Annotated in this window: 55 protein-coding genes (2 of these 55 cut by a window edge); 30 read left to right on the top strand and 25 right to left on the bottom strand. The window is 68.9% G+C overall.

All coding sequences use genetic code 11. The features are described from left to right. Window positions 1-116: the 3' end of a succinate--CoA ligase subunit alpha gene (gene sucD, locus EV644_RS04390; RefSeq protein WP_132186834.1), read on the top strand. The gene continues 775 nt to the left of window position 1, outside the view; 116 of the gene's 891 nt are visible here — the last part of the coding sequence; its start codon lies off the left edge, out of view; it ends in the stop codon at window positions 114-116. Between the two features lie 92 nt (window positions 117-208). On the opposite strand, the gene EV644_RS04385 is transcribed toward sucD, so the two are convergent. Beyond that, a complete protein-coding gene (locus tag EV644_RS04385; protein WP_132186835.1) occupies window positions 209-1,537 on the bottom strand; it encodes a hypothetical protein in 1,329 nt (442 codons plus the stop codon). A gap of 168 nt (window positions 1,538-1,705) precedes the next feature. On the opposite strand from EV644_RS04385, the gene EV644_RS04380 reads away from it, so the two are divergent. The 4 genes from EV644_RS04380 to glsA all read left to right on the top strand — a co-directional run bounded on the left by EV644_RS04380 (window position 1,706) and on the right by glsA (window position 6,384). Further along, a complete protein-coding gene (locus EV644_RS04380) occupies window positions 1,706-2,950 on the top strand; it encodes a cell division protein PerM (RefSeq protein WP_132186836.1) in 1,245 nt (414 codons plus the stop codon). Between the two features lie 104 nt (window positions 2,951-3,054). Then, complete coding sequence (gene purN, locus EV644_RS04375; protein WP_132186837.1) at window positions 3,055-3,699, top strand: phosphoribosylglycinamide formyltransferase; 645 nt, start codon at window positions 3,055-3,057, stop codon at window positions 3,697-3,699. Next, complete coding sequence (gene purH, locus EV644_RS04370; RefSeq protein WP_132186838.1) at window positions 3,696-5,255, top strand: bifunctional phosphoribosylaminoimidazolecarboxamide formyltransferase/IMP cyclohydrolase; 1,560 nt, start codon at window positions 3,696-3,698, stop codon at window positions 5,253-5,255. The genes purN and purH overlap by 4 nt, the downstream gene beginning before the upstream one ends. A 139-nt stretch (window positions 5,256-5,394) precedes the next feature. Further along, complete coding sequence (gene glsA, locus EV644_RS04365) at window positions 5,395-6,384, top strand: glutaminase A (protein WP_132186839.1); 990 nt, start codon at window positions 5,395-5,397, stop codon at window positions 6,382-6,384. 45 nt (window positions 6,385-6,429) lie between these two features. On the opposite strand, the gene EV644_RS04360 is transcribed toward glsA, so the two are convergent. Then, the gene (locus EV644_RS04360; protein WP_132186840.1) at window positions 6,430-7,548 is read right to left on the bottom strand and encodes a hypothetical protein; all 1,119 of its coding nucleotides are present in this window, start codon (window positions 7,546-7,548) and stop codon (window positions 6,430-6,432) included. 213 nt (window positions 7,549-7,761) lie between these two features. Then, window positions 7,762-7,914, bottom strand: coding sequence for a hypothetical protein (locus EV644_RS44375; protein WP_158292736.1), 153 nt, complete (start codon window positions 7,912-7,914; stop codon window positions 7,762-7,764). A gap of 126 nt (window positions 7,915-8,040) precedes the next feature. Between EV644_RS44375 and EV644_RS04355 the strand changes: the two genes are divergently transcribed. From EV644_RS04355 to EV644_RS04335, 5 genes are all read left to right on the top strand, one after another. Beyond that, window positions 8,041-10,086: a hypothetical protein gene (locus EV644_RS04355; RefSeq protein ID WP_132186841.1), complete on the top strand. Its 2,046-nt coding sequence runs from the start codon at window positions 8,041-8,043 to the stop codon at window positions 10,084-10,086. Beyond that, window positions 10,079-11,557, top strand: a complete 1,479-nt coding sequence (locus EV644_RS04350) for a hypothetical protein (RefSeq protein WP_132186842.1) — start codon at window positions 10,079-10,081, stop codon at window positions 11,555-11,557. The genes EV644_RS04355 and EV644_RS04350 overlap by 8 nt, the downstream gene beginning before the upstream one ends. Before the next feature lie 90 nt (window positions 11,558-11,647). Then, a complete protein-coding gene (locus tag EV644_RS04345) occupies window positions 11,648-12,928 on the top strand; it encodes a glycoside hydrolase family 18 protein (protein ID WP_132186843.1) in 1,281 nt (426 codons plus the stop codon). 248 nt (window positions 12,929-13,176) lie between these two features. Next, window positions 13,177-13,812, top strand: coding sequence for a phosphotransferase (locus EV644_RS04340; RefSeq protein ID WP_132186844.1), 636 nt, complete (start codon window positions 13,177-13,179; stop codon window positions 13,810-13,812). A gap of 68 nt (window positions 13,813-13,880) precedes the next feature. Next, window positions 13,881-15,368: a peptide ligase PGM1-related protein gene (locus EV644_RS04335; RefSeq protein WP_132186845.1), complete on the top strand. Its 1,488-nt coding sequence runs from the start codon at window positions 13,881-13,883 to the stop codon at window positions 15,366-15,368. A 23-nt stretch (window positions 15,369-15,391) separates the two neighbouring features. Here EV644_RS04335 and EV644_RS04330 read toward each other — a convergent pair whose 3' ends face one another. The 6 genes from EV644_RS04330 to EV644_RS04305 all read right to left on the bottom strand — a co-directional run bounded on the left by EV644_RS04330 (window position 15,392) and on the right by EV644_RS04305 (window position 21,555). Then, window positions 15,392-16,039, bottom strand: coding sequence for a TetR/AcrR family transcriptional regulator (locus tag EV644_RS04330; RefSeq protein WP_132186846.1), 648 nt, complete (start codon window positions 16,037-16,039; stop codon window positions 15,392-15,394). Next, window positions 16,029-16,760: an ABC transporter permease subunit gene (locus tag EV644_RS04325; protein WP_132186847.1), complete on the bottom strand. Its 732-nt coding sequence runs from the start codon at window positions 16,758-16,760 to the stop codon at window positions 16,029-16,031. Before EV644_RS04325 ends, EV644_RS04330 begins: the two co-directional genes overlap by 11 nt. 11 nt (window positions 16,761-16,771) lie before the next feature. After that, window positions 16,772-17,470: an ABC transporter ATP-binding protein gene (locus tag EV644_RS04320; protein ID WP_132186848.1), complete on the bottom strand. Its 699-nt coding sequence runs from the start codon at window positions 17,468-17,470 to the stop codon at window positions 16,772-16,774. Between the two features lie 212 nt (window positions 17,471-17,682). Further along, window positions 17,683-18,669: a pirin family protein gene (locus tag EV644_RS04315; protein WP_132186849.1), complete on the bottom strand. Its 987-nt coding sequence runs from the start codon at window positions 18,667-18,669 to the stop codon at window positions 17,683-17,685. 92 nt (window positions 18,670-18,761) lie between these two features. Further along, the gene (locus EV644_RS04310; protein WP_132186850.1) at window positions 18,762-20,936 is read right to left on the bottom strand and encodes an MMPL family transporter; all 2,175 of its coding nucleotides are present in this window, start codon (window positions 20,934-20,936) and stop codon (window positions 18,762-18,764) included. Between the two features lie 67 nt (window positions 20,937-21,003). Beyond that, window positions 21,004-21,555: a TetR/AcrR family transcriptional regulator gene (locus EV644_RS04305; protein ID WP_132186851.1), complete on the bottom strand. Its 552-nt coding sequence runs from the start codon at window positions 21,553-21,555 to the stop codon at window positions 21,004-21,006. 105 nt (window positions 21,556-21,660) lie between these two features. Between EV644_RS04305 and EV644_RS04300 the strand changes: the two genes are divergently transcribed. From EV644_RS04300 to EV644_RS04290, 3 genes are read left to right on the top strand one after another with little or no spacing between them, the layout of a single operon-like run. Beyond that, window positions 21,661-22,395, top strand: a complete 735-nt coding sequence (locus EV644_RS04300) for a class I SAM-dependent methyltransferase (protein ID WP_132186852.1) — start codon at window positions 21,661-21,663, stop codon at window positions 22,393-22,395. Next, window positions 22,392-23,273 (top strand): bifunctional methylenetetrahydrofolate dehydrogenase/methenyltetrahydrofolate cyclohydrolase, encoded by an 882-nt coding sequence (locus EV644_RS04295; RefSeq protein ID WP_132186853.1) that lies wholly within the window; start codon window positions 22,392-22,394, stop codon window positions 23,271-23,273. The genes EV644_RS04300 and EV644_RS04295 overlap by 4 nt, the downstream gene beginning before the upstream one ends. Next, window positions 23,273-23,542, top strand: coding sequence for a DUF3017 domain-containing protein (locus EV644_RS04290; RefSeq protein WP_132186854.1), 270 nt, complete (start codon window positions 23,273-23,275; stop codon window positions 23,540-23,542). The genes EV644_RS04295 and EV644_RS04290 overlap by 1 nt, the downstream gene beginning before the upstream one ends. 88 nt (window positions 23,543-23,630) lie before the next feature. Here the strand turns inward: EV644_RS04290 and EV644_RS04285 are convergent, their stop codons facing one another. After that, a complete protein-coding gene (locus EV644_RS04285) occupies window positions 23,631-24,623 on the bottom strand; it encodes a malate dehydrogenase (protein WP_132186855.1) in 993 nt (330 codons plus the stop codon). Between the two features lie 300 nt (window positions 24,624-24,923). On the opposite strand from EV644_RS04285, the gene EV644_RS04280 reads away from it, so the two are divergent. From EV644_RS04280 to EV644_RS04270, 3 genes are all read left to right on the top strand, one after another. Beyond that, the gene (locus tag EV644_RS04280) at window positions 24,924-26,081 is read left to right on the top strand and encodes a glycerophosphodiester phosphodiesterase (RefSeq protein ID WP_369410482.1); all 1,158 of its coding nucleotides are present in this window, start codon (window positions 24,924-24,926) and stop codon (window positions 26,079-26,081) included. Between the two features lie 136 nt (window positions 26,082-26,217). After that, window positions 26,218-27,027: a spermidine synthase gene (locus tag EV644_RS04275; RefSeq protein ID WP_241997742.1), complete on the top strand. Its 810-nt coding sequence runs from the start codon at window positions 26,218-26,220 to the stop codon at window positions 27,025-27,027. Between the two features lie 133 nt (window positions 27,028-27,160). Next, on the top strand, window positions 27,161-28,024 hold the full coding sequence (locus EV644_RS04270; protein WP_132186856.1) for an MOSC domain-containing protein: 864 nt from the start codon (window positions 27,161-27,163) through the stop codon (window positions 28,022-28,024). A gap of 361 nt (window positions 28,025-28,385) precedes the next feature. Here the strand turns inward: EV644_RS04270 and EV644_RS04265 are convergent, their stop codons facing one another. Then, window positions 28,386-29,174 (bottom strand): MBL fold metallo-hydrolase, encoded by a 789-nt coding sequence (locus tag EV644_RS04265; protein WP_132186857.1) that lies wholly within the window; start codon window positions 29,172-29,174, stop codon window positions 28,386-28,388. Here EV644_RS04265 and EV644_RS04260 point away from each other — a divergent pair. Together EV644_RS04260 and EV644_RS04255 are read left to right on the top strand one after the other, a co-directional pair. Then, a complete protein-coding gene (locus EV644_RS04260; RefSeq protein ID WP_241997744.1) occupies window positions 29,160-29,996 on the top strand; it encodes a GlxA family transcriptional regulator in 837 nt (278 codons plus the stop codon). The two genes, EV644_RS04265 and EV644_RS04260, sit on opposite strands and share 15 nt — an antisense overlap. Window positions 29,997-30,080: 84 nt before the next feature. After that, window positions 30,081-31,298 carry an NADP-dependent isocitrate dehydrogenase gene (locus EV644_RS04255; protein WP_132186858.1) on the top strand — a complete coding sequence of 406 codons (1,218 nt, stop codon included), beginning with the start codon at window positions 30,081-30,083 and terminating at the stop codon, window positions 31,296-31,298. Window positions 31,299-31,356: 58 nt separating this feature from the next. Here EV644_RS04255 and EV644_RS04250 read toward each other — a convergent pair whose 3' ends face one another. Together EV644_RS04250 and EV644_RS46005 are read right to left on the bottom strand one after the other, a co-directional pair. After that, window positions 31,357-31,617 carry a hypothetical protein gene (locus tag EV644_RS04250; RefSeq protein WP_132186859.1) on the bottom strand — a complete coding sequence of 87 codons (261 nt, stop codon included), beginning with the start codon at window positions 31,615-31,617 and terminating at the stop codon, window positions 31,357-31,359. 153 nt (window positions 31,618-31,770) lie between these two features. Further along, a complete protein-coding gene (locus tag EV644_RS46005; RefSeq protein WP_242000999.1) occupies window positions 31,771-32,142 on the bottom strand; it encodes a CAP domain-containing protein in 372 nt (123 codons plus the stop codon). Between EV644_RS46005 and EV644_RS46000 the strand changes: the two genes are divergently transcribed. Next, complete coding sequence (locus EV644_RS46000; RefSeq protein WP_242000998.1) at window positions 32,141-32,461, top strand: hypothetical protein; 321 nt, start codon at window positions 32,141-32,143, stop codon at window positions 32,459-32,461. The two genes, EV644_RS46005 and EV644_RS46000, sit on opposite strands and share 2 nt — an antisense overlap. Window positions 32,462-32,864: 403 nt before the next feature. Here the strand turns inward: EV644_RS46000 and EV644_RS04240 are convergent, their stop codons facing one another. Next, complete coding sequence (locus EV644_RS04240) at window positions 32,865-33,839, bottom strand: CAP domain-containing protein (RefSeq protein ID WP_132186861.1); 975 nt, start codon at window positions 33,837-33,839, stop codon at window positions 32,865-32,867. A 203-nt stretch (window positions 33,840-34,042) separates the two neighbouring features. Here EV644_RS04240 and EV644_RS04235 point away from each other — a divergent pair, with 203 nt between their 5' ends. Next, window positions 34,043-34,966 (top strand): NAD-dependent epimerase/dehydratase family protein, encoded by a 924-nt coding sequence (locus EV644_RS04235; RefSeq protein WP_132186862.1) that lies wholly within the window; start codon window positions 34,043-34,045, stop codon window positions 34,964-34,966. Here EV644_RS04235 and EV644_RS04230 read toward each other — a convergent pair. Both EV644_RS04230 and EV644_RS04225 read right to left on the bottom strand, forming a co-directional pair. Beyond that, entirely contained in the window at window positions 34,947-35,609 is a 663-nt protein-coding gene (locus EV644_RS04230; protein WP_132186863.1) for a GNAT family N-acetyltransferase, read from the bottom strand. The genes EV644_RS04235 and EV644_RS04230 overlap by 20 nt on opposite strands. 165 nt (window positions 35,610-35,774) lie before the next feature. Further along, window positions 35,775-36,890 (bottom strand): GNAT family N-acetyltransferase, encoded by a 1,116-nt coding sequence (locus EV644_RS04225; RefSeq protein WP_132186864.1) that lies wholly within the window; start codon window positions 36,888-36,890, stop codon window positions 35,775-35,777. Between the two features lie 111 nt (window positions 36,891-37,001). On the opposite strand from EV644_RS04225, the gene EV644_RS04220 reads away from it, so the two are divergent. Then, window positions 37,002-37,820, top strand: coding sequence for a DeoR/GlpR family DNA-binding transcription regulator (locus EV644_RS04220; protein WP_132186865.1), 819 nt, complete (start codon window positions 37,002-37,004; stop codon window positions 37,818-37,820). 13 nt (window positions 37,821-37,833) lie between these two features. On the opposite strand, the gene galK is transcribed toward EV644_RS04220, so the two are convergent. Beyond that, window positions 37,834-38,964: a galactokinase gene (gene galK, locus EV644_RS04215; protein ID WP_132186866.1), complete on the bottom strand. Its 1,131-nt coding sequence runs from the start codon at window positions 38,962-38,964 to the stop codon at window positions 37,834-37,836. After that, on the bottom strand, window positions 38,961-40,007 hold the full coding sequence (galT, locus tag EV644_RS04210; protein ID WP_132186867.1) for a galactose-1-phosphate uridylyltransferase: 1,047 nt from the start codon (window positions 40,005-40,007) through the stop codon (window positions 38,961-38,963). The genes galK and galT overlap by 4 nt, the downstream gene beginning before the upstream one ends. A gap of 202 nt (window positions 40,008-40,209) precedes the next feature. Between galT and EV644_RS04205 the strand changes: the two genes are divergently transcribed. Then, window positions 40,210-41,538: a hemolysin family protein gene (locus EV644_RS04205; RefSeq protein WP_132186868.1), complete on the top strand. Its 1,329-nt coding sequence runs from the start codon at window positions 40,210-40,212 to the stop codon at window positions 41,536-41,538. On the opposite strand, the gene EV644_RS04200 is transcribed toward EV644_RS04205, so the two are convergent. From EV644_RS04200 to EV644_RS04180, 5 genes are all read right to left on the bottom strand, one after another. After that, window positions 41,528-42,787 (bottom strand): MFS transporter, encoded by a 1,260-nt coding sequence (locus EV644_RS04200; RefSeq protein WP_132186869.1) that lies wholly within the window; start codon window positions 42,785-42,787, stop codon window positions 41,528-41,530. The genes EV644_RS04205 and EV644_RS04200 overlap by 11 nt on opposite strands. After that, on the bottom strand, window positions 42,784-43,335 hold the full coding sequence (locus EV644_RS04195; RefSeq protein WP_241997746.1) for an ArsR/SmtB family transcription factor: 552 nt from the start codon (window positions 43,333-43,335) through the stop codon (window positions 42,784-42,786). The genes EV644_RS04200 and EV644_RS04195 overlap by 4 nt, the downstream gene beginning before the upstream one ends. Window positions 43,336-43,533: 198 nt before the next feature. Further along, complete coding sequence (locus tag EV644_RS04190; protein WP_132186871.1) at window positions 43,534-44,739, bottom strand: serine/threonine-protein kinase; 1,206 nt, start codon at window positions 44,737-44,739, stop codon at window positions 43,534-43,536. An 87-nt stretch (window positions 44,740-44,826) separates the two neighbouring features. After that, entirely contained in the window at window positions 44,827-46,353 is a 1,527-nt protein-coding gene (locus EV644_RS04185) for a serine/threonine-protein kinase (protein WP_241997748.1), read from the bottom strand. A 72-nt stretch (window positions 46,354-46,425) separates the two neighbouring features. Continuing rightward, entirely contained in the window at window positions 46,426-47,265 is an 840-nt protein-coding gene (locus EV644_RS04180) for an alpha/beta fold hydrolase (protein ID WP_132186872.1), read from the bottom strand. 161 nt (window positions 47,266-47,426) lie between these two features. Here EV644_RS04180 and EV644_RS04175 point away from each other — a divergent pair, with 161 nt between their 5' ends. Next, the gene (locus EV644_RS04175; protein ID WP_132186873.1) at window positions 47,427-47,813 is read left to right on the top strand and encodes a YciI family protein; all 387 of its coding nucleotides are present in this window, start codon (window positions 47,427-47,429) and stop codon (window positions 47,811-47,813) included. Between the two features lie 45 nt (window positions 47,814-47,858). Here the strand turns inward: EV644_RS04175 and EV644_RS04170 are convergent, their stop codons facing one another. Then, window positions 47,859-48,857, bottom strand: coding sequence for an N-acetylglucosamine kinase (locus EV644_RS04170; RefSeq protein WP_241997750.1), 999 nt, complete (start codon window positions 48,855-48,857; stop codon window positions 47,859-47,861). A 257-nt stretch (window positions 48,858-49,114) separates the two neighbouring features. Between EV644_RS04170 and EV644_RS04165 the strand changes: the two genes are divergently transcribed. The 5 genes from EV644_RS04165 (at window position 49,115) to ngcE (EV644_RS04145) (ending at window position 54,932) form a co-directional block, all read left to right on the top strand. Beyond that, window positions 49,115-49,915: a sugar isomerase domain-containing protein gene (locus EV644_RS04165; RefSeq protein WP_132186875.1), complete on the top strand. Its 801-nt coding sequence runs from the start codon at window positions 49,115-49,117 to the stop codon at window positions 49,913-49,915. Between the two features lie 23 nt (window positions 49,916-49,938). Further along, window positions 49,939-51,357: an N-acetylglucosamine/diacetylchitobiose ABC transporter substrate-binding protein gene (ngcE, locus tag EV644_RS04160; RefSeq protein ID WP_132186876.1), complete on the top strand. Its 1,419-nt coding sequence runs from the start codon at window positions 49,939-49,941 to the stop codon at window positions 51,355-51,357. Then, window positions 51,354-52,349, top strand: coding sequence for a carbohydrate ABC transporter permease (locus tag EV644_RS04155; RefSeq protein WP_241997752.1), 996 nt, complete (start codon window positions 51,354-51,356; stop codon window positions 52,347-52,349). The genes ngcE (EV644_RS04160) and EV644_RS04155 overlap by 4 nt, the downstream gene beginning before the upstream one ends. Then, a complete protein-coding gene (locus EV644_RS04150) occupies window positions 52,346-53,236 on the top strand; it encodes a carbohydrate ABC transporter permease (RefSeq protein ID WP_132186877.1) in 891 nt (296 codons plus the stop codon). The genes EV644_RS04155 and EV644_RS04150 overlap by 4 nt, the downstream gene beginning before the upstream one ends. 346 nt (window positions 53,237-53,582) lie before the next feature. Beyond that, window positions 53,583-54,932: an N-acetylglucosamine/diacetylchitobiose ABC transporter substrate-binding protein gene (gene ngcE, locus EV644_RS04145; RefSeq protein WP_132186878.1), complete on the top strand. Its 1,350-nt coding sequence runs from the start codon at window positions 53,583-53,585 to the stop codon at window positions 54,930-54,932. Between the two features lie 19 nt (window positions 54,933-54,951). Here ngcE (EV644_RS04145) and EV644_RS04140 read toward each other — a convergent pair whose 3' ends face one another. Then, on the bottom strand, window positions 54,952-55,509 hold the full coding sequence (locus EV644_RS04140) for an alpha/beta hydrolase (protein ID WP_241997754.1): 558 nt from the start codon (window positions 55,507-55,509) through the stop codon (window positions 54,952-54,954). A gap of 116 nt (window positions 55,510-55,625) precedes the next feature. On the opposite strand from EV644_RS04140, the gene EV644_RS45145 reads away from it, so the two are divergent. Both EV644_RS45145 and trpS read left to right on the top strand, forming a co-directional pair. Further along, window positions 55,626-56,027 carry a hypothetical protein gene (locus tag EV644_RS45145; RefSeq protein ID WP_199239624.1) on the top strand — a complete coding sequence of 134 codons (402 nt, stop codon included), beginning with the start codon at window positions 55,626-55,628 and terminating at the stop codon, window positions 56,025-56,027. Between the two features lie 50 nt (window positions 56,028-56,077). Next, window positions 56,078-56,207 carry the 5' portion of a tryptophan--tRNA ligase gene (trpS, locus tag EV644_RS04130; protein WP_132186879.1) on the top strand. 926 nt of this gene lie beyond the right edge of the window, so the window shows 130 of its 1,056 coding nt (coding positions 1-130); its start codon is at window positions 56,078-56,080; its stop codon lies off the right edge, out of view.

Below are 56,207 nucleotides of genomic sequence, written 5' to 3'. Positions count from 1 at the left end.
CGGGCACCGCGGCCGCCAAGCAGGAGGCCCTCGAGGCCGTCGGCGTCAAGGTCGGCAAGACTCCGACCGAGACCGCCAACCTGATGCGCGAGATCATGCAGTCGCTGACCAAGTAACACAGACAGCACACCCAGCACGAACGGCCCTCGGGGATCCCCGGGGGCCGTTTCGTCTCCCTGTACTCCGGCGTCCGGAGTACAGGGGTGGGCTACTTGAAGGTGGCGGAGCGTTCGGCGGCGCGGACCAGCACCTCGTTGAACGCGGTGTCGGTGATGTCGAGGTTCTTCAGCACCGGGTAGAGGATGTAGACGGCGCGGTCGCCCGTGGCCGCGATGCCGATCCGGTAGGTGAAGATCTTGCCGCCGCCGGTGTCGTAGGATGCCCGCCAGCTCTCGCCCTTGATGCTGGGCAGCGCCAGCGTGCCGGTCGCCTTCACCGTCGCGTTGGAGGTGGTCTTCTTGCAGCTGTCCACGTTCTTGCGGATCCCGGTGACGAAGGTGCTCGTCGCGACCGGGGTGGCGAACTTCGCGACCATCGTGTCCAGGCCGAACTCGGTCGGCACCTTGGCGTCCGGCGCGACGTACGTCTGCGACTTGTACTTCGTCGCCTTCGCCTTCTTCAGGTTGATGTCCTCGCAGCCGGTGCCGCTCCGGGTGGTGCTGGCGGCGCTGACCCAGGGGGTGTCGATGCTGTCCAGGATCGGCAGGTCGATCGGGGCCATGAAGCCCACCGGCTCGGAGGTGGGAAGCAGCGCGACCCTGGCGGCCGGGGTGCCCGTGGTGCACTCGGCCTCGGCGCAGATCCGCTTCAGCCCGGCGCTCGCGGCACCCATCACGCCGTACGGCTTCGGGGCCACCTTGCCGGTGCTGTCGTGCTCCATCACCATCGTCGTCTGCCCGGCGGTGGACAAGCTGACCGTCCGGTACTTGTTGATCTTCTCGCCGGGCTGTCCGAACACCGCGACCACGCCCTTGTCGCCGAGCCCGGTGGTGCTGTAGCTGGAGATCAGCCGGTACTGCGGGGTCGCGCACTGGCTGAGCCAGCCGAGGATCGTGGTGTAGGCCTTGCCGGCGGCGGCCGCGTCGTTGGAGACCTCGACGTACTGGACCGCGGTGTCCTTGGTGGTGGCGTTCTTGAAGTTGCGCACCCACGTCCGGATACCGGCCGGATCCGCGAACCGCTGCGACTGGCAGACGAAGGAACGGTCCGGCGCGCTGCTGCCGTCGGCCGTGCCGGCGACCGTCCAGACTCCGGTGGCGGACAGCGGTTTGGCAGCCGGTCCGTCGAGCAGGACCTTGGCGTCGGACAGCATCTTCGCGCCGCCGCCCGACTTGTCGTCGTCGGCGCTCGACTTGGCGTCGTTGGCAGAGCCGCCGCCGCCGAAGGCGTTCACGGCGGCGATGCCACCGCCGCCGACCAGGACCAGCACGGCTACTCCCGCGCCGATCATCTGGTTCCTGCGCCGCGCCTGCTGGCGACGCGCCTCCCGGGCGGCGGCACGACTGCCGCCCCGCGGGGCGCGGTGGGAACCGGTCATCTAACTCTTGACCTCCAGACTGATTCCACCCGACGGTACCCGGTGGTCCGCCCTGATCCACCGCGAGGTACGACACACAAGGACACAGAGAGCAAGCCGGGCCGAAGTCTTCCATATCCGGCGTGTCAGAACGAGCAGTCCCCCGGCAGCGGGCGACGATGGAGCGAGATGACCGACATGCTGAGCCGTCCGGGCGCCCGTGACGGCGGACCCCACCAGGCGCCCGGACCCGCCCAGTCCGACGCCGGCACCCCGACGAAGCCGGTGATCGTCTCGGCCGTGATCGGCGCCGGCGCCTGCCTGCTCACCGGCCTGCTGGCCTGCGCGGCCGTCGCCGTGGTCGGCTGGTTGGCCGCGGCCTTCGGCGGTGCGTCGGGTGCCGTCCGGGCCGGCGCCACGGTCTGGCTGGTCGCGCACAAGACCAGCGCGACTCTGGGTGACGCGTCGCTCACCGTCGCGCCGCTGGGGCTGACGCTGTTCCTCGCCTGGTGCCTGTACCGCGGTGGCAAGTTCACCGCTCGGGTCAGCGCCGCCGACGCGCCCAAAGACCTGGCGATCGCCTCCGGGGTGTTCGCCGTGACCTACGGGCTGGGCGCGCTGATCGTCGCGCTGCTCACCTCGGACGGCTCGGTGAAGGTCTCGCCGGTGTCGGCCTTCCTCGGTGCGGTCTCGCTGGCGCTGATCGCCGGTGCCGCCGGGATCCTGGTGGAGTCCGGTGCTGCCGCGGACATCGCCGACGCGACGCCACAGGGCCTCCGCGACGCGATCCCCGCAGCCTTGGCCGCCGCGCTCACAGTCTTCGCCATCGCGAGCCTCCTGTACGCCGTGGTGCTGGCCGTGCACTTCTCCCGGGTCACCTCGATGCTGGAGTTGCTCGACGCCGGCGCGGTCGGATCCGTGGTGCTCTTCGCGATCTGCCTGATGCTGTTGCCGAACGTGATCCTGTACGTCGTGGGGTTCCTCGCCGGCCCGGGGTTCCAGCTGGGCGTGGGGACCACGATCGCCCCGACCGGGGTGGACGTGGGGAGCCTCCCGGCGCTGCCGCTGCTGGCCGGAGTACCGGCGGACGGGGCCACACCGACGTACCTGCTGGTGCTGACGGCTCTGGTTCCGCTCGTGGCTGGGGCGGTCGCAGGGCTGGTCGTGGCTCGGCGGGGGTTGGCGGCGGAGGACTCGGAGGCGCTGGGGTGGGATGCCTTCGCTCTGCGTGGGTGTATCGCCGCTCTGCTTGCCGCGGTTGGGCTGCTTGTGCTGATGGTGCTGTCGGGCGGTTCTGCGGGGCCGGGCCGGATGGCCGAGGTCGGGATTCCCGCGGCGCTGCCGGCGGCCGGAGTACTTGGGGCCGGGATGGCGATCGGGGCCGCGATCACCGCGGGCATCGTGGCCGCTCGGCGGCCACAAGCAATCGCCTGAATCGCGGCTGGACCACGGCTGAGCGGCCGCTGAGCTGCGGGGTCCGTTGGGCGCTCGCTGCCCGGATGCGGGTCGGACGGGGGTCGGGCGATAGGGTTTGCGGCGTGACAGACCCGGTTGCGCCCACTCCTGTACCTGATTCCGGGCCCGCGCGTCTCGTCGTGCTCATCTCCGGTTCGGGCTCGAACCTGCAGGCCCTGCTCGACGCCTGTGCCGACCCGGCGTACGGCGCCCAGGTGGTCGCCGTCGGCGCGGACCGCAAGGGCATCGCCGGGCTGGACCGTGCCGACGCCGCCGGGGTGCCGACCTTCGTGCACAAGGTCAAGGACCACGCCGAGCGGGCCGACTGGGATCGCGCGCTGACCGCGTCCGTCGCGGAGTACAAGCCCGATCTGGTCATCTCGGCCGGGTTCCTCAAGCTCGTCGGCGACGACTTCCTGACCAGCTTCGGGGACCGCTACATCAACACCCACAACGCGCTGCTGCCGGCCTTCCCCGGCATCCACGGACCGCGCGACGCGCTCGAGTACGGCGTCAAGGTGGCCGGCGCGACCCTGTTCTTCGTCGACGGCGGGGTGGACACCGGGCCGATCATCGGCCAGGTCGTCGTGCCGGTCGAGGACGACGACACCGAAGAAACCCTGACGGAGCGGATCAAGGAGGTCGAGCGCCGCCAGTTGGTCGAGTGGGTCGGCCGGCTGGTCCGCAACGGCTGGACCATCACCGGACGAAAGGTCAGAACGAAGTGAGCACCGACCGCAGGCCGATCCGCCGGGCGCTGATCAGCGTCTACGACAAGACCGGCCTGGAGGAGCTCGCGAAGGCGCTGTCCGACGCCGGGGTCCAACTGGTGTCGACGGGCTCCACCGCCGCCCGGATCGCCGCGGCCGGCGTACCGGTGACCAAGGTGGAGGAGCTGACCGGGTTCCCCGAGTGCCTGGACGGGCGGGTCAAGACGCTGCACCCGAAGGTGCACGCGGGCCTGCTCGCCGACGTCCGGCAGCCGACGCACGTCGAGCAGCTCGCCGAGATGCGGGTCGAGCCGTTCGACCTGCTGGTGAGCAACCTGTACCCGTTCACCGAGACCGTCGCGTCCGGCGCCTCGACCGACGAGTGCATCGAGCAGATCGACATCGGCGGCCCGTCGATGGTCCGCGGCGCCGCGAAGAACCACGCGAACGTCGCCGTGGTGGTCTCGCCGTCGCGCTACGACGAGATCCTGGCCGCGCTGGCCGAGGGTGGGTTCTCCCTGGAGCAGCGGCAGCGCCTGGCCGCAGAGGCATTCGTGCACACCGCGTCGTACGACGTGGCCGTCGCCTCCTGGATGAGCAGCGTGCTCACCGACACCAGCGAAGGCACCGGGTTCCCCGCGTGGGCCGGCGCGACCTGGGAGAAGTCGGCGGTTCTCCGGTACGGCGAGAACCCGCACCAGCCGGCCGCGTTGTACGTGAACGGCCGGGGTGGTCTCGCCGCCGCGGAGCAGCTGCACGGCAAGGAGATGTCGTACAACAACTACGTCGACGCGGACGCGGCCCGGCGTACGGCCTACGACTTCAGCGAGCCGGCCGTAGCCATCATCAAGCACGCGAACCCGTGCGGCATCGCCGTCGGCAAGGACATCGCCGAAGCCCACCGCCGCGCCCACGAGTGCGACCCGGTCTCGGCGTACGGCGGTGTGATCGCCACCAACGCGCCAGTCTCGGTGGAGCTGGCCAAGCAGGTCGCGGAGATCTTCACCGAGGTGCTCGTCGCCCCGGCCTTCGAGGACGGCGCGGTCGAGATCCTGCAGGGCAAGAAGAACATCCGCCTGCTGGTGGCGGAGCCGCTGTCGCAGGGCGATGCCGTCGAGACCCGCGCGATCAGCGGCGGTCTTCTGATGCAGCACACCGACCGCTTCCAGGCGCCCGGCGACGACCCGTCCGCCTGGCAGCTCGCCGCCGGCCCGGCTGCTTCCTCAGAGGTGCTGGCTGATCTGGCCTTCGCCTGGAAGGCCTGCCGCGCGGTCAAGTCCAACGCCATCCTGCTCGCCTCCGACGGCGCCTCGGTCGGCGTCGGCATGGGCCAGGTCAACCGCGTCGACTCCTGCCGCCTCGCAGTCTCCCGAGCCGGCGATCGTGCTCCGGGGTCCGTGGCCGCTTCGGACGCCTTCTTCCCGTTCCCGGACGGTCTCGAGGTACTCATCGAGGCCGGCGTCAAGGCAGTCGTCCAACCAGGCGGCTCCATCCGGGACGACCAGGCCATCGAAGCCGCCACCAAGGCCGGCATCACCATGTACTTCACCAACACCCGCCACTTCTTCCACTAGCCCACACCCGTGACGACCGACCGGTCGTTGCCGCGGAAACCGCAGGCCCTGGACGGAATCATCCGTCTGGGGTGATGGCCGTGCTCCTCTGCCCGCCGACACTTGCTGACAGTCAGCGTGCGAATGGAGAGCGCAGTCCATGACAACGGACCCGGCAGCGAAGGCACCTTACGTTTCGACCGGTAACCTCCCTCCCGCCGACCGTGTGCAGCTTATTGTTAACGACGCTTATGAGCGCTTCCGAGCTGACGCCGATGGGGAGCTGTCACGGGTGTATCCGTCGCTCGCGGCGGTCGATCCTGACAGGTTCGGTATCTGTGTCGCGAATACCGCGGGTCTCACGGCAATAGCGGGCGATGCGGATGTCGAGTTCTCGATCATGAGCGTCGCGAAACCGTTCGTGTTCGCGCTGATGTGTGCAATGCACGGTCCTGACACGGTCGCACGGTTTGTCGGTGTCAACGCGACGGGCAAGAAGTTCAACTCCGTGTCCGCGATCGAAGACCGGCCTGACGGCAGGACCAACCCGATGGTGAATCCGGGGGCGATCGCGACAGCGAGCATGGCGCCCGGAGCTGACCTGGACGAGAAATGGCGATTCCTGCAGGAGGGTTTGTCGCGCTTTGCGGGCCGGGCGCTGTCGCTCGACGAGGAGATCTTCGCGTCGGCCTCGGCGACCAACTCGGTCAATCGCGCCATCGGCGACCTGTTGCGCGGCTACGGCAGGCTGGCAACCGACTCGGAAGCGACGGTCGACCTGTACACCAGGCAGAGTTGCCTGCGGGTCAGCGCTCGCGACCTCGCGGTGATGGCGGCGACGCTCGCGGCCGGGGGTGTGAATCCGTTGACAGGTGAGCAGGTCGTGGATCAGGTGAGCTGCCGGTGCGCCCTCGTCGTGATGGCGACGTCCGGGCTGTACGAAACCTCCGGCGAGTGGCTGTACACCATCGGGTTGCCGGGCAAGAGTGGCATCGGAGGCGGAATCGTCATGGTGTCACCCGGCAAGGGTGGGCTGGGGACCTTCGCGCCCCGGCTCGATGCGGCCGGCAACAGTGTGAAGGGGCAGCTCGCCGCAGCCTTCCTCTCCCGTCAACTCGGCCTCGACCTGTTCGTGTCGGAGCCCGACTGACAGGTGAAGCGAGCATGGCTCCCCTCGTCGGTCACCCCGTCGCGGTCAGGCCAATGGGTTCACTGACGCCAGGGCCGCCTCGAGTTCGGCGGCAATCGCGTCCAGATCCCGCGACATCGTGTCCGGGCTGCCGGATTCCAGCAGCTCCTGCATGTGTCCCCGGGCTGATCGTACGGCGTCTCGCAGGGCGCGCGTCCGCGTTCGGGCGGCCTCATCCGGAGCCGAAGCCTCCAGCGCGGTCAGCCGGTCTTCGACCGCGGTGACCCGGCTCGCCGCGACGTTCCAGCCGCCGGCGGCCTCCGCGAGCGAACCCATCTGGCGCAGCTCCGCGACCAGCACGCGGGCAAACCATGCCATCTCGTCCTCGGCCGACGCCAGGTCAGCCCGCCATGCCCCGCGACGACGCGCCCTGACAACAAGCGGAACGGCGACGACGACAGCGAGCACCACCGCCGCCAGCAGCCACCACAGCCACGAAGGCGCACCGGACGACTCGGCCGCCGAGGGCTCGACCGACGCCGAGGTCTCCGGCGACGCGGCGGACGTGGGAGCCTCGGTCGGCGGGGCGGTCTCCACGCGTTCCGATGACTGGGTGGGGCTTGGTTCCGGTTCGGACGTGATCGGAGAGGCGGCCTCCGGGCGTTCCGATGACCGGGTGGGGCTTGGTTCCGGCTCCGACGTGGTCGAAGAGGCGGCCTCCGGGCGTTCCGATGACCGGGTGGGGCTTGGTTCCGGCGCCGTCCGCGTCGGCGAAGGGGCCTCCGTGCGTAGCGGCGACCGGGTGGTGGGGCTCAGCTCCGCCGTCGGGCTGGGTAGCGAGCTCGGCACTCGCGACGCCGACGTCGTCGGGCGGACAGCCGAGCCATTGTCTCCGCAGGCAGTGAAGAGCAGGGCCAGCACAGCCAGGCCAACTGCTCGCATCACCAGCGGCAGCAAGGTGCCTCTGTCGGATCCGGCTCTCCTGGTCATCATTTCCGGTCCTTTCGACCACCATCGGTTTCGGCCGCCCTGCGCAGCAGGCGCCCCCGTTGCCCGGAGCAACATGATGTGGAACTCGGGCAACCCGGCCTGCGGATGCGGCTCCTTGACCAGGTCGTAGTCGGTCCCCGCGTCCGCGACCTCGTCGTAAACCCCGATGTAGACCACGTTGGTGTCAACCGCCATCGTGGTGGCTCCTCGCTGTCGATGGTGCTCCAGGACGGAGGATCGCACTTTCCGCGCCCCTCGGACTCACCCTTTCGGGACGATATTTGGGATCATCCACCGGAAACCGGCACCGCCGACGAGATCCTCGACGCCCTCGCCGAATTTCCGGCGAAGGTCTCAGCCGCAGGATGCCGGTACGGCGAGGCGGAAGGGCGCCACGCCGTTCCTCCGTCACCAGCCCGAAGTCGCCGCCACCGACGCTTCGCCGTCCGGGCGATGCAAATTGCCGGTCGGCGCGCGGGAAATCCGGGGAATGCCGCCTGGAATGCTGTCGATGCTTCGTGGAAATTGCGGAAACACCGTGAGCTGTTTGTTCTGCGGCATTCTGCTTCTACCCTGACCTGGGGAGTGAACGGGCTTCGGGCTGGGGGGCGCGAGATGTCACCGGGTGATCAGGGGCGGAATGGTCAGCAGCGGAATATTCTGCATGAGGCCATCTGGCGGACGCCGGTGCCCAGTTCTCCGCCGGCTTCCGATCCGTACCGGGAGGCGCTCGGGCTGAACCTGCTGGCGCTCGCGCTCCGGCTCGATCATGTTGATCGGCTGTCCGAGTCGCTGCATCTCGTCGACTCGACCCATATGACTCGTTCGGTTGCTGTCGACATCAACCTCGCCAGGTTGACCGATGCCCAGCGCAAGGCCTTGCGGGCTTCGCCGCATGACACGGCTGCGAAGCCGAAGTCGATCTGGCTGCCGCTCGGCCGGACCGCCCGGACCGACCTCGCTCCGATTCAGGTGAAGGACTCGGCCGGTGCTGTGCTGACCACGATCACCCATCGCGCGACCGTCCGGGCGCTCGGGCAGGGGCTGCGTCGCGCGTTCATGATCTGGTTGGACTCGAACCCGGACGCGCACCGGCCCGGCCACGAGTTGCAGAAACTCCGGCACACCCTCTACCGGTCGAGCTGGCTGATCGAGGCCGCCCTGACGAACCTGATCGAGAACGGCAGTCAACCGGCCGTTCGCCACCAGCCGGTGCCGGACCCCAGTGTGACCCGCTCGGTACAGATCCGGCAGACCGCGCACGAGGCCGTCGACATCCTGTTCGCCACCCCGGACAACCCGTTCCTCAGCCTGCTCGAGATGGTCTCGTCGGAGCACCTGCTGGTCGTCGAGGTCGACGCGTCGCAGGATCACGCAGTACTGCGGTACGACGCGCCGGTGCTGCCCGCGTTGGAGAGTGACACGCAGGGGTCGCGTTTCGCCAAGCGGCGCTGGCGTCCGCCGTCCTGGGCTTCGCTGGAGCATGAGTTCACGGTGACGTACGAGACCATCATTCCCCGTGCGGTGAACTCGTACCACGCGACGGTCGAGGTGCCGGAGGAGTTGCGGGTCCGGCGGCTGCTGATGACCAGCGACAACGACGGCTACGCGGTACGGCTGCTGATCGGGGACATGCACGCGCTGGCCGACCAGTACGAGACTCTGGCAGCCACTGCTCCGAATGTGCTCGAGCTCGAGCTTCAGGCCATCGTCTCCCGGGCGGCCGAGCTCGGACGCCGGCGGCACGGCGACCTGGCGGCGTACCACGGGTATGTCAGAGCCTGCTATCGGACCTTCACACACCGGCTGCCCAAGTTCCGCAGCCCGTCGAAGCAGCCCCCGGACGCCGACAAGCTCTGCCAGGACCTGGGGACGCCGGGGCGGGCGCTGGAACGGTTGTGGCAGCTGTCCGAGCTGTCGGAGACCACCGAGGACCTGCGGGAGCTGACCACGAAGCTGACCCAGGAGATCCTGAGGAACTGGGCAGAACAGATCGGAACGGCCGAGCTGCACCTGGATATCCACGTCGACAACGACCCCCGGGAGAACGCCGGCCACACGCACTGGAGCCGGCGGAGCTTCGGTCCGAGCCAGCTGTCGGCGGAACCGGTCAAAGCGACTGTCTATGCGGCGTTCGTCGACGATCCTCCGTCGCTGGCCGCCAGTGTGGGCCGGCTGCTGTTCGCGGTCGTCGCGCTGGTGGTGGCCCTGGCGACGTTCCTCGAGATCGGGCCGTCCGACCTGGCGCAGGCCCTGGTCGACGGCCCGAAAGGCACGCCGCCCACTGCATCAGGTACTGCGCCGGGCGGCGCGCCGGGTACCGGGTCGATCTCGACCGCGGATGCTTTGGTGACCATCCTCCTGCTCGTGCCTGGCCTGCTGTTGTCCCGGCTCGACATCCCGTCCCACCAGACGGTGCTCGGACGGCTGCGGCTCTTCTCGCGGTACGTGGCGTACGCGGCGGTCTCGGTCGCTACCGGGCTGGCTCTGTGTGTCGCCACGCGGAGAAACGACGACCTCGCGTTCCCCCTGGTGATCTCGCTGATCCTGCTGGCTCTGATCGTCGCCTTCGTGCTGCTGGACGGCGGCATCAAGGCCTACAAACGACGGTCCCGGGTCCCGAACAAGGAGGCCGTACCGCGCTGGCTGATCGCGGACATCCGTCGAAAGCCCAGACCCAAGCGCAGAACGGCGGCGGAGTTCTCCACCGTGGGACGGAGCAGCCATGTCTAGGGCGGGGCAGCGGCCGGCGGAGTTGGCGACGGTCCTCGCGCAGGCGGCGAGTTTCGGTGGCCCCGCCGTCGCTTTCGAGGTGGTGCACCGCACTCGCGAGCATCTGACCACGCCGCTGGCCATGCCCGCCGAGTCCGACTGGGCCGGCATCTGCCGCGAGACCCTCGTCTTCGATCTGCCGTCGGCCGGGTTCCGGGTGCACACCGGGTTCGCCGAATCGCCTGCCAGCACGATGGCCGGTCTGGGCTCGCTGGATGCGCGTCCTTGCGCGGGTGGATTCTCCTACCAGGGAACGGCGTCGCTCAATCCGCGCTTTCTCTACGACTCCTCGCGGGACCACGAGCTACTGCTGTCGGTGGGGGAGAAACCGTGGCGGCTCGACCACACGGATTCACTGCTGATGACCAGAATCATGGCCGAGCTGGCGGCGGGCGCGGCGTCCGACGAAACCAGGTCGCCGATCCTCCTGCTGCAGTCGCCGGTGGCGCCATTCCGGAACTGGGCGAAATGGCCGGAGAACCAGTCCGGCGAACCACCGAAGATAGCGCGCGGAGCCGCGATCAGATTGTCGGTCGGGGTGGACGGCGACAACGGTGAGGGACGGTTGGCGCTGATCGGCGAGACGGTCCGGATCGCCCGTGAGTACGGACTCCAGCTGCACCTGGGTGACCGCCGGTTGGGCCGGGTCCGAGGCGAGTGGAAGGGGGCCGTCCAGTTCGCACCTGACCGGTACGCCGAGAAGCGCGGCGAGGTGGAAGCCGCGCCGGGTGATCCCGGCCAGGCGATGCTGGTGACGTTCGTGGGTCCGGCGCGGGTGGGTTCGTCGGCCTCGGTGCTGGAGGCGTTGGCGAAGAGCGGCGTCGGCGTACTCGCCGTCACGATGGCATCCCTGCAGGAGTTGGCCTTCATCAACCTCGTCGTGGCAGTGCCGCCGGGTAGCACTCCTCGGCCTCCGAGGGAGGACCAGCGGGTCCAGCCGGCCGTGGATGGTGTCAATTGGCTGGCAGCGGTGTGCGGCGAGTCGGGTGAGGCGTTGACCGTCCCTCGGGCGATCGACTACCAGGTCTGCCTCACCGGACCCGTTCCCTGGCAGGCCGACACGGAGTACAAGGCTCATCCGTTGTGGCTGCAGTGGCACGCCCCGGTCAGCAAGCACGAGGCGCTGACGGTCATCGACGACGTGATCCTCGAACTCCTGCGCTCCGACATCGTCAGCGACGCGCAGCTCGACTACTGCCGCTCGCGAATGACCGGGGACGGCCGGATCTGCTCCGCCAAGGTGTCGGTGCGGCTGGTCTCGGGTATAGCCGAGGACGATCTCCCCGACAAGCTGAGCGTGCTCTGCCGCGCGACCCAGGCCGAGGTCGAGTGGAAGCGAACGACCCAGGACCCGGACGGCCGATCCGTCGGCCTCAAGGTGGCCTGGCGAGAACGCTGGCTCGGCCGCGTCAGATCGACCGGCGTGGTCTGAAATTGCTTTCGTTAGAGACATTGCGTAAGTCGGTGGGGCGGACCTAGGGTGAGCCGACCCGGTCCCTCACACCGCCCGTTGGGGAGAAGCATGTCGCTGAAACGTCGGAGTCTTGCGTCGCTGGTCGCAGCCGCGGTCGCGGTCCCGCTGGGACTGAGCGCGCTGCCCGCCGAGGCTCACAGTCAGAAGCACGTCGTCGGGTACTACACCCAGTGGAGCGGTTACGACCGGAACTTCCTGGTCAGCGACCTGGTCAAGAACGGCACGGCCGGCAAACTCACCCAGCTCAACTACGCGTTCGGGTTCCTGGACGCGCAGGGCAACTGCGTGAGCAGCGATCCGTGGGCCGACTACCAGCGGCCCTTCACCGCCGAGCAGAGCGTCAGCGGCAAGGCGGACGAACCGGGCCAGGCGCTGGCCGGCAACCTGAACCAGCTCAAGCAGTTGAAGAAGAAGTTCCCGAAGCTGCGGGTCAGCATCTCGCTCGGCGGCTGGACGGGTTCGAAGTACTTCTCGGATGCCGCACTCACTCCGGCCAGCCGGGCCGCGCACGTGAAGTCCTGCCTGGACATGTGGCTGAAGGGCAACCTGCCCGGGGCGCCGGGCGGTGCCGCCAAGGGTGTCTTCGACGGGATCGACCTGGACTGGGAGTGGCCCGGCAGTGAGGGCAATCCGGGCAACGTGATCCGTCCGGAGGACAAGCAGAACTTCACCGCCCTGGTGCACGAGTACCGCAAGCAGCTCGACCGGGCCTCCTGGCCGTTCAGCGGGCGGTACAACCTGACGGCGTTCCTCCCGGCCGCGCCGGAGCAGGTGGACAACGGGTTCGAGGTCAAGAAGCTGTTCCGCGACCTGACCTTCGGCACCACCCAGGGGTACGACTACCACGGCTCCTGGGACCCGATCACGAACCAGCAGTCCGCGATCGACGGGCCGAAGGGTGACCCGTCCACGGAGGAGTTCAGCTCGCAGGTGACGATCGACGCGTACCTGTCCCGGGGCGCGCCGCGGAACAAGCTGGTGATGGGCGTGCCGTTCTACAGCCGCGGCTGGACGGGCGTGACGAACCAGAACAACGGGCTCTTCCAGCCGGCCACCGGCCCCGCGCCCGCGACGTACGAGGCAGGCAACGAGGACTACCGGCGGCTGAAGCCGAAGCTGGCCGACTTCACTGTGCACCGCGACAACAAGGCCGGTTTCGCCTGGCTGTTCGACGGAACGACCTTCTGGACCTGGGACGACCCGACCGAGATGAAGCGCAAGGCGCAGTACATCTCGAAGCGGAACCTGGGCGGCGCGATGATCTGGTCCCTCGACGGCGACACCGACAACGGGGAGCTGATCACCGCCCTCCACCGCAACCTGCGCTGACGATCAGGCCGCCGTCCAGTCCGGCGGCGGGGCTACCGATCCTCCTTCAGAAGGTCGGGATGTCCGGACCGCGCGGCGCGAGCGAGGTGACCGCGACACCCGACCTGGCGGCGCTGGCCATTAGGTGGGTGAAGCGGTCAAGCCGACGGCGCGGTCCATCCCGAGCGCTCGTTCATCGACGTCGGACCTGCTGCCGGAGCTCGGTAATCCACCTGCGAGGTTCGTTGTGGTGCGCGTACGGTGCGGGGATGGACGTGGACGCGGTAGTGGATCGGTTCAACGCTCGTTGGGGTGAACCGATCCACTTGGGGCTCTCGGGTGCGGCACTGGTGCGGCTGGGCAAGGGGGCCGAAACCCTTTACCACAAAGCTGGTTCCGGGGTCGATGACGAGGCGGACCGGTTGGCGTGGCTCGGGGCCACCGGGTTTCCGTGTCCGCGAATTGTTGACCGCGGCAACGGGTGGATGCTGACCAGGGAACTGCCCGGCCGCGATGCCTCACAGCCGTGGTCCGCGAGCGACCGGCCCGGCGTACTCGCGGCGATGGCTGACGGGCTGCGAGCCCTTCACCAGTTGACCGAGTGTCCGTTCGAGTCGCCCTTTCCAGGGGAGCGCGCAGCGGTCACCCATGGCGACTACTGCGCCCCGAACGTCTTCATCGATCCGGTCACGCTCAGCTTCAGCGGGGTCCTCGACATCGGCAGGCTCGGGCTCGGCGATCCGTACCTCGACGTCGCCCTGATGGTGAAGAGCCTGTCCGGCGAGCTCAACCCGCAGTACGGCGGACCGCCCGCGGCCCGCCGTTTCGCCGAGACCTACGGTGCCGACCCCGAGGATCCTCGCATCGCGCACTACATCGACTTGGACAACTCCGGAGCGTACTGACGGGGGCAGTGTGGCCAGGCAGGCGACAGCTCCAGGCGTATTCTGATGGCCTGAGGCGGGAGTGCTGTATGAGGGACTTCTCCGACCTGCAAGGCGAGCTCGGACCAGTGTGGTCGATGAACCATCACGGGGGATCACCTCACGTACTCGTTGCGCTCCCGTCGTTCAGCCTCAGCGAATCGATGTTGTCGCACTACGCGACGCGGATCCCGGCCCTCGAGCACCGGTACCTGCTGGCTTCGCTGATGCTGCCGCGGATCGAGCAGTGCGAGATGATCTTCATCTGCTCCGAGCTGCCTTCCGATGAAGTGCTCGACTACTACGTCTCGCTGGCGCCGGAAGGGCGCAGGGCTGACGCTCGCTCCCGCCTGCGGATCGTCACGGTGGATGACCCCAGTGCCCGTTCGGTTGCGGAGAAGCTCCTGGATCGGCCGGATCTGATCCGTCGCCTCCGGGCGATGATCGGGGGGCGGCCGGCCTTCATCGAACCGTGGAACGTCACTCAGCACGAGGTCGGGATCGCTGTGCGCCTGGATGCCCCGATCAACGGGACGGCGCCCGAACTGTGGCCGCTCGGCTTCAAAGGCGCGGGCCGGCGGCTGTTCCAGGCTGCACGGGTGCCGACGCCGGTCGGCCGCGAGGACGTGCGGAGCGTTGACGAGGTGTGTGCAGCGATCGCCGCCATCCAGCTCGAGCGGCCCGCGGCCCAGGGGGTCGTCGTCAAGCACGACGACAGCGGCGCGGGCGACGGCAACCAGGTCGTCCAGTTGCGCGACCTCGCAGGCCGGCGGCTGCCCGACGCGGCGATCCGCTCACAACTTGAGGCGATGCCGGCTTGGTATCTCGCGGATCTTGCTCACGGCAGTGTCGTCGAGGAGCTCGTCACCGGCGCACACGCCACCAGCCCGAGTGTCCAGCTCGACATCTCCCCTGATGGCGAGGTGATCGTCCTGGCCACGCACGAACAAGTGCTCGGCGGGTCCAGCCATCAGATCTACCGGGGCTGCCATTTCCCTGCCGATGCGGCTTACGCGGCGACGCTGGCGACGTACGCGGAGGCAGTCGGCCGATTGCTCGCGCCTCGCGGTGTCGTCGGCCGGCTGAGCGTGGACTTCTTCGCCGTGCGGGATGCCGCCGACCAGTGGAACCTGTACGCGCTGGAGATCAACCTACGCAAGGGCGGGACGACCCACCCGTACGCCGCGCTGCGGAACCTCGTCCCTGGGCGCTACGACCCGAGGGCCGGGACCTGGTGCACGGCTGACGGGTCGTCCCGGTGCTACGTCGCGACTGACAACCTGGTCGACCCGGCCTGGCTCGGTCTGCCACCTGCGGACGTGATCCGTGCGGTCGCCGAGGCGGGTCTTCAGTTCGACCGTCACAGGAAGACCGGCGTCGTCCTCCACATGCTGTCCTGCTTGGCGGTCGACGGGCGCGTCGGGCTCACCGCGATCGGTCTGACGCACGACGACGCCCAGGCGATGTACGACGAGACCGAGAGGGCGATCTCCGGTCTGTCCGTCAGTTCCCCTGATCGGCGGAGCCTGTCGGTCTGATCAGTGGACGCCACCCGGGTCTTCTATCCCGAGGGTTGGACCTGGATACCAGCGAGCAACGTCCGGATGATCCCCGGGATCTGGTCGGCGAGCGCCTCGCGGGAAGCGCCGGCCACGAGCGCGGTGAAGCCCATCATGATGGTGGGGCCCATGATCAGCATGGTCGCGGATTCGACGTCGAACGCGCCCAGGCGGCCTAGCTTCTGCTCGGCGGTGAGGTAGTCGGCGATGGGCTGGTGTATCCGGTTCGGGCCGAGCGGCTGCCGGTGGATCTCTTCGATGAACCGGTGCAGCAGAGGCGGCTCCGACATCAGGCCGGCCACGGTCGGCAGGGTCTCGGTGACCAGGTCCACCGCAGCCTGCGCGTAGGCGATGAGGTTGTCCTCGACGGTGCCACTGCCGGCAACCGGCAGATTTGTGTCGAACCGGGTCACCGACCCGGCGTACCGGCGGAGCAGGGCGGCGATGAGAAGTTCGTGCTTGGCCCCGAAGTAGTTGTACAGCACGCCGTCGGAAACCCCGGCCGAGCGGGCGATGTCGCGGGTCGTGATGGTGGAGACCTGCCGCTCGCCGAGCAGCTTCTCGGCGGTGTCGATCAGGTGCTCGCGCAGCGCAGTGGCCGGGTCGTCGCCGACCCGGCCCCGCACGGCTCTGGCGCGTCTAGGAGACATCGCGCCTAACCGTAGTCGACACCGCGACGACCGCGAACAACAGCGCGTACGCGGCGAGCACCAGCCCGCCGCCCCACCGTGGCAGGAGGTCGACGGCAGGTGCCGGCACACCCTCCAGCGCCAGCCCGCTGTTGAACGGCAACCAGCGGTCGAAGCCTCCGACGAGCTGGCCGACGATGCCCTCGACCAGGGCGATCCAGGCCAGCGCCGCGGCGACGGCGCCGACCAGGTTGCGGATCAGCGCGCCCAGTCCTACCCCGATCGCGCCGAAGCACGCGTTCCAGATCACGCAGCCGGCCAGCGTCCGCCAGAGCGCCGGGTCGGACAGGTCGAGCGAGCTGCCCTTCCCGGAGAGCCAGAGTGCGGTCGCACCGAAGGCCACCAGGGAGCTGACCAGACCGAGGACGGCACCTGCGGCGGCGTACACCGCGAGCTTCGCGGTGATGACCCGCCCGCGCCGCGGCGTACCGAGGTAGGTGTCGGTGATGGTCCTGTGCCGGTATTCGCCCGCGATGCCGACGATGCCCAGCACCAGGGAGAAGATCGAGACGAGGCCGGCATGCCCGACCGCTCGCAACGGTGTCGCCGGATCGCCGAGGTCCGCACCGTTGACGAAGAGTCCGCTGACACCTGCCAGCACCACCAGTTGCGCGGCAGCCAGCACAAGCAGCGGGCTCCGGACGGTGCGAAGCTTGAGGAATTCATTCTTGATCCCGGTCATCGTCCACTCCTTCACCGTGCGCCGGTCAGGTTGAGGAAGGCGGTCTCGAGCGAATCCTCGCCGAGGCTGTCGAGAGCGCCGGCGAACCGGAGCCGGCCCTCATGCACGATCACGACCTGGTCGACGGTCTGCGCTACCTCGCTGAGCACATGGCTGGAGACGAGGATCGCGCGCCCGTCCTTCGCTTCCTTCCGGAGCAGGTCGCGCAGCCAGGCGATACCGGCAGGGTCGAGCCCGTTGGCCGGCTCGTCGAGGATGAGCACCTCCGGATCCCCGAGAAGTGCCGAAGCCAGGCCGAGCCGCTGCCGCATGCCCAGCGAATAGCCTTTCACCCGGCGGTCCGCCGCTTCGGTGAGACCGACCAGCTCGAGCACGTCGTCAACCCGCCCGGCCGGTACGCCCACCGGCTGCGCGAGCACGCGGAGGTGGTCCCGGCCCCGGCGGCCGGGGTGGAAACCGGTCGCCTCGAGCAGCGCGCCCACGACGCGCCGTGGCTGGGCGAGCTTGCCGTACCGATGCCCTCCGATCAGTGCCTCACCAGCCGTCGGGCGGACCAGGCCAAGCGCCATCCGCAGCGTTGTCGTCTTTCCCGCTCCGTTCGGCCCGAGGAAGCCGGTGACCTGCCCGGACGGCACCTCGAAGGTCAACTCCTCGACGGCGTGCACCGAGCCGAAATGCTTCGTCAGTCCGCGGACCGACACCTCTGTCATGGTCGTCTCCCTTGATATGAGCACATGTTCATGAGCAAGTGCTCATGAGCGTACGCTCATATCCGTCCCGGAGCGAGAGCCCGGCCGGAAATGACGACAGCGGTCCTGCCCGGTCTTCCCGGTCAGGCCCGCTGCTGGAGGAGGCTGAAAGCGTTGCGTCCGAAGAATCTTGGCTCGGGGCCTCAGGTTTCTTCAGACGCAACGCAAGGGTGTCAGTTGGACTCGCGGAGTTCGGTCGGGGCGCCGTGGACCGCGGGGATGGAGCCGAGCTTGCCGGCCTGGAAGTCCTCGAAGGCCTGGACCACCTCGGCGCGGGTGTTCATCACGAACGGGCCGGCCATCGCGATCGGCTCGCGGATCGGGCGGCCGCCGAGGACGAGCACGTCCAGGTTCGGCTCCGCCTGCGGCTGGGACAGCGCGGCCGCCGTACGGATCGTGTCGCCGGGGCCGAAGACCGCGAGCTGACCCTTGCGGATCGGGCGGTGCTCGGCGCCGACGGTGCCCTGACCGGCCAGGACGTAGACGAGCGCGTTGTAGTCGGGCTGCCAGGGCAGCACCAGCTCGGCGCCCGGGCTGACCGTGGCGTGCACCAGGGTGATCGGGGTGTGGGTCGATCCCGGGCCGTCGTGGCCGTCGACCGAGCCCGCGATCACGCGGATCAGCGCGCCACCGTCCGGGGTGGACAGCAGGGCGGAGTCACCGCCGCGGATGTCCTGGTACTTCGGGGCGGCCCACTTCTGCGCCTTCGGCAGGTTCACCCAGAGCTGGATGCCGTGGAAGAGGCCGCCGCTGAGCACCAGGTGCTCCGGCGGGGTCTCGATGTGGAGCAGGCCGCTGCCGGCCGTCATCCACTGGGTGTCGCCGTTGGAGATGACACCGCCGCCGCCCTGGGAGTCCTGGTGCTCCATGATCCCGTCGAGCATGTAGGTGACGGTCTCGAAGCCGCGGTGCGGGTGCCACGGGGTGCCCTTCGGCTCGCCCGGCGCGTACTCCACCTCGCCCATCTGGTCCATGTGGATGAACGGGTCCAGGTCCCGCATGTCCACGCCGGCGAAGGCGCGGCGTACCGGGAAGCCCTCACCCTCGAAGCCGCTGGGGGCGGACGTCACCGACCGGACCGCGCGCTCGTTCGCGACGGCCGGGTCGGGCTGGTGGACGCGGGGCAGCACGGTGATGTCGCTGACGGTCACGGCGGGCATGGCGGGTCTCCTCGCTCGTAGGTAGTTAAAGAATAAACTAACTGCTCCAACCGTGACAACCCCTCGGGCATTCCGCCCTCGAGCGTGAGGGGTCAGTCGACGCTGACGAGGTCCTTGTCGGTGGGCTTCGGGGTGGTGGTGCGCAGGTTCTCGCCCTCGATGTCGACCTTGGGGGTGATCCGGTCGAGCCACCTGGGGAAGAACCAGGCGCGGTCGCCGAGCAGGGTGAGCACGGCCGGGACCAGCGTCATCCGGACCACGAAGGCGTCGATCAGTACGCCGATGGTCAGGCCGAAGCCGATCGTCTTGATGATCGGGTCCTCGACCAGGATGAAGCCGGCGAACACCGCGGCCATGATCAGCGCGGCGGCCGTCACCACCCGGGCGCCGTGTCCGACTCCGGCGATCGTCGCCTCGGTGGCGTGCTTGCCGTGCACGAACTCCTCGCGGACCCGGGACACGATGAACACCTCGTAGTCCATCGCCAGGCCGAACAGCACGCCCATCATGATGATCGGCAGGAAGCTGACCAGCGGACCGGGCGAGTCCACGCCGAGCAGTGAAGCGCCCCAGCCCTTCTGGAACACGGCGACGGTGATGCCGAAGGTCGCGCCGATGGTGAGCAGGAACCCGAGGGTCGCCTTCAGCGGGACCAGGACCGACCGGAACGCCAGCAGCAACAGCAGGAACGACAACCCGATCACGACGAGCAGGTACGTCGGGAGCGCCTTGGTCAGCTTGTTCGACACGTCGACGCCGACCGCGGTGTTACCGGTGATCGAGATCGAGGCGTCGCCCGAAGCCAGCGGATGGACGGCCGTCCGTAGATCCTTCACCAGGTCAGCCGTCTGCTCCGAGGCGGGACCGCTCGCAGGGATTACGCTCACGAGCCGGGTGGATCCGTCGGCGCTGCCCGGTCCGGGAGCCACCGCGACGACGTCCTCGAGGCCCTTGCTCTTGGCCATCACCTGCTCGACGAGTCCGCCGGTCGTCGCCGCGCTGTCGCTCTTCACCACGACCACCAGCGGACCGTTGGACCCTGGGCCGAAAGCGGCCGCCGCCAGGTCGTAGGCCACCCGCTGGTTCGTCCCGGCGGCAGCGGACGCGCCGTCCGGAAGAGCGAGTCGCATGTCCTGCGTGGGAATCGACAGCACTCCCAGCCCGATGATGCCGACGGCAACGACCGGGATGCGGAAGCGCGTCACCAGCCGGGCCCAGCGGAACCCGAACCCCTCGGTGGCAGGCGTCGCCGCGGTCTTCCGGATCTTCCGCGGCAGCACCCGCCGGCCGACGAACCCGAGCATCGCGGGCAACAACGTCAACGCCACCAGTACTGCGGTCAGCACGGTCGCGGCGGCGGCGAGTCCCATCGCCGTGAGGAACGGGACGCCTACCAGGCTCAGCCCGGCAAGGGCGATCACCACTGTGGCGCCGGCGAACAACACGGCCGAACCGGCGGTCGCCGTGGCTCGCGCGACCGATTCCTCTTCATCCATCCCGGCGGCCAGTTGGGTGCGGTGCCGCGAACTGATGAACAGCGCGTAGTCGATCCCGACCGCGAGCCCGAGCATCAAGGCCAGGATCGGTGCCGTCGAGGAGACGTCCACCACCGAGGTGACCAGGAACAACCCGGCCATACCCGCGAGTACGCCGATCAGCGCGGTCAGCAACGTCATCCCCGCGGCGACCAGCGAGCCGAAGGTCACCACCAGGACGACGGCCGCGATCGCGACGCCGATCACCTCGGTCGAACCGATCTCCGGCGGACCGCCGACGACCTGGCCGCCCGGAACCACCTGCAGGTCTGCCGTGCTCAGCGACTTCAGGTGGTCGTACGCCTCGGTGCTCGTCTTCGCCAGTTCATCGGCCGGCTTGGCGAACTGGACGCTGATCAGGCCGGTCGCGCCGTCCGGGCTGATCGCCTTGCTGGTGAAGGGATCGACCGCGCCGACGACCTCGGGCAGCTGGTTGACCTTGGCAACGGTCGCGCCGACCGCGGCCTTGATGGTGGGGTCCGCCAGTGTCTTCCCCGCCGGTGCCTTCACGACCACGGTCGCCGAAGCGCCGCTGGCGGCCGGCAGATCCTTGGCCAGCGCGTCCAGGGCGCGCTGCGACTCGGTGCCGGGGATCGAGAAGGTGTTCGCCGTCTGGCCGCCGAGCGTCAGCGCGCCGACTCCCAGCAGCACGAGCACGAACGTCCAGATCGCGGCCACGAGCCGGCGGCGCTGGTAGGAGAACCGGCCGAGCCGGTACAGGAGATTGGCCATCAGAAGTGCGTCCGTTTCGCTGGTACTGGCGGGAAACAGCAGGAGTAGCGGGGCGGGGACGGCAGGCTCACGCGGGCAGCCGCAGTATTCGGCGCAGGGCCGTGTCGCAGAGCGCGTGCAGTTCGGTATCGGTGCGCTCGCCCGAGTGCCGGCACTCGCCGAGCAGCCCGTTGATGGCGAACTCGGCCAGGGCCCGCTCGAGCGGGTCGTCGCTGCCGGCCAGGAACTCGGTGAGCCGCAGGCCGGCCGCGATCAGGTCGGTGAACTCGGGCATCTCGTCGATCGTCGGCAGCACGTCCTGGAGCACGTTGACCACACCCCGGAACTCGACCGCGAGCTCGACGAACCGGGTGATCGCGAGTTCCTGGGCCTCCGCCGGAGGCAGTTCGGCGGCCGCCGCGTTCAACTCGGCCAGGGCAGCTCGCGACGGCTCCAGTACTGCGGACAGCACCGCGGGCTTGCCGTTGAAGTGATAGAGCACGGTGGCCTTGGAACAGCCGGCGGCGGTCGCGATGTCCTGCAGGGAGGTCGCGCTGTAGCCCTTGCTCTGGAACAGCACCATCGCCTGCTGCACGATCTCGCGCCGGGTGCGCTCCCGGACAGGGGTGGTGGTCGCCATGACGCCCATATTCCTGACCGATCGGCCAGGAATCAACCGATCGGTCAGGGCTGTGCTGCACCTCACGTGCATGGGTTGACCGCCGGAGACGGTACGGTTCGCTCTGTGGAAGGGACTGAGGTACGCAAACTGGTCGCCGTCGAGGACAAGCACTGGTGGTATCGCGAACGCCGGGCGCTGCTCGCCCGTCAGCTCAGGGCGATGGCTGCCGAGGGCGACGGGCAGTCCAAGGCGCTCGACATCGGCGCGGCGGGTGGGGGCAACACACGGGTGCTGCGCGCGCACGGGTGGGCCGCGACCGCGCTCGAGTACGGCGAGGAGGGCGCACAGGTTGCCCATGAGCGCGGCATCCCCGTGATCCGGGCCGACGCCCGGTGCCTGCCGCTGGCCGACCAGTCCCATGGCCTGGTGGTCGCTTACGACATTCTCGAGCACCTGGCGGACGACGGTCTCGCCGCCGCCGAGATCTTCCGGATCCTCCGTCCCGGCGGCGTCGCGCTGATCGCCGTGCCGTGCGACATGAAGCTGTGGAGTGCGCATGACGTGGCGGTCGACCACGTGCGCCGCTACGACCGGGACGAGCTGGTGCGGCTGCTCCAGTCGGCCGGCCTGGAGATCGAGGACATCCGGTCCTGGAACGTGTTGCTCCGGCCGATCGCCGCCTGGCGCCGCAAGCGGAGTACGGGCAGTGATCTGACGGAGATGTCGTCGGCCGTGAACATGTTCCTGAGTGCGGTGATCGCCGGCGAGCGGTATCTGCCGGTGGGCGGGTTGCCGGGCATCTCGCTGGTGGTACGTGCCCGACGGCCGGTCGGCGCATGGCAGACTCTTTCCTCGTGACGGCGCAGATTCTGGATGGCAAGGCGACCGCGGCGGCGATCAAGAACGAGCTCGCGGTCCGGGTGGCGAAACTGGCCGAGCAGGGCGTCGTGCCCGGGCTGGGCACCATCCTGGTCGGCGACGACCCGGGCAGCCGGGCGTACGTGGCCGGCAAGCACCGCGACTGCGCCGCCGTCGGGATCGCCTCGATCGAGGTCGAGCTGCCGGCAGAGGCCACCCAGGACGAGATCGCGGCCAGGGTCGTCGAGCTCAACGAGAACCCGGCGTGCACCGGCTTCATCATCCAGCTGCCGCTGCCGAAGCACGTCGACACCAACGAGATCCTCGGCCTGATCGACCCGGCCAAGGACGCCGACGGCCTGCACCCGGTCAGCCTCGGCAAGCTGGTGCTCGGCCAGGACGGCCCGCTGCCGTGCACCCCCAAGGGCTGCGTGGAGCTCCTCCGCCGGTACGACGTACCGATCGCCGGGGCGCACGTGGTCGTCATCGGCAGGGGTGTCACCGCGGGACGCCCGATGGGGCTGCTCTTCACCCGGCGGTCCGAGAACGCGACCGTGACCCAGTGCCACACCGGCACCCGGGACCTGGCCGCGGTGGTTCGTACCGGTGACATCGTGATCGCGGCGGCCGGGTCGGCCGGGCTGATCACGGCCGACATGGTCAAGCCGGGCGCGGTACTGCTGGACGTCGGCATCAGCCGCAGCGCGGAGGGCAAGATCGTCGGCGACATCGAGGCCGCGGCCCGCGAGGTGTCGAGCTGGATCGCGCCGATGCCGGGCGGGATCGGCCCGATGACCCGGGCGATGCTGCTGACCAACGTGGTCGAGGCCGCCGAAGCTGCCCAGTCCGCGGTGGCTCAGTCCGACCAGGCCGGGTGATGGCGGGCGAGGCCGAGCGGCGTGGTGAGTGGCCGCTGGTGTTGTCGGTGGCGGTGTGCGCTGTCGGCCTGGTGATCCTCACCTTCTACAACTGGCGCAACGGAGTACTGATCTTCTCCGGCGGGGTGCTGCTCGCCGCGCTGCTCCGGGCCGGCCTCAGCGACAACGCGGCCGGTCTCCTGCACGTTCGCAGCCGTACGTTCGACACCCTGCTCCTGCTGGGCGTGGGCGCCGCGATCCTCCTGCTCGGCCTGATCGTTCCCAACTGATGCCATTGCCTTAAGCAACCAACTGCTCAGGCGCCCAATGCAGCAGAAACCCCCGGGGAGATCCCCGGGGGTTCCTTTGGGTATCGGTTCAGCCGAGCAGGCCGAGAGCCTGGACCGCGTCGCGCTCCTCGCCGAGCTCCTGGGTGCTGGCGTCGATCCGGGCGCGGGAGAAGTCGTTGACCTCCAGGCCCTGGACGATCTCGTAGTTCCCGTCCTTGGTGGTCACCGGGAACGAGGAGATCAGCCCCTCCGGCACGCCGTACGAGCCGTCGGAAACGACCGCCATCGACAGCCAGTCGCCGTCGGCCGAGCCGCGCAGCCAGTCGCGCGCGTGGTCGACGGTCGCCGCCGCGGCGGACGCGGCCGAGGAGGCGCCGCGGGCCTCGATGATCGCCGCGCCACGCTTCTGCACGGTCGGGATGAAGTCGTTCTCCAGCCAGTTCTGGTCGTTGACGACCTCGGCGGCGTTCTTGCCGGCCACCTCGGCGTGGAAGATGTCGGGGTACTGCGTGGCGCTGTGGTTGCCCCAGATCGTCAGCCTCTTGAGGTCGGTCACGTGGGTGCCGGTCTTCTTCGCGAGCTGGGCCAGCGCGCGGTTGTGGTCCAGCCGGGTCAGCGCGGAGAACCGCTCGGCCGGGATGTCCGGGGCGTTGCTGCGGGCGATCAGCGCGTTGGTGTTGGCCGGGTTGCCGGTCACGGTGATCCGGATGTCGTCCGCCGCGTGCTCGTTCAGCGCCTTGCCCTGGACGGTGAAGATCGCGCCGTTCGCCTCCAGCAGGTCACCGCGCTCCATCCCCTTGGTCCGGGGGCGGGCGCCGACCAGCAGGGCCACGTTCGCGCCGTCGAAGATGGTGTTCGGGTCGTCGCCGATCTCCACCCCGGCCAGGGTCGGGAACGCGCAGTCGTCGAGCTCCATCACGACACCCTCGAGCGCCTTCAGGGCCGGGGTGATCTCCAGCAGCCGGAGCTCCACGGGCGTGTCCGGGCCGAGCAACGCACCGCTCGCGATGCGGAACAGCAGGCTGTAGCCGATCTGGCCGGCGGCGCCGGTGACGGCGACCTTCACGGGTGTATTGCTCACGACACGCTCCTCAAGAGGTTTCATCGACGGATTTCCTTCGGACGCTAGCAAGTCCCGCGCCGCTGAGCGACGGTGGGGCTGGTGATCCGCACCACCGGTCCACCGACCTCCCGCCCGATCCGTTCACCCGCCGCCCGCCCCGTGCACCACCGGCCTCCCGGCCGGTCCGTTCACCCGCCTGAGGTTCACCCACCACCGGTCTTCCGCCCGCCATTCACCCGCTGGACGCCGGTACGCCGCCGGACTGTCTCCGCACCGGCCGAGGGTGTGGACAGTCCCTGACTTGTAAGGAGAATCACGATGATGCGAACGGTGCTGCCCCGCCGGTTCGTCCCGATCACCGCCACGGTCCTCGCCGTGGGCGCCGCGGTCCTCGCGCCGCAGGTGACCGGCAAGACCACCTCCCAGCCGACCGCTACCCAGACCTCCGCCCAGAGCTCCCCGACCGCCGGCAAGCACGACGATTTCGTCATCGTCGGGCATCGCGGCGCCTCGGGCTACCGGCCCGAGCACACGCTGGCGTCGTACGAGCTGGCCGCCCGGATGGGCGCCGACTACATCGAGCCGGACCTGGTCACGACGAAGGACCACGTGCTCGTCACCCGGCACGAGCCGGAGATCGGCGGCACCACGGACGTCGCCGTCCACCCGGAGTTCGCCGCCCGGAAGAAGACCAAAGTGCTGGACGGTACGCCGCTGACCGGGTGGTTCACCGAGGACTTCACCCTGAAGGAGCTCAAGACGCTCCGCGCGAAGGAGCGGATCCCGGCGGTCCGGCAGCACAACACCGTGTTCGACGGGCGCTACCAGATCCCCACCCTGCAAGAGGTGATCGACCTGACCAAGCGGCTGTCCCGCGAGCTCGACCGGCCGATCGGCATCTACCCGGAGACCAAGCACCCGACGTACTTCCAGCAGCAGGGCCTCGCGCTCGAGCCGGAACTGGTGAAGACGCTGAACCGCAACGGCCTGAATCGGCCGGAGGCGAAGGTGTTCGTCCAGTCCTTCGAGGTGGCGAACCTCAAGACACTGGACAAGCAGCTCCGGGTCCCGCTGGTGCAGCTGACCAGCTCCGCCGGCGCGCCGTACGACTTCGTCGCCAGTGGTGACAAGCGGACGTACGCCGACATCGTCAGCGCCAACGGGCTTCGCGACGTCGCCCGGTACGCCGATGGGGTGGGTCCGTCGAAGGACCAGGTCATCCCGGTCGACGCCACCGGCAAGCTCGGCACGCCGACCGCGCTCGTCCGGGACGCGCATCGGGCCGGGCTGGTCGTCCACCCGTACACGTTCCGGGTGGAGAACAGCTTCCTGCCGGTGAACTTCCGCAGCTCCACGGTCGCCGCCGAGTCCGGCAACCTGTTCGGCGAGATCGCGGCATACCGGCAGGCGGGCATCGACGGGTTGTTCTCCGACAACACCGACATCGTCGTGGCCGCGGAAGCCGAGTCCCGCTGACGGCAATCTGAGAGCGGCCGCTGTCGGAGGTATCTGACGGGCGGTGCTCGCTGTCCGAGCGGTCTGCAGGGGTGGGCGTCGCTGTCGGCTGTTCGGCCGACGGCGGCGCCGCCCGGCGGGCTGGTTAGATGAGGTGATGATCGAGCGCAAGGTCGCCACCGGGACGGCGACGGTCGAGGCCGAGGCGGACGGGACGTTCGTCCTGCGCGTCGACGGATCGCTGCAGTCCCAGGTCGATCTGGCCGACCCGTCCCACCTGTCCTTCGAGTACGTTCGCCGGATCGGCGACGTCCTCGACGCCTTCGCCCCGCGACGCCAGGCCGTCTCCGTGGTCCACATCGGCGGCGCCGGGCTCACCCTGCCCCGGTACGTCGCGACCACCCGGCCCAGGTCCCGCCAGATCGTGCTCGAACCGGACGAGGACCTGACCGAGTTCGTCCGGGAGACCCTGCCGCTGCCGAAGCGGGCCGGGATCAAGGTCCGCGGCGTCACCGGGCGGGCCGGTATCGCCGAGATCTACGAGGACTCCGTCGACCTGGTCATCGTCGACGCCTTCGTGCACGAGGCGGTCCCGGCCAACCTGGTCACGCTCGAGTTCGCCCTGCAGTGCACCCGCGTACTGCGTCCCGGCGGGGTCATCGTGCTCAACCTGATCGACGGGTCGGCCGGGCTCGCGTTCGTCCGGCGGGTTGCCGCGACCATGCTGAGCGGAGTCGGCGACGGCGTGGTGCTCGCCGAGCGCAAGGTGCTGCGTGGCAAGGGTTTCGGCAACGTCGTGCTGGTGGCATCACCGCGGTCGGTGCCGGATCTGGTCGCACCCGGGCGACGCGCGCAACCGCCGTACGACGTGCTGCCGCTGGGCGAGTTGGCCGGGAAGGCGAATCCGCTGACCGACTCCGAGGGTTTCGTGTCCCCGGCCGCGCCGTCCGGCACCTTCGGCAGGTAGGGCTGGAATGCCCTGCGCCGCGAGCACCAAGGAACATCCGACGCAGGGCACCAACCCGGAGAACTGGACAATCTGCGGTCAGGTTCGGTCAGCGAGCGGGCGGGACAGGGGTGACTCCGGGTAGCTTTGCCGGGTGTCCGTCGCCAGAGTCGCTGCCCTGACCTACTACCCCGTGAAAGGTCTCGCCGGGGTGTCCGTCGAGCATGCCGAGGTGACACCGACCGGCCTGCTGCACGACCGGAGCTTCATGCTGGTCGAGCCCGACGGCACCTTCCTGAGCCAGCGCAGCGTGCCCGCGATGGCCCCCCTGCGTGTCACCGTCCTCGGCGACGGCGAGGCGCTCAGGCTGTCCGCCGACGGCGCCGGCGACCTCGAAGTACCGGTCGCGTACGACGGGAAGCGGCGCGACGTGAGCCTGTTCGGCAAGTGGTTCGGCGCCGGCGTGGTCCAGGACCCGGCCGCGGACGAGTGGTTCTCCGAGCGGATCGGGAAGCCCGCGGGGCTGGTGCGGGTGACGCCCGAGCACGAGCGGCCCGGCTGGGGCGTGCACAAGGGGCAGACCGGCTTCGGCGACGCGCACGCGCTGCTGATCACCTCCCTGTCGTCCCTGGACGGCCTGAACGAGCGGATCGTGGAGACGGGCGGCGACCCCATCCCGATGAACCGCTTCCGGCCGAACCTCGTCATCTCCGGCTGGGACGAGCCGCACACCGAGGACAAGGTGCTGCGCGCGTCCGCGGGCGAGGTGGAGTTCGGGTACGCCGCTCGTGCGATCCGCTGCGCAGTACCGACGGTGAACCAGGCCACGGGGGAGAAGAGTGGACCCGAGCCCACGCGCACCCTCGCGCAGTACCGGCGGCAGCCCGACTACGGCGGCGGCGTCAGCTTCGGCATGAAGGCGGCGGTGCTGAGGTCGGGGCGGATCGCTGTGGGCGATGAGATCCTGGTACAGGAATGGCTGCCGCAAGGTCCCGACCCTGCCCCCGCCAGCCGCTAATCTTCGAGACTCCACTGACCTCTGGGGAGTCGGCGCGCGTCGCACCGGAGGCCCATCAACTAGCACGCAACGGCGTACGGACCGACAGGAAGTACCGCGTTCTCGCTGCGCCTCGACCGCCTTGGTGAGCGTGGAGGGTGACGTTGCCAGCGGCAACTTCCTGTTGTTCGGTACGGCCGTGCCGGGCGAGGACGTGGCCCGCTGCGAACGACAGGGCTACTCGCCGATGCTTCAGTTCCAGTGCTGTCACCTGAGCGCCCTCCGCCTGCTAGTGCCCTGCGTCGGATGCTCCTTGGCGCTTGCGGCGCCCAGGCACGCACCTCACCGCCGCAATCACTCAAACAACATCCGACGCAGGGCACTAGAAGGTCATTGGGGTGCCTGGGGTGGGTAGGTGGAGGCGGTTGGTCAGGTTGGCGGTGGTGAAGGTTTTGGTCAGGTGGTCGGGGCCTTCGGTGAAGTGGGACCAGCCTTCGGTGTGGACGGGGACGATTGCGGCGGGGGTGAGGAGGCGGGCGGCTTCGGCTGCGGCCTCGGAGGTGAGGGTGAGCGGGGCGCCATCCAGGAGGGTCGTGCGGGCGGCGCCGGCGAAGAGGAGGGCTACGTCGACAGCGCCAGCCGCGACGCCGGGGATTGTGCCAGCAGAGAGCCGCGCGACGATCTCGGCGACCAGGCCGACTGAGGCGTTGTCGCCGGAGACGTAGAGCGTCGGCAGGTCGGTGCCGCTCAGCAGGAAGCCGGTGACGACGCCGGTGATGGGTTCGGCGCCTTCGGGGCCGTGGCGGGCGGGGAGGCTGGTGACGGTGAGGGTGCCGCCGTCGGGGCGGGGGAGTTCGATCGACTCCCACGTCTCCAGGCCGCGAACGCCGTCGACGCGAGTGGCGGCGGCGGGGGTCGACAGCACCAGCGGGATCCACGGCAGCAGGGCGCGGCCGGAGTCGTCGAGGTTGTCCTTGTGCTGGTCGTGGGAGAGCAGGACGGCGTCGATCGGGCCGAGGTCGGCGGGCTGCACAGCAGGGCCGGTGAGCTTCTTCATCACGCGGCCGGGCAACTGGTACTCGCGCGGCTCGTCGAACGCGGGATCGGTCAGGAAGGCGAGGCCGCCGAGGCTGATCAGGGCGGTCGGTCCGCCCACGTGGGTGATCTTCATGCCTCCATCGTTCACCGCGAGATCCAGCTGAACCACCTGTACGTCGAACGCGGCCTCGACGTGATGAGCCACGCGGACCTGGTGATCCTGCCGAGCTGGGACCCCGAGCGCGAGCCTTCCGGCTTGCTGGTCGAGGCGATCCGCGAGGCCCACGCACGCGGTGCGACGGTGGTCGGCCTTTGTATCGGGGCGTTCCTGGTTGCGGCGAGCGGGATCGCCGATGGCCGGGAGGTGGTGACGCACTGGCGCTGGGCGGATCGCCTGGCCGCGCAGTACCCGAAGGTGAAGGTCCGGGCGGACGTGCTCTGGTCGGACCTCGGCGACCTCGTCACCTCGGCCGGTACGGCGGCTTCGCTCGACTGTTGTCTGCACCTGGTTCGCACGCATCACGGGGTCGAGTTGGCCGAGCGCCTGGCCCGCGCGATCGTGGTCGCCCCGCACCGCAGCGGCTCGCAGGCGCAGTACATCCCGGTGCCGGTGCCGCCGGATCCGTCGGACGACGTGATCGAGCGGGCGATGGTGTGGGCCCGGTCGAGGCTTGACCAGCCGGTCTCGCTGGACGAATGGGCCGCGGCGGTGGCGCTGTCCCGGCGTACGTTCACCAGACAGTTTCGCCTGCGAACCGGCAGCAGCGGCCAGGCGTGGCTGCTCAGGCAGCGGCTGGATCGGGCCAGACTGCTGCTGGAGACCACCGACCAACCGGTCGAGCGGATCGCGACGGAGAGCGGATTCGGCTCCAGCGCGGCCCTCAGGCATCACTTCCACCTGGTCCTCGGTACTACGCCGCAGCGCCATCGCCAGGACTTCAAGGCCCCGAGGTGACAGCGCAGCGGCGCGCGATATATCTTGACGTCAAGAAAACTATCTTGATGTCAAGAAACATCTGACTGAGGGGAACGACCCACCATGGCCAAGATCAAGGTGACCAACCCCGTCGTCGAGCTCGACGGCGACGAGATGACCCGGATCATCTGGCAGTTCATCAAGGACCGCCTGATCCACCCCTACCTCGACGTCGACCTCGAGTACTACGACCTCGGCATCGAGCACCGGGACGCCACCGACGACCAGGTCACCATCGACGCGGCCAACGCGATCAAGCAGTACGGCGCCGGCGTCAAGTGCGCGACCATCACGCCGGACGAGGCGCGAGTCGAGGAGTTCGGCCTGAAGAAGATGTGGGTCTCCCCGAACGGCACGATCCGCAACGTCCTCGGCGGCGTGGTGTTCCGCGAGCCGATCATCATCTCGAACATCCCGCGGCTCGTCCCGAGCTGGACCAAGCCGATCATCATCGGCCGTCACGCCCACGGCGACCAGTACAAGGCGACCAACTTCAAGGTCCCCGGCGCCGGCGAGCTGACCATCACCTTCACCCCCGAGGACGGCTCGGAGCCGATCCAGCACGTGGTCGCCGACTACGGCCCCGACGGCGGCGTGGCGATGGGCATGTACAACTTCAACAAGTCCATCGAGGACTTCGCGCGCGCCTCGTTCTCCTACGGCCTGCAGCGCAACTATCCGGTGTACCTGTCCACCAAGAACACCATCCTCAAGGCGTACGACGGCGCCTTCAAGGACATCTTCCAGAGCATCTTCGACGAGGAGTTCAAGGAGGAGTTCGACCAGAACGGGCTGACTTACGAGCACCGGCTGATCGACGACATGGTCGCGTCCGCGATGAAGTGGGAGGGCGGCTACGTCTGGGCCTGCAAGAACTACGACGGCGACGTGCAGTCCGACACCGTCGCGCAGGGCTTCGGCTCGCTCGGCCTGATGACGTCGGTGCTGATGACGCCGGACGGCAAAACAGTCGAGGCCGAGGCCGCGCACGGCACCGTCACCCGGCACTACCGCCAGCACCAGCAGGGCAAGCCGACGTCGACCAACCCGATCGCGTCGATCTTCGCCTGGACCGGTGGACTGAAGCACCGAGGCAAGCTGGACAGCACCCCCGAGGTGATCGGCTTCGCCGAGGCCCTCGAGCAGGTCTGCGTGGAGACCGTCGAGGAAGGCAGGATGACCAAGGACCTCGCGCTGCTGGTCGGCAAGGACCAGGAGTGGCTCAGCACCGAGGCCTTCCTGGCCGCGCTGGACGAGGACCTGCAGAAGAAGGTCGGCTGACCTCAGGCCCGTACGGCGGACCGCGCCTCCCGCCAGGGGGTCGCGGTCCGTTGCCGGTTCAGAGCAGCAGGAAGAGGGTGTAGAGGGCCGGGGTGGCGAAGGTGACCAGCAGGATCCAGGCCATCATCTTGTGACCGGGCTTGGCGCCGTCGAGGTTGGAGACGAAGTGCACGACCGCGCCTTCCTCGGTATGGCGGCTCAACCCCATCCGCTTGGCGTCCTCGGGCCGGCGGTCGGGCCGCTCGTCGGCGAGCGCGTCGGGTGGAATGCCGAACAGCGCAGGCCGGGCAGCTTCGAGATCGTCTCGCTCGCCGTACATCCGGCCTCCCGCAGAGTGGGTGGAGGCTCAAGCTAACCCCGCGCCGGAGGCTGACTCAAGCACCTTCCCCCATCGTCCCACCCACAAGACGAAACGGCGGCCCGAGCCTCGCCGAGCCGCCGTCCGGTACTTCGCCAGGTAGTCACCCGACCACTACTTGAAGTCGACCACCCACGCGACCCGCGTCTTCTCTTTACAACCCACTCCAAGGATGCCGCAGGCGAAACCGCCGTCCTTGTAAGTGGAATCGCCGCGGCCGACGCCGAGCTCGTCCAGCCCGCAGTTGAACAGGGTCCCTGAGCTCTGCGACCTAAGCCGTTCGAAGGCCTTTTTCGCGGACATCCCGTCGCCGCCGGCCGCCGCCTTGGACGCCTCGGTCTCGGAGACGTCCCCGCTGGCGGCTCGCCCCTCAGCGTCGTTGCGAGCGCTGCCGGTCAGGTTGCTGTTCCGGCGCAGCGGCGCGCACCCGTTGGTCGTCCGCGCCTCGTCGACCAGCGAGAACAGTTCCGCCTCTTCCCCGCTCATGCTGCCGTTGTCTGCCGGCGGCGGAGGGGCGGACGGCGTCGGCGTTCTCGACGAGGAGGTGGTGGTCGTCGGCCGGTCGGACGGGTCCGGATCCTCGGTGGTGCCGGTGCTCGGTGGCGTCGACGGCTCCGTGCCGGTGCCCGGGCCGTCCGTGGAGCCGCTCGTCGGTCCGTCGGTGGGAGTCGTCGACGAGATGTCGCCGGGAGTCACCGGCGCGGACGGCTTCGGCGTACGGGTGGACGGCGACGCGGTCGGGCTCCCTGGGTCGTCCGGAGCCATCGGCGTGGCCCCGGTCGGCTGGTTCGTCGTGATGATGTAGGTGTCGTCGTCTCTGGTGACGTACGGAACCGAGGCGTCGGCCTGGTCCGCTTGCGGTTGGTGCAGCAGGATCCAGGAGATCGGCGTGATCACCAGCGCCAGCGTGCCGAGTGCCACCAGGGCGCGCCGGGCCCGGGACGGGGTCGAGGCTGCCCTCCTGCTCGGCCGGCGACGGGCGCCTGCTCCTCGCTCTGACATTACGTGCGTGTTCCCTTCACGGTCGCCCGAAGACGTGCCTCATTCGTCTCACCGCGAGTCCTCTTCAGTTTCGTCGTACCGGAAGTTCGTCGTTCCCCGCGGGATCGTGGCCAGGCACCCCTGGTTACCGAACAGAAACCTTAACCGAGGTGAAAGGTCACCGTTACGGGTCCGCGAGTCGTCTTAACGAATACCGAAGATTCGGCTCAGCCGCCGAAGTCCTGGACCCAGCTGCCGTTGCCCCACTCGGGCTTGACCTGGCCGCTGTCGTAGCCGATCCCGATCATCGTGTAGCTGCAGTTCAGGATGTTCTTCCTGTGGCCCTCGCTGTTCATCCAGCCCTCCACGACGGCCCCCGCGGTCTTGTAGCCGACAGCGATGTTCTCGGCCATCGATCCGCCGCTGAAGCCGGCCGCCTTCATCCGGTCGAACGGCGAGCGGCCGTCCAGGCTGTTGTGGTCGAAGTAGTGGTTCAGGACCATGTCCGACGCGTGCGCCTCGGCCGCCTGGGTCAGCGCGCTGTTGGTCCGCAGCGGTCCACAGCCCGCCTTCGCACGCTCCTGGTTGGTGAGCTGCAGCACCTGGGCCTCCGCGCTACCACTGCTGGGCGCCGGCAGCTTCTTCGTCGGCTTCCTGGTCGGAGTGGCGCTCGTGGTGGGCTTCGTGCTCGGCTGCGGCGACCGCGTGCCCTCGCGGCTCGGTGCCGTGGCCGTGCGGCTCGGCGTTGCCTTGGGGGTCTTGGACGGTGTCTTCGAGGGAGTCGCACTCGGCGTCGCGCTCGGAGTGAGCGGCGGCGTGCTCAGCTCTTCCGTCGGGGTGGACGAGTCGTCGGTCGCGACGGTCAACGGCTCGTGCTGGCTGGTCGGGCTGGTCGTGTCGCGAGTCACGTACCAGCCGCCGCCCGCCACCAGCGCGAGTACGGCCAGTGCTCCCAGGATGGGTGCCGCTACGCCGCTGCGGCGACGCCGCCTACTCCCGTGCCGCCCGACCGAGGGCCCGTCGTAGTGCGGTTCGTGCTGGTCCTCGTACTGCTCGTCGTACTGGCGCCGCGCGTCGTACTGCGGGTCATATGGCGGCTGATGCTGCGTTTCGTAGTTCGGTTGGTACTGCGAGTCGCCCCAGCCGTAGTTGTCCGGTTCCTCCGGAAAGAAGGAATTCCGGCCGTTGGGTGAGTCGGTCATGGAACCAGCGAGCCTCTCGTCGTCGTCCGTCGATTTCCCGTGATCCCCGGTCCGCGCCGCGGCGGCAGCCGCCGAGGCACGCCACGGACCGTAGCCGATCTCGGCAGCGACCACGACCCCTTGCGGCCTTCCTCACGCACGCATTGACGAACCTTTAACGGCAGCCCTGTACCGTCCTAGACCTCAAACAAGAGGTTGACCCCGTGCGAGCAGTCGTAGGTTCAGGCCCGGTCGGTACCGCGGTGGCGCAACTGCTGGTGGAGCGCGGTGAGCAGGTGAGACTGATCACCCGCAGCGGAACCGGGCCGGATCTCCCTGGTCTCGAGAAGATGCGGGCCAACGCGGCGGACCCGGCGGCGTTGACCGCCCTCGTCGAGGGCGCGGACACCCTGTTCAGCTGCGGTGGCCCCGCCTACGACCGCTGGCCCGTGGACTGGCCGCCGCTCGGGGCATCGTTGATCGAGACCGCCGCGGCCACCGGCGCGGTACTGCTCACCACCGGGAATCTGTATTCCTACGGCGTGCCCGATGGACCCATGAAGGAAAGCGATCCGGAGCGGCCGAACTCGGTCAAGGGCAGGGTCCGCTCGAAGCTCTGGGCCGACGCGTTGGCGGCCCACCAAGCGGGCCGGATCCGCACTGCGGAGGTGCGTGGATCGGACTACCTGGGGGCTGGCGCTGTGTCGTTCTTCACTGTCGGCGTGCTGCCCGGGGTTCTGGCCGGTAAACGGACGCTGGTCCCGGCGGATCTGGATGCCCCGCACAGCTGGACCGCCGTGACGGATGTCGCCCGGACCCTCGTCGCGGTCGCCTCCGACGAGACGGCCTGGGGGCGGACCTGGCACGTCCCCAGCCCGGCGCCGACCTCCCTGCGCGACCTGACCACCCAGGCCGCGGCGATCGCCGGAGTACGGGCTCCTCGGTTGTCGTCGATGCCGCCGGCCGTGCTCTGGCTCGGTGGGTTGGTGAACAAGCAGGCGCGCGGGATCCGGGAACTGCAGTACCAGTTCCGGCGACCCTTCGTGCTCGATTCCTCGCAGGCCGAAAGGGCTTTCGGCATCGTGACGGTGCCGACCGCCGACGCGCTCGCGGAGACCGTCGCCGCGATCAGGCCGAGCGGGCGATGACGATGTCGGCGATGACCTTCCAGCCCAGGCTGCGGTAGAGGCGCAAGCCGTCGATCGAGGCGATCAGGATGCCGCGCTTGGCGCCCTGAGCGGCCGCGGTCTCGACCAGCGAGGCCATCACCGCACTGCCGAGGCCGCGCCGGCGATGCGCCGGATCCGTCTCGATCCGATCGGCGACGGCGTCCTCGCCGACCACCGCCATCCGGCCGCTGGAGACCACGCCGCCGTGCAGGGTGGCTCTGGTGATGATCAGGTCCGACTCGAGCTCGGAGTGCAGGGCATAGCGCTCGCTCAGCTGCAGGGCGGGCTGCTCCGACAGCTGGATCGTCATCAGCCAATCCTGGTCGCGCTGCACCTCCAGACCGAGGTCCTCGAGCTGTTCGATCCGGGCCTCGCGGTCGTCGGTGGCCAGCGTCACCCAGCCGGCGCCCCGGCCGCTGCCGGCGGCCTTGGCCAGTTCGGCGGCACGCTCGACCCGCTCGGGTTTGTCGTCCGCGTCCAGGACGACGTACTCCATCGCGCGGTTCTCCTCGCCCGCACGGACGGTCAGGATCCCGTCGTTGTCATCCTCGACAGTGGTCCAGCCACGCGATACAGACCACCCGGCCTGCCAGCGGCGGACGAGTTCCTCACGATCTCTCACTCGACGATTCAACCAGTCAGAACGCCGCACGGCGAGGGGAAGATGTGTCGTCTGTCACCAAGTGGTCGCAGAAACGCAGATTCGTTACCTTCCCGGGCCGGATCGGCAACCCCCGAATCAAGTGATCGGCCGACGCGCGGCAGTGTCGGTTGGCGACCGGCGGGGTCAGTCGGTGCGGAGCAGGTCGAAGCAGTGCGTGTCGAGGAAGCGGCCGTCGCGGGTCGGGCTGGCCGACCGCTCGACCCCGACCTCGGTGAACCCGTTGACCTCGGCAACGTGCATCGAGGCGGTGTTGCCCTCGGCAGCGAACAGCGCCAGCCGCCGCCGGCCGAGCCCACCGTCCTCGACCGGGGTGAAGGCGTGCCGGATCACGAGTCCGACCGCCTTCGACATCACGCCGCGGCCGCGCGCGTCCGGGTGTGCCCAGTAGCCGATCTCGCCCATCGTCTGGTCGATCCGGTTCCGCAGGTCGAAGACGCTCACGTTGCCGAGCAGTTCGTCGGTGTCCGGATCGACGATCACCCACGTCACGCCCTCGCCGCTCGCGCGGATCTCCTGCCGGCTCTCGATGAAGCTCTCCGCGGCGTCGAGCGTGTACGGCGAAGGAAGCCCGGCGAGCCACATCTGGGTCCGTTCGTCACTGCACGCCTCGGCAACCCGCTTCGCGTCCGTACTGCGAAACTCGCGCAACCGCACGCCGTCGGCCTCGAGCACCGGCACCGACCACCAGTGGCCCTGCGGCTCGGGATCGTCGTCGCGGGTGATCGAGGCGATCCACTCGTCCTTGCGGACGCCCCGCGCCACACCGTGGGCGGGAGCCATCACGAGGTTGCGGAAGCCGCTCTTCCAGGCGACCCGGCGGGATCCCCAGTTACCGACGTACGCACGCCAGATGACGCGCTCCCAGCCCTGGTCGAAGGCATACCCGAGGGTGAGCTTCACCGCCCGCGTCATCACGCCGTTGCTCCGGGCCCACGGCGCGAGCCCGAACCCGATCTCACCGACGCCACCCGCGCCCGGACGCAGGTCGATCGTGCCGGCGTAGCGTCCGTCGTACTCGATCGCCCAGCCCCAGGAACTGCCGTCCCGCCAGCCCGACGGGATGAATTCGGTCAGGTACTGCTCGGCGTGCTGCCACTCGTACGGCACCGGGATGGTGGTCCACTGCTGCATCACCGGGTCCTGGCAGACGTCGAAGGCCGGCTTGATGTCCGCGCTGGTGTGCGCACGCAGTGTCACGGTGCCGTCGGTCAGTGCCGGGACGTCCTCGGGGAATCGCATGCCTCAGCCTGACAAGCCGGGCCGCTCGCGGCAACGAGGTTTCGCGGTACAGGCACAGGAATCAACACAATCGGACTGCGAAAGGGCATTTGAGACCTTAGGCTGTCGAGTGTGAACGCAGCCGGACCGAACGCTGAGCCCTCCCGTGGCCGGGGCGGTCAGCTGGCCGCCCAGCGGCAGGCCACCATCGTTGCCGAGGTCAACGGCCGCGGCGCGATCACGGTCGCCGAGCTGGTCGAGCGGTTCGGCGTCTCCGACATGACGATCCGCCGCGACCTGGACGCCCTGGATTCCAGCGGCCTGCTGCACAAGGTGCACGGCGGCGCCACCTCGGTCGGCCTGCGCAGCGCGCACGAGCCCGGCTTCGACGCCAAGCTCACCCAGGAGTCCTCGGCGAAGCACGCGATCGCCGCCGAGGCCGCCCGCCGGGTCCAGCCGGACAGCGCGATCGGCATCGGCGCCGGGACGACCACCTACGCATTCGCCCGGCAACTGCTCCGGGTGGAGAACCTGACCGTGGTGACGAACTCGGCCCGCATCGCCGACGTCTTCCACGGCAACAGCCGCTCCGACCGCACGGTGGTCCTGATCGGTGGCATCCGCACCCCGTCGGACGCCCTGGTCGGCCCGATCGCGACCGCGGCCCTGCAGTCACTCCACCTCGACATGCTCTTCCTCGGCGCCCACGGCGTAGACGCCGAGCACGGTCTCAGCACCCCGAACCTGATGGAGGCCGAGACCAACCGAGCCTTCATCGCCGCCAGCCGCGAGGTGGTCCTGGTCGCCGACCACACCAAGTGGGGCACCGTAGGCCTCAGCACCTTCGCCACCTGGTCCGACCTGGACGTAGTAGTCACCGACGCCGGCCTCCCCGCCGCCGCCCGCAAATCCATGCGAGAAACCGGCTGCGACCTGATCATCGCCTCCTGACCGGCTCCCCGCGTCAGGAGACGCGGGAGGCGCCGGGGGAGGGGGTGGCCGAGAGTGAGGCTGGCGGGGTGAAGGAGTGCGCGGCGAAGGCCTCGGTGATGGCGGTGAGGGTGGAGGCGGTCGCGGAGGTTTCGACCAGGGCGATGATGCAGCCGCCGAAGCCGCCGCCGGTCATGCGGGCGCCCAGGGCACCAGCGGCGAGGGCGGTGTCCACGGCGACGTCGAGTTCGGGGACGGTGATCTCGAAGTCGTCGCGGAGGGAGGCGTGGGAGGCGGTGAAGAGCGGGCCGACCTCGCGCAACCGCCCGGCACGCATCAGGGCGACGGCCTCCTCGACCCGGCGGATCTCGGTGACGACGTGGCGGACGCGGCGGCGTACGACGTCGCCGGACAGGCGGGCCAGCGCGTCGTCCAGGTCCTCGAAGGCGACCGAGCGCAGAGCCGGTACGCCGAGTTCGGCCGCGGCCTGTTCGCAACTCTTGCGCCGGGCCGCGTACTCGCCGTCCACGTGTCGGTGCGGCGCCTTCACGTCGACGACGAGCAGGCTGAGCCCCTCGGCCTCGGGGTCGAAGGGGATCTGATCGGTCGACATCGCGCGGATGTCGAAGTACAGGGCGTGGCCGGCGGTGCAGCACATCGAGGCCATCTGGTCCATCAGGCCGACGGGCGCCCCGACGTAGTGGTTCTCCGCGCGCTGGGCGAGGCGGGCGACCTCGGCCGGGTCGACCTCGATGTCCCGCAGGCCGAGCAGGGCGACGGCCGTCGCACACAGCAGGGCGGCCGAAGAGGAAAGGCCCGCGCCTGAAGGAAGATCCGAGTCCACCAGCAGGTTCGCCCCGCCGATGTCGTAACCCGCCTCACGAAGTACCCACGCGGCACCGGCCGGATAGGCGGCCCAGTCCTTCACGGACCCCGGCGACACGTCGGCCAGCGCGAACTCGATGACACCGGGCCGGCCGGAAGTAGCGACGCCGATCACACCGTCGGTGCGCGCCGACGCGGTCACCTGGATCTGGTTGGGCAGCGCGATCGGCAGCACCAGGCCGTCGTTGTAGTCGGTGTGCTCACCGATCAGGTTGACCCGGCCGGGTGCGCGCCAGACCCCGTCGGGTTCGGTGCCGAAGACCTCCGCGAACTTGCTCACGAACCAACCTTCCGCAGGGTCTCGGCCACGTCCTCGGGCCTGGTATCGGAAATGAAGGCGCCCATCCCGGACTCCGAACCGGCAAGATACTTGATCTTGTCCGCGGCCCGCCGGATCGACAACAACTCGAGGTGCAGGTAGCCCAGTTCCCGATCCACCCGGACCGGCGCTTCGTGCCAGGCCGCGATGTAGGGCAGCCGGTCGCCGTACAGGCCGTCGAAGCGGCGCAGTACGTCGAGGTAGAGCTGGGCGAAATCGTCGCGCTCGGTGGTGCTCAGGTCCGCGATCCCGGCCAGTTGCCGGTGCGGATAGAGGTGTACCTCGACCGGCCAGCGGGCCGCCTCGGGCACGAACGCGGTCCAGTTCTCGTTCTCCGCGATGATCCGGGTGCCCTCCTTGCGCTCCGCGGCCAGCACATCGGCGAAGAGGTTGCTCCCGGCAACTTCCTGGTGCTCGCGGGCCCGCGCCAGCAGGTTGTTGATCCGCGGCGGCAGGAACGGGTACGCGTAGATCTGCCCGTGCGGGTGGCTCAGCGTCACGCCGATCTCACGGCCCCGGTTCTCGAACGGGAACACGTACTCCACGTCCAGGCGGGCGCGCAGTTCGGCGGACCGGTCGGCCCAGGCCTCCACCACCAGCCGGGCCTCGCCCTGGGAGAGGTCGGTGAACGACTTGTTGTGGTCGCTGGTGAAGCAGACCACCTCGGCCCGGCCGGGTCCGGCGAACGAGGGGAACCGGTTCTCGAACACGGCCACGTTGTAGTCGTGGTCCGGAATCTCGGTCGGGTTGCCCGGCTTGGTCGCGCACAGCGGGCACTGGTCGGCCGGCGGCAGGTAGGTCCGGGTGTTGCGGTGCGTCGCGTAGGTGATCACGTCACCGGTCAGCGGGTCGGTCCGCAGCTCCACCTGAGGCTTGGGCGCGGGCAGCCCGCGGGTGTCCTCGAGGGGCACCCGGACCGGGGTGTCGGCGGGGTCGTAGTAGATCAGTTGCCGGCCGTCGGACAAGGTGGTGTCCGTCCGGCGGGCGCCTCGAGGTGTGTTCATCGTCCGGCTTCCTGGTCCGACTTGCTGCGGGTGCGGGCCGCTGACGGCCTCCCCGACCATGACTTGGCCATGAATCATCGTAAACCAACAAGTTCGAACATGCATCGTGAGGCCCGCCGCCGTTACCCTGGACCGATGGACGTCGCCCTACCATCGCGCTCTCTCCCGCCGACCAGGACAGGGCGCTAGGAATCCCCCAACCATGAACCAGACCCTGCTCAACATCGTCCTGATCTTCATCTTCGTCCTGATCGGTGGCGTCTTCGCCGCGGCCGAGATGGCCCTGGTCTCCCTGCGGGAGAGCCAGCTCAAGTCGATCTCCCAGCGCGGCCGACGCGGCGAGACCGTCGCCCGGGTGGCCGCCAACCCGAACCGCTTCCTGTCCGCCGTGCAGATCGGCGTGACCCTGATGGGCTTCCTGTCCGCCGCCTTCGGTGGCGCGACGCTGGCCGACGGGCTGGCGCCGCACCTGCAGGATCTCGGCCTGCCGGAGTCCGTGGCGAACACCGTCGCCCTGGTGCTGATCACCATCGCGATCTCCTACGTGTCGATCGTGGTCGGCGAGCTCGCGGCCAAGCGGCTCGCCCTGCAGCGGGCCGAGACCTTCGCGCTCGGCCTGGCCCCGCTGGTGGACCGGATCGCCTCGATCGCCCGGCCGGTGATCTGGCTGCTGTCCAGGTCGACCGACCTGGTGGTCCGCGCGCTCGGCGGTGACCCGAACGCGAACCGCGAGGTGATGTCGGACGAGGAGCTCCGCGAGATCGTCTCGGCGCACGAGTCGCTCGGCGAGGAGGAGCGCCGGATCGTGGACGACGTGTTCGAGGCCGGTGGACGCCAGCTCCGCGAGCTGATGCTGCCCCGGACCGAGGTGGATTTCGTCGACGCCGAGATGCCGGCGTACAAGGCGGTGAAGTTCGCGGCCGAGCGGCCGCACTCGCGGTACCCGGTGATGAACGGGTCGGCCGACGACATCGTCGGGTTCGTGCACGTCCGCGACCTGTTCGACCCGGCGGTCGCCTCGCGGTCGGTCCGGGTCGGCGATCTGGCCCGCGACGTGCTGATGCTGCCCGACACCGCGAAGCTGCTGCCGACGCTGACCGAGATGCGCCGCCGCAGTACGCATCTCGCGATCGTGCTGGACGAGTACGGCGGTACCGCGGGCATCGTGACGCTCGAGGATCTGGTCGAGGAACTGATCGGCGACATCAAGGACGAGTACGACGATGAGTCGGCCGAGACGACCCGGTTGCGCAGTGGCGATGTCGAGGTGGACGGCCTGCTGAACCTGGACGACTTCGCCGACGAGACCGGGGTGGAGCTCCCGGACGGCCCGTACGAGACGGTGGCCGGGTGGCTCGCTGCCCAGCTCGGCCGGGTCCCGGCGGTCGGCGACGAGGCGCAGTTCGACGGCTACAAGATGACCGTCACCAAGATGGACGGCCGCCGGGTGGCGCGCGTCCGGGTGCACCGGGTGGTCGCGGACGAGCCGCTCCCGGAGACTGTCGCGGGGACGGTCGTCGTCACGGAGTAAGGGCTTCGACCGGGGCCGGCTCGAGGATCCGCAGCCGCCCGAGTACGACGATGCCGCCGGCAACGAAGCCGAGTCCCTGCACGACCAGCACCGGGATGATGCCGACGACGTCGCCGAGCACACCCGCGACGGCGATGCCGACCAGCAGCGCGACTCCCTCGGCGGCGAAGAGCGCGCCGAACACCCGGCCGCGGGAGGCGTCGTCGGTCAGCCGCTGGATCACCGTCATCGACCCCGCGATCAGGAACGCACCGGGTAGCCCGACCAGCACCATGCAGACGAACGCGGGCGCCAGGCTGTTCCAGAACAGGGGATAGCAGAACATCGCCAGGTCGATCAGCCCGAACACGACCGCGCCGTACCCCCACATCTTCGCGGCCGAGAACCGGGAGCCGACAGCGGCCGCGACCAGCCCGCCCACGATCCCGCCGATCGCCTGCGACGAGGTGATCAGCCCGTACGCCGTACCGTCGCCGCCCAGCTCGGCGGACACGAACGGCGCGAACAAGGTGCTCATGGCCCCTTCTCCGACGCCTGTGACCAGTCCGAAGACGAATACCAGTCGCATCGCCGGGCCGCCTACGCAGATCCGGAGTCCCTCTATCCATTCGGCTTTCACCTTCAGTACTGCGGGTCGCAGGCCGCCGGCACGTTCGAGTTGGAGTGGCTCCGGGCGATGCCGTACGCCGATCAGCAGTGCCATCGCTATCAAGTAGGTCGCGGCGTCTACCAGCGCGAGCAGGGGGAGTCCGCCGATCGCTGCGAGGACACCCCCGAGCGCGGCACCGACCAGGCGGGCGACATCGCTGGTCTGGCTGTTCAGCGCGTTCGCTGTGACGAGTTGCCGTGGTTCCACCAGCAGCGGCACGAGTGACTGCTCGGCCGGCCGGAAGAATTGCTGCAGGCAACTTTGTGCGAGCACCACCAGGTAGATCACCCAGATGGTGGAGTCGTCGCGGACCACCAGCAGCGGCAGCAGGACGAACGCGTGTGCCAGGTTGGTGAAGATCATCGTCCGCCGCCGGTCCCACCGGTCGACGAACACGCCCGCCAGCGAGCCGAGCACCACCAGCGGCAGGAACGACGCGAGCAGCAGACCACCCGAGGCCAGCGTCGAACCCGTCAGCGCGTACACGTGGTACGCGAGCCCGATCCGCAGGATCCAGTCCCCAGTCAGCGAGATCAACCCGGCGCTCAGTACCAGCCGATAGTCCCGCTGACGAGCCAGCACCTCCCAGAGGTTCTTCACTGGCTCTCCTCCGCCGGTGACACGGTGACGATCCGGGTGATGTCGACCAGGCGGCTGCCCGGCGGCCGGGTGGACTTGTCGTCGATCGGGCGCTCATCGACGTACCGCTGGAGCAGTCCGCTGATCTGCTCCTCGAGCTCGGCCAACTCGTCGCCGGTCAGGTAGATCCCGGTGTGTCCGATGCCGGCGTTCTCCCGCCAGACCTCTGGCTCCTCCGGCCGCTGCTGCTGCCAGTCAGCCAGGGCACCGAGGGCTCGCTCGGCCAGCAGTTGTTCGAGTATGTCGGCCGCAGCCGCTGCCTCGGGGTTCAGCTTCGCGTCGCGCCACGACTGCGACGTGGAAACGAGGCGCCAGGGCCGCTCCCGGTTGTCCTTCCCCGGCGCCGGCTCCACGAAGTCGTACTTCGCGAGCTGCCGCAGGTGATGAGAAGCCAACGCCTGACTGATCCCAAGCCGCCGCGCCGCGTCAGCCGCGGTCAACGGCCCCTCCTTCCCCAGCAAGGCCTGCAGATCCAGCCGCACCGGGTGCGCCATCGCCCGAATAGCCAACGGATCATCCAACAACCGCCGCCTACGCGGATCATTCGCCGATTCCAAAGACATGCTTGGAATAGTGAACCCGACGCTGGAGAGATGTCAAGCTGTTGCTTGGAATAGGCACCTGGCGAGCTAGCGAGCTAGCGATCAGCCGCCCCCGCGAGGGTTGGATCCACAGCAACTGGCCCGACGTGCGCCAACCACAACCCGTCAAGGCTTCCCAGGGTGTGGCGGCTTTGAAGGTTTCGGCTTCTTCACGCCCTTGGTTGGCGCGGTCTTGGTGGGCTTGCTGGTGTGGCTGCGCTGGGTGGAACGGGCGGTCGGCTGTGGGGCTGCTGAGGTTCCGGCCACTGTCTGGGATGGCGTTGGAGTCGCCTTGGGGGTGGTGGTGCTGGAGTCGGGGGTGAGGTTGTTGGTGGCGGGGGCCTTGAGGGTGTTTGCGTCGAGGAGGATTCCGACGATTGCCGCGATCGCCAGTGCGGTTGTCGCGCCGGCGGTCACCAGCAGCTTTCGGGATGGCTGGCGAGACACCTCGACAGGCGGTGCTTCAACAGGCTGGGCGTCGGCCTTCGTGGGTAGGGCGATGGACTCCGTGGTGGCTGCCTCAGTCGGGTGGATGATGACTGGAGGCCTTGCGCCGTTGGCGATCTGGGCTGCGGTGGGGCGCTGTGTGGGGTCCTTGGCCAGTAGCCAGAAGAGGAAAGACTCGAACTCGCCCGAGAGTTCGGGGCGAATGTCGCTGGGTGGGATAGCGGTGGTCTCGACGTGTTGGTACATGATCGAGGCCGGCTCGTCGGCCAGGAACGGTGGATGGCCGGTGACGAGTTGGTACAGCACGCAGCCCAGGGCGTAGACGTCTGACGGCGCCTCGGCGGGCTTGCCGAGCGCGCGTTCTGGCGACAGGTAATGGCTGGTGCCGACGATCTGACCGGTCGCCGTCAACGTGGTCGTGGTGTCGTTGAGGAAGCGCACGATGCCGAAGTCGGCGACCTTGACGGTGCCGTCGTCGGCCAGCAGGAGGTTGCCGGGCTTGATGTCGCGGTGCACGATGCCGATCCGATGAGCTGCCGCCAACCCGGCCGCCGCCTGCCGGATGATGTCGACGGCACGATCCGCCGGCAGCGGTCCATGCCGTTTGAGTTCCTGGCTGGCAGTGCGGCCTTCGACGAGCTCCATCGCGAGATAGAAGCCGTCGCCGTGGCTGCCGAAGTCGAAGGCGGCGACGACGTGCGGGTCGTTCAGTGCCGCGGCCGCCCTTGCCTCGCGCTGGAAGCGTTCCGTCGCCGCGAGAGTGTTCCGGACCGGGAGCATCAGCTTGACCGCTACCTGGCGGTCGAGCACCTGGTCGACGGCGCGGTACACCTCGCCCATGCCGCCACGCCCGAGCGGGTCACCGAGCCGATACCTGTCACCCACGAGCACGGGTGGCACCTCCTGATCGCCTCATCCGGACTTCGGTACCCACCGCCTACACGGGTAACCGGGCCAGGACGCTCGGCCGAATCAGTCAGTGCCCGGACCCGCGGCGTTCGCAGCCGGGGGGTTGTCCTGTGGGGTGCTACTCGTCGACGGCCTGCTCGACGGCGATGGGTCCGGGGGAGAGGTGGTGGTCGAGGGGGTCCCCTGGGTTGGAGCGCTGGGTGTGCTGCTGCTTTGCGTCGCGCTGGGCGACTGGGGGCCCGGTGATGGGGTACCAGTCGAGGGCGTGCCGCTCGGAGAGGTGCCCGGCGTTGGCGTGCTTTGCTGGGACGGGCTTTGGGTCGGAGTGCTCTTGTCCGTCTGGTTGACCGCGCGCGGCTGGGTCCGGTTGGTCGAGGTCCCTGTCGGCCCGGGGGTCCGCCCCGGTGTGCTCGGCGCGACACTCGGCGAGGGATCGAGGTTGATCGTCGCCGGAGGCTTCGTCTGGTCCCCGTTGATCAGGACTCCTGCGACCACCGCGGCGGCCGTTGCCAGCAAAGCCGCAGCCCCCACCACGAGGTGTTTCCGGCGGCCCGCATCAGCCGGCAGCGCAGGCGCGCCCGTCGGCGTACCCGCGTCCGGAGTCCGTTCGGCGTCTGCAGCCGCGATGTCTGTGGCCTCACCAGCTGAGCCACCTGAGCCACCTGCGAGCTGGCCCGCAGCCGCAGGCACAGCTAGGTCGGTAAGCGTCGCAGGGGAGCTTTCTTGGGTGGCGGCGCTCGCTGCCAGTCCAGCGGCGGCTGCGCCTGCCGCGCTGGTTGGCGCGGTGCCGGCTGGGGCGCGGAGGGCGCCGGCGGCGATCTCGGTGGCGGTGGGCCGGGCGGCGGGATCCTTGGCGAGCATGCGGAGGAGCACGGCCTCGAACGGGCCGCCGAGGTCAGGGTGCACGTGGCTCGGGCGGGGCGGCTCGGTGTCGACGTGCTGGTAGAGGATCGCCGTCGGGTGTTCGGCCGTGAAAGGCGGATGGCCGACGACGAGCTGGTAGAGCACGCAGCCGAGTGCGTAGACGTCCGACGGCTTGCCGGCCTGCAGGCCCTGCGCTCGCTCGGGGGCCAGGTAGTGGGTGCTGCCGATGATCTGCCCGGTGACCGTCAGCGTGGCGGCGCCTTCGTCGGCCAGATGGGCGATTCCGAAGTCCGCGATCTTCACGGTCCCGTCGGTCGTGAGCAGCAGGTTGCCGGGCTTGACGTCGCGATGGACGATGTCCCGCCGGTGAGCGGCGGCCAGCCCGGCGGCGGCCTGTTCGATGATGTCGACGGCGCGCTCGCGGGGAAGCGGCCCGGTGTGCGCCAGCTCGTCGGCGACGCTGCGGCCTTCGACCAGTTCCATCACCAGGTAGGAGCGGTCGCCGTGCTGACCGAAGTCGTACACGGCGACGACGTGCGTGTCGTTCAGAATCGCGGCGGCCCGTGCCTCCCGGCGAAACCGCTCGGTGGCCGCCGCCGGATCGTGGTCCAAGGGCCGCAGCAGCTTGACCGCCACCGGACGTCCGAGCACCTCGTCGACAGCGCGGAAGACCTCGCCCATGCCGCCGCGGCCGAGTGCCTCGCCCAGCCGGTACCTGTCAGCCACCAGCACGTATGACACCCCTTGATCGCCTCATCTGAACCTCCGTACCCAGGACTCGGCGATGCAACCGGTGGTTCAGCCGGTCTGCTCGCGGATCCACTCCAAGCCGTCCTCCCCGTACGACAGTACCGAGATGTGCCCAAGGCCCGGATCCAGGCGCAGTTCGGCGTCCGGCAGGTGGTCGGCGAGCCACTCGCCGTGGCTGCTCGGGATGACGCCGTCCTCGCCGCCGTGCACGAGCAGCACCGGTGCCGCGATCGAGATCGGGTCGCAGCCCCAGGGGAGGACGTAGGACACGTCGTCGTCGATGTGCCCGTACGGTCCCGCGTCCTGCGCCGGTCCCGCGACCGAGCCGAGCCACCTCCACGGTCCCTCGAACATGGCCAGATCTGCCGCGGTGAACTCCGGGTCGTACTCGATCCCGGAGGTCTCGTGGGCCGTCTTCGCCGCGCGTCCCCGGACCGCCGCCTCGAGCGCGAGAACCCCCGACGGGACCATCCCGGCGAACCAGTCCAGCCCGTCGGCGTCGTACGGCGCGATGCCGGCCAGGCTGACCACGGCCTCCACCCGGTCGCCGAGTGCCGCGGCGCTGCCCAGTGCGTACGAGCCACCGCCGGAGTAGCCGACGACGGCGAACCGGTCGATCCCGAGCGAGTCGGCGACGGCTGCCACGTCACCCGCGACCGATGACATGGTCCGGCCGGGCGCGGGCGTGGAGCCGCCGTACCCGGGGCGGTCGAACGACACCCAGCGGATCCCGAGCCAGTCGGAGGCCTCGAAGAGCGGTGCGGGCGGTGCGCCCAGGTTGGGAGTGCCGTGGTGCCAGACCACCGGGAGCCGGCCGTCGTCGCCCGGGTGCGTGTCGTACACGTGCAGCGTGCGGCCGTCGGCCAGCCGCAGATCGGACTCGTTCACATCGCTCACCTCAGGTTCGGCATCAGCTGTCGGCCGGTACGTCGGACCGGGGCACGGGCGGTCGACATTCTGCGACGACAGCCGGATGTGGCGAAATGTCGAGAAGTCCGGGCACCCTCCGACCTCTGCTGCGAAGATCCATCCGACGGAAAGGAACTGCCGTGAAATACGTGCTACTGATCCACAGCAACCCGGTGACTTGGGGCCACCCCTCGTTCCTGTACGCCGAGGAGGGCCGCAAGCTCCCCAAATCCGCGCGGGAGGCGCTGACCGCGCAGCTGGAGAAGCTGCTCACCGAACTGAGCGAGCGCGGCGAACTGGTCGCCGCCGAACCGCTGGCCGCTCCGCGCCAGACGAAGGTGATCCGCGTCCGCGAGGGCGTCCGCGCCACTACCGACGGCCCGTACTCCGAGGCCAAGGAGCAACTCGCGGGCGTGTTCATCGTGGACGTGGAGTCCCCCGAACGCGCCGAGGAGATCGCCGCCCGGATCCCCGAGGCCCAGTTCTTCGCGGTGGAGCTCCGCCCGATCTCCGCCCTCGACGAGTAGCCGGAGCAGTCAGTACTACGTACGCGCGCGCGTACGTAGTACTGACTAGGCGGGTTGACTGACCAGACGGGCGTGGTTGGAGCGGGTGGCCAGTGCGGGGTCGAGGACGCCGAGGGCCAGCCAGGTGGCTCCGCCCACCCCGTCGCGGGCGGTCAGCACCTCGCCGTCGAAGTGTTCGTGGATGTTCTGCCGGAGCAGCCGGCCGACCGGCGAGGATTCGCCCGCGACACTGCCGGCCAGCACCAACGGGCCGTTGTCCGACGTTGTCCGGAGCCGGCTGACCGTCTCTGTGAGCAGTTCGGCTGCGCGTTTCACCAGGGCATGTGCCGTCTTGTCGTTCTGGTCGTACGCCGCGACGACCGTGCGGGCCAACTCGGCCAGCAGCACGGGTGGACGTGCGTTCACCGTGCGGATCAGGTCGTCACGGAGCCGGTCGTACCCCTCACGCTCCGCCATGGCGTCCTTGTCCCGGTCCGGCAGCACGGCGTTCACGACGGCCTCGCCGAGACCGCCGAGCGGCTCGCCGAGATCGAGAGCGCGCAACAGACTGCGCATTGCCTCACGGCCGAGCCAGAAGCCAGAGCCGTCGTCACCGAGCAGCCAGCCGTGCCCGTCGGCCGTCCGCGTCAGCCGGTGGTCGCGGACCAGGCCGGCCGCGCTGCCGGTGCCCGCGATCAGCACGGTGCCGTCCGGCTCCGGCGTACCGGAGGCGAAAGCGACCTCGAGGTCGCCGATGTAGTCGGCCTCGCAGACCAGGCCGGCGCCACTCCAGGCGGCGTCGAACTGGGCCCGGACGCCCGGGTTGGACAGTGCGGAGCCGCCGGCCGCGCCGATCACCGCGGTGCGCACCAGACTCGCGTCGAGGCCTTCCAGCGCCTGGTGAATGGCCTGGCCGAAGTTGGCCGCGGCACTTGCGGGGTGGCTGGTCGGATTTCCGCCCGCGGCAGCCCCGCGACCCACTACGTTGCCCTCATGGTCCGCGATCACGATCCGGGTAGAGGTGCCGCCGAGGTCGCCGCCCAGGACCAGTGCGGCCGCTGGCATCAAGACCACTGGATCGTTTGGTTGCGCGAGCGGGCGTTCGACCGACATAAGCGATGCTCCAAACTGCTCAAAAGTGCCTAGTCGTGGACAACAACAGACAAGGTCACGCAACGGTCCCGATCTGGAGGAGAGAGTGAGATGAGCCTTGACTTTAGCTGCCAGGTGAGAAAAGTTCTGTCCAGCAAACCGCAAACTTGCGCAGTTGTCGGCACCAGGTGTGTCGCGGCGAACACATTAGTCGAGGGGTGGGGCCTCTGATGGCCAGCACGGCAGACGGCAGCAACCAGGCCGCCAACGGGGACGGGAGTGCTGTCAGCGCGCAGGCGTATGTTCACGCGCTCACTCCGATCATGGCAGCCGTGACCGAGCAGATCGACGGCCCGATCCAGAAGGCCGCCGACCTCGTCACCGACTCGCTGCGCGCCAACGGCGTCATCCAGGCCTTCGGTTCCGGCCACTCCGAGGCGCTGGCGATGGAGATCGCCGGGCGCGCGGGCGGCCTGATCGCGACGAACCGGATCGCGCTGCGGGATCTGGTGCTGCTCGGCGGCGAATCGCCCGAGCTGCTCCGCGGCGGCGAGCTGGAACGCGACCCGTCGTACTCCCGCAAGCTCTACGAACTGTCCGCGGCCCGACCGGGCGACCTGTTCGTGATCGCCTCCAACTCCGGCGTGAACGGCTCGATCGTCGAGCTGGCCACGGTGGTGAAGGAGAAGGGCCACCCCCTGATCGCGATCACCTCGCTGCAGCACACCAGCGGGGTGGACTCGCGGCACCCGTCCGGCAAGAAGTTGATCGACTTCGCCGACGTGGTGATCGACAACCACGCTCCGTACGGCGACTCCGTGCTCGATCTGCCAGACGGCGGCAAGGTCTGCGCCGTGTCCTCCATCACTGCCGCCCTGATTGCGCAGATGCTGGTCGCAGAGGTTCTGCGCCGGCTGACCGAGGCCGGCGAGAAGCCACCGGTCTACCTGTCCGCGAACATCCCTGGCGGCGACGACCACAACCACGCCCTTGAAGCACAGTACGCCGGCCGGATCCGGCGTACTGCTTGAAACACTCTCGGAAGGCGGGACCCATGACCACTCCCAACAACCTGTCGCGGCGGCTGTTCCTGCAGCGCGCGGCGGTCGGCACCTTGCTGGCCACCGGCGGCAGCACGCTCCTCGCGGCCTGCGCCACCGGCGGCGACGACGACAGCGGTTCCGGCGGTGGCGGCGCCGACAAGACCGCGGAGAACCCGTTCGGCATGGCGGACAAGTCGACCGTTGACGCCGTGATCTTCAACGGTGGGTACGGCTACGACTACGTGACGTTCGCGGCCAACATCGTGCAGCAGAAGCACGCGGGCTCGACGGTCAAGGTCGCCCCGTCCACCCAGATCGCCCAGCAGCTGCAGCCGCGCTTCGTCGGCGGCAACCCGCCGGACCTGATCGACAACTCCGGTGCGAACGCGATCGGCTTCAACACGATCCTCGACCAGCTCACCACGCTGGACGACGTCTTCGAGGCCAACAACCTCGAGGGCACGAAGATCGCCGACACCTTGTACCCCGGCGCCAAGGCCCCCGGCACCTTCGACGGCAAGTTCGTCGCCATGAACTACGTGCTCACGCTCTACGGCCTGTGGTACTCCGAGAGCCTGTTCAAGGAGAACGGCTGGGAGCCGCCGAAGACCTACGACGCGCTGCTCGACCTCGGCGCCAAGGCGAAGGCGAAGGGCAAGTACCTGTTCGTCTGGGGCAAGGAAGCGGCGACCTACTACAACACCCTGGCCGTCGACTCGGCGATCAAGGAGGGTGGCGACGAGGTCCGGCTGTCGCTGGAGAACCTCGAGGCGGACTGCTGGTCGAAGCCGCAGATCCAGGGCGTCTTCAAGGCCATGGAGACCATGGTCAAGAACGGCTACTTCGTCCCCGGCGGCGCCGGCACCCAGTTCACCGCCGCGCAGGCGAAGTGGAGCAACGACCAGCAGGCCATCCTCTACCCCTCGGGCTCGTGGATCGAGAACGAGATGAAGAAGGCCACCAAGAGCGGGTTCCAGATGAAGGGCATCCCCGAGCCCACACTGACCGAGAGCTCGAAGCTGCCGTACGCGGCGCTGCGCAGCGCGGCCGGTGAGCCGTTCATCGTCCCGTCCAAGGGCAAGAACGTTGCCGGCGGCAAGGAAGTCCTGCGGGCGATGCTGTCCAAGGACGCGGCGACCAACTTCGCCAAGACCCGGCTGGCGCCGACGATCGTCAAGGGCCTGGTTCCCGCGGACGGCTTCGGTTCCACCGCCCTGCAGTCGCAGACCGCGATGCTGGACGCGGCCGGTACCGACATCTTCAACTACCAGGTCTTCGACCTGTACGGCATGAACACCGACCAGCTCGTCGTCTGGAACTCGTTCCTGTCGGGCAAGATCGACGCGGCCGGCCTCACCAAGGGCCTGCAGGACATCACCGACAAGGTGCGTAACGACAGCTCCGTCAAGAAGATCCCGGTTACCAAGTGACCGGAACGCAAGATGTCGTGCCGGGCGGCGGACCCAAGCGGTCCGACGCCCGGCGGCGCCGGCCGCTGACCTTCGACCGGGCCAGCTTCATGGTCGTGTTCCTCGGCCTGCCGCTGGCGGTCTTCGTGATCTTCGTGGTCTCTCCGTTCGTGCAAGCGCTGTACTACTCGCTGACCGACTGGTCAGGGTTCAGTTCGGGGATGAACTTCGTCGGCTTCGACAACTACGTCAAGCTGTTCCACGACGACATCTTCCTGAAGGCCGTGCGCAACAACATCCAGCTCGCGATCGTCGTGCCGTTCGTGACGATCGTGCTGGCCCTGACCCTTGCCACGCTGGTGACGATCGGCGGCTCGGGCACCGGGACCGTCCGGGGACTGCGCAACGCCGGCTTCTACCGGATCGTCTCGTTCTTCCCGTACGTGATCCCCGCGATCGTGATCGGCCTGATCTGGGCCCAGGTGTTCACGCCGGGCTCGGGCCTGCTGGACGCGGTACTGTCGAAGATCGGGCTCTCCCAGTTCGAGAACTACGCGTGGCTCGGTGACGCGCGGACCGCGATGCCGGTGTCGATGTTCGTGATGATCTGGGGCTTCGTCGGCTTCTACATGGTGCTGTTCATCGCCGCCATCCGGGGCATCGACCCCGAGGTGTTCGAGGCTGCCCGGATCGACGGCGCCGGCCGGTTCCGTACCGCGGTCTTCCTGACGGTGCCGCTGATCCGGGACAACGTGCAGACGGCGTACATCTATCTCGGCATCGCTGCCCTCGACGCCTTCGTCTACATGCAGGCGCTGAACCCCGGCGGCGGCCCGCAGAACTCGACGCTGGTCATGCCCCAGCAACTGTTCACCACGGCCTTCACCAAGGGGCAGTTCGGTTACTCGACGGCGATGGGCGTGGTCCTGGCCACAGTGACGCTGCTGTTCGCGTTCTTGGTCTTCCTGGTGAACGCCCTGACCGGCGGACGAGAGCGGAAGGTACGCCGATGACAACCACCGCCGACCGGGCCGAATTCGTCGCCGGGTCCCGCGCGCCCGACAAGCAGGCCCAGGAGGGCAAGCGCGTTGCCACGACCGCCCACATCGCGCTGATCCTGTGGTCGCTGCTGGTGATCCTGCCGCTGCTGTGGACGCTGCTGTCCTCGTTCAAGACGACGCAGGAGATCCTGGGCAACCCACTGTCGCTGCCGGGCAAACTGCAATTCAGCAACTACTCCAGCGCCTGGACGACGGCCGGCATCGGTCGCTACTTCGCGAACACGGTGGTCGTCGTGGGCTCCGCGCTGGTGCTGGTGATGATCCTGGGTGCCATGTGCGCGTATGTGCTGGCCAGGTTCTCGTTCCGCGGCAACCGGCTGATCTACTACTCCATGCTGGCTGGGCTGACGTTCCCGGTCTTCCTGGCGATCGTGCCGCTGTTCTTCGTGCTGAAGAACCTCGCGCTGCTCAACACCCTCCCAGGGCTGATCATCACGTACGTCGCGTTCGCGCTGCCGTTCACCGTCTTCTTCCTGCACAGCTTCTTCAAGGCGCTGCCGGGCGAGGTGTACGAGGCGGCGCAGATCGACGGGGCAGGTGAGTGGCGCTCGTTCTTCTCGGTGATGTTGCCGATGGCGCGGCCGGGGATGGCGTCGGTCGCCATCTTCAACTTCCTGGGGTTGTGGAACCAGTTCCTGCTACCCGTTGCCCTGAACACCGACTCGAACAACTACGTGCTCTCGCAGGGCATGGCCTCGTTCGCATCGCAAGCCGGTTATGCGGTGGACTTCGGCGCCCTGTTCGCGGCCGTGGTGATCACTGTGGCGCCGGTTCTGGTCGTCTACATCATCTTCCAGCGTCAGTTGCAGGTCTCCGTTGCCGCCGGAAGCGTGAAGTAGCCAAGACGTGAGCTCGGCCAAGAGCCGGGCTCTGCTCGACGCGTCGCTGAGTTCGTCTCCTCGGTCTCTCCTGGCCGGGGGAGGCGCGACCCTGGAGTAACCCTGTACTCCGAGTGGCGTGGTGCTGGTGATTCCAGCCCCACGCCCACTCCTGCGTCCGGCCCCACCCCTCGCCCCGAAACGCGCTTGGGATACGCCGCTTCGCTCATCCCGGGGCGACCCCGCTTGCCTGATTCGCCGAGTCGTGGATTTCGGGCCGGGAAAGCGGTTGCCCACAACGCAGATCCACGACTCGGCGGCGGCTGCGTGGGGGTGGTGTGGGCTGGGGGAGTACTAGTCTGCGGGGGTGCTCAGACGGCGGACGGTGTTGCAGGGGGCTGTTGCGGGGGTCTTGCTGACTGGGTGTTCTGGCGAGGAGCAGGCGACCGGGCCGACGACGTCGCCGGAGAATCCGTTCGGGGTTTCCGGGGATTCGGCGCTCGAGGTGGTGGTTTCTGAGGAGTACGGCGGGTACGCGGCGCCGCAGTACCGGAAGAAGTATCCGCATGCGAATGTGGCGGCGACGCCGACCAAGCAGCTGAGGGATCTCCTGCAGTCGCGGTTCGCCGCGGGGAGTCCGCCGGATGTCGTGCTGAACACCGGGGACAAGGCGTTGGCGACCAACCGCCTGGTTGCCGACAACCACCTGGCCGATCTGCAGCCGCTCCTGGATGCGGGATCGTGGGAGAACACCGGGCGCCCGGTGAAGGAGGCGCTGCTGCCGGGGATGCTCGACGCCGGGCGGTACGACGGGACGCTGCGCGCGCTGAACTACATCGCCGCCGTCTACGGCTTCTGGTATTCCGCCAAGCTGTTCGAGAAGCACAGCTGGGACGTGCCGCGCACCTGGCCCGAACTACTTGCCCTCGGCACCGAGATGAAGGCGGCCCGGGTCGGCCCGTTCACCTATGCCGGCGTCCATCCGTACTACGTGTTCGAGGCCGTGCTGACTCTTGCTGCCAAGACCGGCGGCCACGACGTAGTGAAACGGATCGACAACCTCGAGGACCGCGCCTGGGGCGACGAGAGCGTCACCCGGGCGATCGCCGCGTTCGGGGAGCTGACCAAGCGCGGCCTGATCGCGCAGGGCAGTTCGCAGCTGGATCACATCGGTTCCCAGACGAAGCTGATGACCTCGAAGGCCGGCCTGCTGCCCTGCGGCAACTGGCTGGAGAACGAGATGAAGGCGGTCATCCCGCAGAACTTCGGGCTGACCATGTTCGGGATCCCGCCGATCGACACCTCGTCGGCGTTGCCGCGCGGACTCCACGTCGCTCCCACCGCGCCGCTGCTGGTCCCGGAGAAGGCCAAGAACCGCGCGGGCGGGTTCGAGTACCTGCGCGCCATGCTGTCCAAGGACGTCGCGGCCCAGGTGACCGCCGAGAGCAACCAGCTGACCGTGGTACGGGGTGCGGCCGACGGCCTGGAGATCAGTACTGCGCTGCGCTCGGCGCGGGACCTCCTGACGGCGGCTGGGGATCAGACCATCACGTGGTACTTCGCCGACTGGTATCGCGAGCTCGGCAAGGCCGCGGGGGATGTGACGGGGCAGTTCCTGGCGGGTGGGCTCAGCGCCGGGGAGTGGACCGCGCGGATCCAGGCGGCCGCCGACAAGGTGAAGCAGGACAAAGCCGTCACCAAGTTCCACCGCGACTGATCTGGACCACCGAAACTGATCAGCGGGCGCTGGGAGGCCAGACAACCTCGTCCAAGAAGTCCTCGACCGCCGTCGCCACGTCACCCAGTACGGCGGTCGAGGCCGCGAGCCGGCCCGGTACATACATCCCGTGGTCGGCTCCTTCCACCTCCATCACGTACTGCGTGAGCTCCCGCGCGAGCCCGGAATCCCACAGTGAGTCGGCGGTGCCGCCCACCAGCAGGAAGGGCGTGGTCGCTCGCCGGAGAGCGTCGACCACAAATTCGCTGGTCAGGACCGGCGTCAACCAGACGGCAGGCAGGCCGAGCTCGGCAGCCATCGTCGCGCCGTGCGTACCGAGAGACTTCCCGATCAGCAGGGCGTTCTCCGGCGGCTCGGGGACGGCCCACTTGACCTGGTCGAGCACCCACGGTCCCCGCTCGTCCGGCGTCAGCGTGAGCGGGCGGTCGGGTTCGTCCCACCAAACCGGCAGCAGCTGCGCGCCGCGTCGTTCGGCCGCGTCGGCGGCGAACATCAGCAGTGGGGCGAACGGCCCGAACTGGCCGCCGGGGAGGATGATCGCCGATCGTGAGCTCATGATGTCGACCCTATGTCCGGAGTAGTTCACAGCGCGTGGATGGCCGCGGCCGGCCGGGCGATAAACCCTCGCCCTCGCTGGCGGGTCGCCGTACTCTCGAAGCAGGAGTGAGGGTGATGGAGTGGTTGATTTCGCTGGTCGTGTTCTTGTTCTTGTGTGCGCTGCTGAGCCTGACGTTGGCGCAACCGCCGTCGCGTCTGCGCCGGCGCCTTCAGTCGTCGGTTGAGCGCTTCGCCGGGCGGTTCCGCCGGCACCCTGTTCCGCAGGCCGATCCGTTCGACACCTTGTGGCTGCAGACCAGGCTCGGCCATCTCGCCGGCGAGATCCGGCGGATCGAGTCGGCGCCGGGGATCTATGCGCGAGCACACCGGTTGAGGGCCCTCGAGGGCGCCTACGACGACCTCCTCGACGAGGCCTGCCGGCTCGCCGGCATCCCCGGCGAGGCCGACCTGAAGCGCGGCGAGGAGAAGCGCTGGCTGGAGGAACAGGAGCTGGCCTCGCGCGGCTGGTCCTGGTGAGCCCCGCCCGGGTGCGGGGTGGACTGGGGTCGGCTGGCAGAATCGGGGGCATGTCTGTTGCTGCGCCTGACCCCTCCGCAGCCGGTTCCCAGCGTCGCCCTCGGGTGCTGTCCGGGATCCAGCCGACGGCGGACTCCTTCCATTTCGGCAACTACCTCGGGGCGTTGCGGCAGTGGGTGG

The organism is Kribbella orskensis (assembly GCF_004342085.1).
In the GTDB taxonomy this organism is placed as follows: domain Bacteria; phylum Actinomycetota; class Actinomycetes; order Propionibacteriales; family Kribbellaceae; genus Kribbella; species Kribbella orskensis.
Note: the sequence above shows the minus strand (reverse complement) of the source record. Positions and strands in the feature narration are given on the sequence as shown.

Bases quoted from the DNA above. Each gene is read 5' to 3' on its own strand.
- EV644_RS04290 (WP_132186854.1), top strand. From the start codon at position 23,273: ATGGCGGGCGAGGCCGAGCGGCGTGGTGAGTGGCCGCTGGTGTTGTCG.
- EV644_RS04360 (WP_132186840.1), bottom strand. From the start codon at position 7,548: ATGGCGGTTGACACCAACGTGGTCTACATCGGGGTTTACGACGAGGTC.
- EV644_RS45145 (WP_199239624.1), top strand. From the start codon at position 55,626: ATGGAGTGGTTGATTTCGCTGGTCGTGTTCTTGTTCTTGTGTGCGCTG.
- EV644_RS04265 (WP_132186857.1), bottom strand. From the start codon at position 29,174: ATGAAGATCACCCACGTGGGCGGACCGACCGCCCTGATCAGCCTCGGC.
- EV644_RS46000 (WP_242000998.1), top strand. From the start codon at position 32,141: ATGCTGCCGTTGTCTGCCGGCGGCGGAGGGGCGGACGGCGTCGGCGTT.
- EV644_RS04240 (WP_132186861.1), bottom strand. From the start codon at position 33,839: ATGACCGACTCACCCAACGGCCGGAATTCCTTCTTTCCGGAGGAACCG.
- EV644_RS04320 (WP_132186848.1), bottom strand. From the start codon at position 17,470: ATGACAGAGGTGTCGGTCCGCGGACTGACGAAGCATTTCGGCTCGGTG.
- EV644_RS04350 (WP_132186842.1), top strand. From the start codon at position 10,079: ATGTCTAGGGCGGGGCAGCGGCCGGCGGAGTTGGCGACGGTCCTCGCG.
- EV644_RS44375 (WP_158292736.1), bottom strand. From the start codon at position 7,914: ATGCCGCAGAACAAACAGCTCACGGTGTTTCCGCAATTTCCACGAAGC.
- EV644_RS04325 (WP_132186847.1), bottom strand. From the start codon at position 16,760: ATGACCGGGATCAAGAATGAATTCCTCAAGCTTCGCACCGTCCGGAGC.
- EV644_RS04315 (WP_132186849.1), bottom strand. From the start codon at position 18,669: ATGCCCGCCGTGACCGTCAGCGACATCACCGTGCTGCCCCGCGTCCAC.
- EV644_RS04170 (WP_241997750.1), bottom strand. From the start codon at position 48,857: ATGCCAGCGGCCGCACTGGTCCTGGGCGGCGACCTCGGCGGCACCTCT.
- EV644_RS46005 (WP_242000999.1), bottom strand. From the start codon at position 32,142: ATGAGCGGGGAAGAGGCGGAACTGTTCTCGCTGGTCGACGAGGCGCGG.
- EV644_RS04250 (WP_132186859.1), bottom strand. From the start codon at position 31,617: ATGTACGGCGAGCGAGACGATCTCGAAGCTGCCCGGCCTGCGCTGTTC.
- EV644_RS04385 (WP_132186835.1), bottom strand. From the start codon at position 1,537: ATGACCGGTTCCCACCGCGCCCCGCGGGGCGGCAGTCGTGCCGCCGCC.
- EV644_RS04150 (WP_132186877.1), top strand. From the start codon at position 52,346: ATGACAACCACCGCCGACCGGGCCGAATTCGTCGCCGGGTCCCGCGCG.
- EV644_RS04255 (WP_132186858.1), top strand. From the start codon at position 30,081: ATGGCCAAGATCAAGGTGACCAACCCCGTCGTCGAGCTCGACGGCGAC.
- EV644_RS04205 (WP_132186868.1), top strand. From the start codon at position 40,210: ATGAACCAGACCCTGCTCAACATCGTCCTGATCTTCATCTTCGTCCTG.
- EV644_RS04310 (WP_132186850.1), bottom strand. From the start codon at position 20,936: ATGGCCAATCTCCTGTACCGGCTCGGCCGGTTCTCCTACCAGCGCCGC.
- ngcE (WP_132186876.1), top strand. From the start codon at position 49,939: ATGACCACTCCCAACAACCTGTCGCGGCGGCTGTTCCTGCAGCGCGCG.
- EV644_RS04280 (WP_369410482.1), top strand. From the start codon at position 24,924: ATGATGCGAACGGTGCTGCCCCGCCGGTTCGTCCCGATCACCGCCACG.
- EV644_RS04330 (WP_132186846.1), bottom strand. From the start codon at position 16,039: ATGTCTCCTAGACGCGCCAGAGCCGTGCGGGGCCGGGTCGGCGACGAC.
- galT (WP_132186867.1), bottom strand. From the start codon at position 40,007: ATGAACACACCTCGAGGCGCCCGCCGGACGGACACCACCTTGTCCGAC.
- EV644_RS04225 (WP_132186864.1), bottom strand. From the start codon at position 36,890: ATGCGATTCCCCGAGGACGTCCCGGCACTGACCGACGGCACCGTGACA.
- EV644_RS04380 (WP_132186836.1), top strand. From the start codon at position 1,706: ATGACCGACATGCTGAGCCGTCCGGGCGCCCGTGACGGCGGACCCCAC.
- EV644_RS04340 (WP_132186844.1), top strand. From the start codon at position 13,177: ATGGACGTGGACGCGGTAGTGGATCGGTTCAACGCTCGTTGGGGTGAA.
- EV644_RS04305 (WP_132186851.1), bottom strand. From the start codon at position 21,555: ATGGCGACCACCACCCCTGTCCGGGAGCGCACCCGGCGCGAGATCGTG.
- EV644_RS04335 (WP_132186845.1), top strand. From the start codon at position 13,881: ATGAGGGACTTCTCCGACCTGCAAGGCGAGCTCGGACCAGTGTGGTCG.
- EV644_RS04345 (WP_132186843.1), top strand. From the start codon at position 11,648: ATGTCGCTGAAACGTCGGAGTCTTGCGTCGCTGGTCGCAGCCGCGGTC.
- EV644_RS04140 (WP_241997754.1), bottom strand. From the start codon at position 55,509: ATGAGCTCACGATCGGCGATCATCCTCCCCGGCGGCCAGTTCGGGCCG.
- EV644_RS04275 (WP_241997742.1), top strand. From the start codon at position 26,218: ATGATCGAGCGCAAGGTCGCCACCGGGACGGCGACGGTCGAGGCCGAG.
- glsA (WP_132186839.1), top strand. From the start codon at position 5,395: ATGACAACGGACCCGGCAGCGAAGGCACCTTACGTTTCGACCGGTAAC.
- EV644_RS04165 (WP_132186875.1), top strand. From the start codon at position 49,115: ATGGCCAGCACGGCAGACGGCAGCAACCAGGCCGCCAACGGGGACGGG.